This is a genomic window from Nostoc sp. (assembly GCF_036917935.1).
Lineage (GTDB): Bacteria > Cyanobacteriota > Cyanobacteriia > Cyanobacteriales > Nostocaceae > Nostoc.
In genome coordinates, this window is sequence record NZ_JBALEL010000060.1 from 1 (window position 1) to 57,671 (window position 57,671).

A 57,671-nucleotide genomic window follows, 5' to 3' on the forward strand; every position below is an offset into this window, starting at 1 on the left:
GGTTTGAGGAGATGATGTCATGTTGACTATTTTAGGCTTAAGAGAGTTAGTGTAACTGTGTATGTAAAGTTTTGTATCAGGATTCAACGTTTCTGATTCGAGCGGTATCACCAGTCAGATTGTAACTGGGCTGAGTGACAATTACTTGTCTAGATGGTGAAGCTGCTCCACTTTTGCGAATCCAAATCAGGGGTTTGGGGTTGAGTTTAGTTGGTTTCAAGCCTGAGATTTTCAAAGCCAGTTGTTTAGGATTACCACAAGTGGCACTCAGGAAGATAAATTGTAGTTTCTTGGAGTCGCCGCCGTAATGATCTACTGCTAGTTTAATGCGACGAATCAACCATGCCATATTTGCGCCATAGCTATCTGAAAGGGTATGAGCTTCATCAATCAGCACATAGCCCAATCGCTGATAAAAGTTTGCCCAATGCGCGGATTTCCAGGCTTGCTTGAGTTGAAAGTGGATTAATTCTGGTGTGACACCCAATATATGCGGTTCGCTCTTGAGGATTTGTTCTCGTTTTTCTGATTTGACATCTCCAGTGATCATTGCCAGTATAGGTCTGGATTGTGTTGGTATGGTAGAGAGTAGTTCAGAGATTTTGTGGAACTGGTCTAGTGCTAATGCTCGAAGTCCATAAAATGCTAATGCTCGGTGTTCTTCATTGATGCAGAGGCCGGAAGACTGGTTTCACCACCGGATGAGTGGATCAACGAACCTATTTGGTCTCTTCCCAATAACTTACCACAGGAGTTTGATCATGCTCTTACTGGTTTAATAGGGAGACAACGGGAGATTTCTGATCACAAATTGAAAATGGCTACAATCCTTTAACTTCTGCCCGGTGGAAAGACTTGATAGAAACATCGAAAGTGGATGAAAGTGAAATAGACATTAGCCCAGAGGAAGGTTGGGTTCATGTGAGTGTTTACTATCGACCTACTTTCGATAACAGGAGTCAGCACAAACCGTTTCTGTTCGCTAAGGATAAGGATAATCGGCAGTACTATATACGTCGTGATAAATTAAGGTCTGCTGACAAAAATTGGCCGCAGATAAAAATTGATGACTGTTTAGAGGTCATACCAGATCCCCAACACCAAGAAGGCGTAGCTCAACCTGTTCTCGATGCAAGAGTTGTCAGATGCTAACTAGAGATTGCAGTTACAATATCTGGCGTGACAAAATACAGATAACTTCATCAATTTTGATATCAAGTATTTAGGTAATTGTAGGTAATTGGCGGTTTACTATATTTTATAAATAAATCATTCAATGCCTACTGCCTTTTCTCAACGATAAATATTGACCCCGACTTACTTAAATAACTAATTTTGGATTTTAGGACGCAATCAAATATACAATCCAAAATCCAAAATTAGCAGTCATTTTTATGCTGATTAAGTTGGCTTTAACAATCTGCTAACACTAAGAATTGTTGGTAGTAAATCTTTACCCTCAGTACCCCTCTTAATAGACATCTCCAAATCCAGCATCATAGTTACTGCCTTAGCTAAAGCATTAATGCTTGTATTTGCTACCTCCTGACGCAAATAGTAAATGCGATTAGGATTGCTGATACTGCACAGTTGAGCTAATTCACTATCTTTCTTAACTCCAGAAACAATTGCAGATTTAACCCACAGCCAAGTTCTAAACTGCGTTAGGAGAGTAGCAACAATCACCATTAATGGTTCCGAGCGTGACAGTAAATCATTCAGCAGGTGCAAAACTTGATTGCTTTCTCCTTGACGAATAGCAGATGCCAGTTGTAGGCTATTCTGAGTCTGACATGGCACTAACTCTTTTACTTCTGCAAACTCTAGTTTTCTGCTATTACCATAGATATACAGTTTGCGTAACTCAGAGGCTGCACGGGTCATATCGTTACCAATTGCTTCTGCTAGATATTCCACTGCATCCTTTGACAGCACCAGCTTGATTTTTTTAGCCTGAGTTGCGATCGCCTTTTCAATTAAATCAGTACGCCAAGGTGGTATCAATGGAAACTCAAACAACTTGGCATACTTGACAATATGTTTGTAAATCTTTAGGCGCTTATCTACATTGGTGGCGACAAACACCAGAATTGTGAATTCAGGCACTTGAACAAGCTGCTGCAAGGTTGACAACTCAGTATCACCCCACTGCTTGAGGTGGCAATTTTCCACAATCACCAGTTTTTTACCACCAGTTAGGGAACGAGTGCGAGCTACGCTGATGGCTCGGTCAAGATGATCGGCTGGAAATCGGTGATAGCAAAGTGTGAGCCATTGAGCATCAATCTCTGCTTTGTATTGGTTGAGCTGTTCCTGGATGGCGTATTGGTCTTCACCTGTCAGCAAGACAATCATCCTTTTACCCTCCCGTTACTGCTCTTGTTGGCAGTTTTAATTAATACAGTCATTGGTTGTTGACTTTGGGTAGCTCGTTGCAGCATTTTAGCGATCGCCTCTTTACTACTTTCAAACTTATTCAGGTAAGCTGGTGTAACCTCTAAAATTGCCTTGTCACCTTGCAATTTAACGAGATTTGCATGAGCCAACAGCTTTTGATTACTAGGTTTAGCTGTATCCATCACCTGCTGCCAAATTTGAGCCAGGTTAGTAGTCTGATCTGCAACTGTTTGTAACAATTTGTTATCTACAGGTTTAGCTGTCACCTTGTTTGTGGTGTATACTCCAACTGTTGGTAGCAACTTGCCGTCATGCACAGGTTTAACAGTTAGCGTCTTGGTTGCACTGACAGGCAATAAATTAGTCATCAGATTCAGTAAGCAAACTTCTAGCCACACAGCAGCATTTACTGTGTAGCGCAGATAGTTTTCTGCTTTTTGTAACTCTGCTAGAGACAAATTAAGTGTCTCGAAATTCCAGTGATTTGCTAAAGCCTTGAGTTGAGCATAGCTAACACAACCAGTTAGCAGGGATTGCTCTTTGGATGCAGACTTGACGATCAGTAAATCTCGGTATGTTTGCAGTAAGTTGGAGAGAATCAATTTGGGTGTTTTACCAGAGTCCACTAGAAGTCTTGCTACTTGCAGCAAGTTAAAGGTGTTGTTGGTGGATATTGCCTGTAAAATTGACATTAATTCTGTTTCTGTAACACCACCAGCAATTTCCATGACATGATTGGCAGTGATATCTTCATCTAAAAGACTCACCTGACCCAGTAATTGCAGTGCATCCCGCAATCCACCATCGCTGAGTCGTGCGTTGGCGTAGCCCGCCGCAGGCATCGCTGTTAGTGCCTCATCATCAATAGAGATAGATTCTGCATCTGCTATAATACGGAGATGCTGCACAATAGTCTGAACAGACAAAGTGCGGAAATTAAACACTTGGCAACGGCTGACAATGGTAGGTAACACCTTGTGCAGTTCTGTTGTGCAGAGAATGAAAACAACATGAGGTGGCGGTTCTTCGATACACTTAAGTAAAGCATTGAAGGCGTTACCGGTTAGACAATGGCACTCATCGAGAATAAAAATTCGGTAACGTCCTGCAACAGGTGCTAAAGTACAGCGTTCAATTAAAGCACGGGCATCATCTACACCATTATTAGAAGCAGCATCAATTTCACTGACATCTAGGCTATTGCTGGTTTCAATTGAACGGCAGGATTGGCAAATACCACAAGGTTGGTCAGTTGGTTTTTTAGTGTTGAGGCAATTGAGGGATTTAGCAAATATCCGAGCAGTTGAAGTTTTACCTGTACCTCTAGAACCTGTAAACAAATAAGCTGGTGCAATTTGCAGGTATTTGACAGCATTAGTCAGAGCAGTTTTGATGTAGGGCTGTCCAACTAACTCTACTAAAATTTGGGGTCGATATTTTTGATGTAGGGCGACTGTAGACATAGGATTCATTAACCTTAATTCGTCGCCCTTACCCCTGTTAAGGGGGTGTAATTTTGACTCAAAAGTAGGCTGATTTGCTCAACTGTTCCCAGTAAGATTTACCGATACCAGAAGTTGAGTACGCCTAATTATTTAAACGTTGAAACAGGTGGAGAAGTTTATGGAATTTACAACCGATCTATAGCCATTTTAGAATTCATATCCTTGGATCATAAAACGCTAAATTTCTCTTTTTTGCCTGCCTCCTTAAGCAGTAGCGAATTTTGTTAAACCTCGTTTACTGCGATGATGTAAACCCAAAACAATATCGGCTTGGGGTATTCCGGCTGATAGCAAATCATCAACAACGCATAAATTAGTTGCATCTTCTTCCACCCAAACTTTGCCGTTTTTAATGCAGAGATAGATGAGAATATGCTGTATCTGCTTTTTATCATCCCAGCCAAACCTAAACCAAAGATATTGATCTCTTTTTTCATCAAAAGCCAAGCGTTAGCGTAGCTTACCGTAGGTATCGCTTCTCTGTGTTCTCTGCGTCTGGAGTGGTTCGTTTTTTAGGATAATTTATTCCTTGGAAATCCCTTAGCAGATTCTTCTGTAGTGTTATCAGCCAGCACAGAATCAGTTTCCAACAAATAGTTCAGCGATGATCTCCCCTGCAAAGGATAAGTTAGATTAATTTTATTTTTTTTACCTATAAAACTAGAAAGGGATTACGCTTGGCACTTTTGAGTAAGCGTTTGGTTTCTTGGTCAAATTGTTTTTGTTCATCTTCATGCAAAACGTAGATTTGACGCACAATCCCCTCATCTGTTTCTACCTTTAATCTCCAAGTATCATAGTTGTTGTAACGATCCCCAAAGACATCTGTCAACAAGCACTTAGCTGATAGTTTTAATTTGTCTCCCGAAGCTTTTGTTGGTCAGGATATTGGTTTTTTAGCTAATGGTAATGGGTTTCGTGAGTTCGTGCAAGAGTTCTTTGCTGGAGATGAATCTGAAGCACTATATGAATTGAAATCCATAAGCGCAGATCGTAGCTATTTAATTGTGGCTCAAAAATATGACCAGAACAAAGCCGCATTTTTAATCGGCATTGATATCACTGAACAAAAGCGTGTAGAGGAAGAACTGAGACAAAAGACTGAAGAACTGGCAGAAATAAATCGAGTAAAGGATGAATTCCTCGCTGTCTTGTCTCATGAGTTACGTACTCCCATGCATAATCTCCACGGCTGGGCGCAACTATTGCTAAGTGAATCTGAGATGGATGAAGCACTGAAAATTGAGGGACTGGAAACGATTGAGCGGAATGCCCGTCTACAAGTTCGTTTAATTGACGATTTGTTGGATCTGGCTAGGATGCAGAAGGGCGAGATGAAGTTGGAAATCGAACTTGTTGACCTAGCAAGTGTAATTCGGTCAGCAGCAGATACTATTCGATTGTCAGCCGAAACAAAGGGCATTCAAATTCAGTTACATCTTGATGCTACTGTGTCTAACGTTTTAGGTGATGCCATTCGTTTACAACAGGTGGTTTGGAATTTGCTTTCAAATGCAATCAAGTTTAGTTCCAAGAATGAAAGTGTAACGGAAATTCTTAGGTGTTCGTCTTTCTATAAAGTTTTCACGCAGTCCATATTTTTTGTTTAACTCAATTCTTCGCTTCTCATACCAACTTGCATCAAATTCAGCTAAAGCAAGATCGATTGGTAGATTTTTGTATAAGCTGACCAGTGCGTAGGCTTCTGTGATTTGACCGTTAGCTGTTAAATTTGTAGTCCATAGCAATACATCATGTAGTATTATCAGCCATTGTTGTTCTAGGGTGAGTTGGTTCCATACGGTTTCACGTCCGGTTTCGGGAACCCTGCCACGTCCTCCCCTATACATTGCTAAACGTGTTCGCCAATTTTCACCAGATATATTAGATGGCTTGAGCAGAGATTCCCAATTTGTATTGCTTAGATCATCAATAGACGACCATTGTAATGGTTGATACTCATCCTTAAGAAATTTGATGACTCCATCATGAAAAGCCTTGATCAATTCACAACGCTCAGTAGTAATATTGAGACGTATTATAGTATCATTACTACACATCCACGGCTCAATACGGAATTGCACAAGTAGATCGCTCAAATACTCAGCTATAAGCTCTACTCCATGACCTTCCTCATCTATTATCATTTTGGCGGGTAGTTGGGAGTCTCGAATTTGCCCCAGCCAGATATACAGTTCTTTGTAAGGATCGAATGTAGATGATGTCCAAATTTGGGTGCAAATATCATTGGCTTCTATGCGGAGCAAAATCCATCCTCTGAAAACACCTTCATTGGAGGATTGCGTAAAGATTACTCTCATTAATTCAAAAAAATATCGCCATTACTCACAGACAAAATCAATTTAGCACTCTCACAGACATACGTAGCAATAATATTCAAGCAAGAATACCCCACTGATTACCTTACTATTCCCGTCAAATATCGCCTGACTAGCATGGTAGTATTTGGCGGGGAAAGTCATGGTGTGTAAGATGGCAATAGAACTGTATCCATCATCCTTTCGTTGCGACTGTGGGCATCAATCGGATTTCTTTGAGAATACCGTCTCTGATATGAAAAACATGAGCATCCGTAAACGAGTCACTTTAGGAGACTCTGAAGATAACGAACACAGAATTGTTTTTTTCAAGAGTAAGGCAATAGAGATTATTTGTCCCCAACTCGGAACCTGCACAATAATAACCGACTCACAGTAACGGGCTTTAGAGATGAGTCACCACGCCTCACTGTCAGAAGTCGATGCCCTCTTCGCCTCCCTCCACCATCGAGCCTTGAGATGATAATTGTAACATGAGTGCCATGCTGACAGAATTTACCCTCGCCAGCTTCAAAAGCTACAGTACAAGCCGATTGCCCCTTGGGTCGCTGACAGTACTAATAGGTGCAAACGCCGCAGGTAAAAGTAATGCCCTGGAAGGTCTGCGCTTTCTGTCATGGCTGGCGCAAGGACAAAAACTCTCCAGCATTCAATATGCAGTAAATAGTGCAGAGCGCGTTGTACGCGGTCGAGTAAATGATTTGTGCCATAGAGGAGAGTCAAATTTTACCATTGGTTGCTATTTGGACTCAACACAGTGGAATAAACTCGATATAACCCTCAATGTGCGTGACGGAGAACTGCACATTAGTAGTGAGCGGATCATTGGCTCGACAAGTCAACTTCCACTATATGACCTAGATCAACCCTCTCAAGGAGCAGGGACAGATGTTGGTGTCGCATATAACAACTTTACAAGGGGAAAAAACAAACCACGAGTAACGTGCAGCGATCAAATGGCTATATTCGTGCAATTAGATAGCCCTGCTCGGTTTGATGCAAAATACCCCAAATCTCAAAAGACTATTCCTGAGACTGTCCGCGAATATCAACGAGTCTTAAAGAATATCTTATTTCTAGATCCCGTCCCCGCCAGAATGCGCGAATACAGCTTCAAATCCGATAAGCGATTACTTGAAGATGGTACAAATCTTTCTAGTGTTTTATTTCGCTTGTGGGAAAACAACCCCGACAATCAACAGGCAATTCTGAACTTTATCCAAAGTCTACCAGAACAGGCTATAGATGGGCTAGATTTTCTTTTCGGCCCACGGGATGAAGTCATGGTGCGGCTAGCGGAAACCTTTGGCAAGAACCGTCGCTATTGTGAGGCGGCATTATTATCCGATGGCACTTTGCGGGTATTGGCTATAGCTGCTGCTATGCTATCGGCTACCGTTGGTAGTCTAGTGGTTATCGAGGAAATTGACAACGGTGTTCATCCCAACCGCGCCAAGCATTTACTCACCAGTATCCGGGATATTGCCGAGCGGCGGAAGTTACGGGTGCTGCTTTCTACCCACAACCCAGCCCTAATGGATGCCTTACCTGATGCGGCTCTCGGTGATGTAGTGTTTTGTTTCCGAGATCCAGAGTCAGGAGATAGCCGCCTTGTACGGCTTGGGGATATGTACGATTTCCCAAGTCTGATATCTCAGGGGCCGCTCGGTCAACTGGTAACTGCTGGGGTAGTGGATCGGTTCGTCAAGTCGCCGCACACACCTGAAGATAGAAAACAGCAAGCTATGGAATGGCTGTCTCGTTTGCAGGAGTACAGCAATGAGTAGTATCTGCCTAATAGATACCAGCATATTCCTCGAAATACTGAACGTTCCCAACTATAATCAGCATAGAGCATCAGTTCTCGAAGATTTTCAGACCTATGCTCAATCTGGCTGTACTTTTTTGTTGCCTATGGCGACGATACTTGAAACAGGCAACCACATTGCCCAGAACGGCGATGGCACAATGCGAAGGAAAACCGCCTTACGTTTTGTTAAAGAAGTTAAAGAGGCATTCACAGGCGTAGCTCCCTGGAGACCTACTACATTCCCAAACACGGCAGAGATATTGGAGTGGATTGACAACTTCCCCGATCTGGCTGGCAAAAACAAAGCTCCTAATAAGCAAGAAGGAACCAGCTTCGGTGATTTCAGCATCATTCAGGAATTTCATAAGTCCTGTAATCTCTTTCAAATGAGTGAAGTGTTTATCTGGTCACTAGACAGTGATTTACAGAATTATCACCAAAGGGGAAAATGACAATACTTAGCATCAGCATCCAGATTAGGGCGAACGCATATTGTCATTAAGAACCCTGTGTTCTCAACAAATTCTCAAATAATCGCATTAAGCAATGCTTACTGACTTATCACTCAGTTCGCTTTTTGACCGTCGTTATCTTCCTGCTTCAAAATTCTTGCATTAATTAATTTTTCTATTTTCAAATTTTGAATTATCTGAATTTAGAAAAAAGAAATGTATTTTAACCAGTGCATAACGTCTAACGTTGCTGTCCTAGTCTGAGTAGGCGGTCATTTAAGGCGATTCTTCCTAATTCAGAAATAACCTCAACTGGAACACCAACAGATGTAGCTGCTTCTGGGATTGTGACTCTGCTATTTCGCAACAGAGATAAAACTTGCTGCACTTTAGGAACAACTGGATCGCTTTTGTTGGTGTAACCCCGATTAATAGCAATTCTCAGCCCGGTTTCAATATCATCTACTCTCGCTCTGCGATTTTTATCTATTAACAGTGTCTGCTGTCCAGCGATCGCGCTACTTTCAGAAGCCGCCCCGCGTCTTAGCGCAGTGCCGGAGGCAATCGCATTTGCAATCTGAATACCAACATACCCAGTGTTTCTACGCACTTGGACAATATCGAAGTTATAGAGTCGCTTTTGTCCCGCTTGGTCTACAGTTTGGACAAGTAAGTTAGTAATGGGAGTAGTGGTAGCCCCTGGAAACTTTAACGGTTGGATTGCCCTCAGAAAGATGGTTGTAGCGCGTCCGCTTTTTAAATCTGTATCTGTGGTGTAGACCAGTCGTGAAGGATCTGCTACCAAAATGTAGGCGATCGCTTCGTCGGTTTGAGTGAAGCTAATGGGCGTAGCACGTCCTGGAGTAACTTGAACCTGAATTCTATTGCTTGTAGCCATATCCCGTTCAATTAAGCGATATGCAGGAGTTTGTGCTTGTGCATATATAACAGGTATAGTCACCCCAAACAGTATTGTGGTACTAGTAATAACAAGAGTGGCAAATAGTTTCATACCAATTTTTAATTTTGGACTAGAATTTTTGACTTATAGGCTGTTCCAGTAATCTCAAATATTAAGTTGTAGAATGTTCAGTTTGTATCTATTCAATAGCCAGGATGCTGTACATGAATTGATTCCAAATCCCAAATCATCGGCATGATAATTCTACCTTGGGCAGATGTACCTAGTGCTACCTCTTTAGTTTCCCCTACATTTGTAGGTACAGGGGTGCGATTGAGGATACCTACCATTCCTGGAGTCAAGTTATCAGTTTTACTCTCAGTGCTTTTAGAGCCAATTAAAACTGTTTGAATACCAGGGTCTTCGGGAGTGGAAATGGATGCCCTAGCTGTTGGTTTCGAGGCTGTTGGAGTTTGAGTGTTAACTGCAACTTCTGACTGAGTTTCAGCTACTTTAGAGTTACCAATTTGCGACTGTCCCAGGCTAGCTAGTTGATTCCACTGCTGGAAAGGATCGACATTACTTTCAGGCTGTCGTATTGGTGGTGAAGCTTGATAACTTAGAGGATTGGGAGAAATATACCGCACTACTGGGGGCGCAGGTTGAGAAATTCTTACAGGAGTTATTGGTGTTATGCGTGATGCAGGAGTTGTGCGCGGGGAAAAAGTCTCTTGAGGTTGAGATGGTCTTGGTTTGGGTTTATTTTGTAAGGTTGGACTTGGGGATTTAGCTGCAACAGGTTCCACTTTGAGTTGTTGCCGTTGGTCTTGAAATGCTAATCTGCTTTTAAGTTCGGCAGATTCATCCAAAACTGGTTCATCTTTTGGAGATGTAGTAGGATTTTGGACTATTTGTTTGACAGGAGGTTTAGGTTGGAGAAATCCAAACCAGATAAGTGCTACAGAGCCAATCACGATTCCGACTAAGCCAACTACCGAACCTAGTCGTACACTAGGTTTTTCTGCTAACGGTCGCTCTACCGCTCCTTCTGCATCCTGTTTCAAGCGATATTCTTCGGAAATGAGGTGATTTGCAGTAGGGTTATAACCTGCCAACAACTGCTCCTCTTCAGGGCTGATGTCATCATCAGCGACCAAAGTGGCTTGGGTAGAGCGATGATTGCCGTTAGTACTGTTGAATTCCGGCGAATAATCAGGAGAATTTTCGTTTAGGTAGTCAAATTCATGGTTTTGATTTGAATTGGTCATAATTCTACCTTTTTCCTTTAGCGTCGTTGCTGAGAATTGAACTCAACCATCTTGGTAATTTGCAGTCCAGACGATCGCACTTCATAAATTTTCTGTTCTACCAGGGGGGCTTCTTTACCTAAAGGAGATCGGGGAATCTCCACTCCTTGGACGGTAAATGTGCGGTTAAAAGAAATACGCTCATCTCTACCAGTAGTACGGTCAACTAAGATACGGGTAGGAATCATGTCTATTTCCCATTCCCCAGGTCGTACTGCTCTCGGTTCTGACAGATAGGAAATAATAGTGGTGCTGCGAAGCTGACCTGAAAAGACGGTAGTAGGAACTAATTCGGCAATCTTTGGTAGAGAAGCTTTGGCAAATTCCGGTTCTAGCAGCAGGGAAGCAAACCAAGCATTTGTGGGAATGTGCCCATTTCTACCAACTTGAATGCCTTGGTCTGGTTGATTAGTGCCAGTGAGTTTGTCATCCCAGTTAAATGTTAGGGTTGTCCAATCACTAACTAGCTTTTGAATTACAGCTGGATAACGCCAATTGCGGTCTTGCTCGGAAATGTAGATTGTCTCACCATTTACCAACTGGGCAAAGGTCGTCTTGCGATCGGCGATTTTATTGACTCTGAAAGCGGTGAATAGAGTCAACAAAAATATCAGACAGTTAAATGCAGTTAGGCAGAGAAAACAAACAGCCAGGAGGTTTTTGGCTTCTGGAAGCAGTGGAGCTTGAAGTCGTTTAATTTGCAGAGTCATACCAAATTGGCATAAGTATTATTGTTTGATAATCCTGGAACAGCCTTGTTTTAAAGGTTTTTAATCCGTCTTGGAAGTCGGCGCACCCTGCGGGATCTTGCTACAGACTTTCCGCAAAATCCAAAATTGGTATTACCCCCTGCGGAGTAGAGCAATACTGGTTGCAGTTACAATGGCACTGCTAAAAATATCGATTAAGCCTTTGACATTGGCAGAAATGCCGTTATAAATCGCCATTCCCCCACCTCCAGCTATCAATACCGCCAATACTGGTGCAAAGATGCTCAGGAAACATAAAAATGCGACATCAGATGCTAATTCAGCACCCGATTTCACCAGCACGACGGCTGCTAAACCTACTAAAATGTTGTAGCCAAGTTGAACACCAAACAAGGAAATAAACCCTGTCAGCCATGCCCAAATAGGACGACCTTGTAATGGCAGTAAAGATAAACCAACTGCGATCGGTGCAAATAATGCTGTCAGGAGTAGAGCAGCTTCCAAAATATTTACAAAGCCCCATTGCAGGGCATAGAGGATAAAGCGAATAATGGGGATGGCAGTATCTCGAAACACACTACCTGGATCGTTGGCAAACTGAACAGCAGTACCGATTTGACCAGGCAAAGTTCTATTCCAGAGAAAACTACCAAAATCTCGTAGTGGTTGGAGTGGAGATTTAGCTTGCTCTTCAGCTTTGGTAACAATTGCCTGTGCCTGGGTTTGCTTTGAGTTCCAGCATTCAACTAACTCTGTACCGACTTTTCCTTGGGGACTTCCAAAAAATAAATTATGCCATGAACAATAATGATAATCATTTTAAGTGGGTGGTGAAGGGGCAGCCCCTTCACCACCCACTTTTGTAGTAATTTGAATAATGATTGGATTTTTGAGTGTGGCAACCGATGTCTATAGTATTAACTGATTCTCTTAAAAAGTTGTTGATTGAAACTGCATTTCAATTAAAAGGTTCAGCCAAGCGTAAATTTATGGCACAGACAGTTCAGGGCTTAGGTTTAGGAGGACAAAGGCTTGCATCATCAGAATTAGGATGGAATCGAGACACAATTAGGAAAGGGACAAGAGAATTAAAAAGCGGTATTACTTGTGTTGATAACATGAGTGGTAAAGGACGTTATAAAGCAGAAGAACACCTGCCAAATCTTTTAGAAGATATAAAAAATTTAGTTGACTTCTATAGTCAAACCGATCCGAGTTTTAAAAGTCAAAGACTATATACTAGACTCAGTGCAGCCGAAGTCAGAAAGCAATTAATCGAAAAGTATGGTTACAGCGATTAAAAGTTACATACATCAGAAACAATTCGAGTCAAATTAAATAATTTAGGTTACAAGCTCAGAAGGGTCAAGAAAGTTCAACCTCAAAAAAAATCCCACAAACTGATGCAATATTTGAGCAATTTGTTCCTCTTGGGGATGACGGACTGAAATTAACACCGTTTGTGCAGCTGCTTTGTCTGGATGTCTTTTAGCTAATGTAGTTAGCGTCCGTCCTGGCCCCCTTTCAAGGGTAGGTTTTTTAGAATGTCGAAAATAGTTGAGAAAATTCTCAAGTGTTTAACGTAGTTTGGTCGTTTCAGGATTTAAGCATCGGCTGAAATAGTTAAAGTGCGAACTCTACCCTATGGGTTATCTCACAGAAGCCAGTCATCCTTGAGTATTTCTACTCAAGGATGACTGAACGAATCGCACTTAAAGCTGAGATATTAGCTAATTTAGTCCATCAGATACTGCTGGACTTGCGAAACTAATTCATTTGTCCAGTAGTTGGCGAGTTCGGCATTGGCTGCTTCTACCATTACTCTGATGACTGGTTCTGTGCCAGAGGCGCGAACCAAAATTCTGCCAGAATCGCCCATTGCAGCTTCAGCAAGAGCGATCGCTTGTTGTACAGGTTGGCAAGATTGCCATCCTAAACGGCGATCGCGATCGACAACTCGCACGTTCCGCAACAATTGCGGATAGGTTTGGAAGCTTTGATCTACTAATTCGCTCAAGGAAACACCCGCCTCTTTTACCAAAGATGCTATGTGTAATGCTGTTAACAAGCCATCTCCAGTCACGGCATAGTGACGGCAAAGAATATGACCTGATTGTTCGCCACCTAACATTGCCCCAGTGCGCTGCATTTCGGCTTGCACGTATTGGTCGCCAACTGCGGTACGAATTAAGTTACCACCAATTTGCTGCCAAGCTTTCTCAAAGCCTAAGTTGGCCATGACTGTAGATACAATCAAGTTGTCTGGCAATTGTTGGTTTTGTTGTAAGTGGCGTCCCCACAGGTAGAGAATGTAATCGCCGTTAACTTGTCTGCCAGTATTGTCTACTGCTAAGACGCGATCGGCGTCACCATCGAAGCCAAAGCCGATGTCGGCGTTGTGTTCTTGTACCGTTGCTGCCAGAATATCTAGGTGCGTGGAACCGCAGTTAACATTAATGCGATCGCCATCTGCCTCGTTATGCAAGCAGATTACCTCCGCCCCCATTTCTGTAAATACTGATGGTGCTAACCCGACTGCTGCGCCCCACGCCAAGTCTAAAACAATCTTCATTCCCTGAAGATTTAGGGCAATGTTCAAGGGTTTTTTCAACGCCGAGCTATAATCCTCCACTAACTCCAAACGTGAGTAATGCCGTCCGCAATTACTGACTCTGGCAATAGGTGATATTTTGCCACGCAGTCCCGCTTCTATTTCTGCCTGCAATATTTGCGGTAACTTCCCACCATTAGCACTAAAAATCTTAATCCCATTGTCTTCAGGGGGATTGTGGCTGGCAGAAATCATCACTCCGCCGATGGCATCAGTGACGCTGGTGAGATAGGCAACGCCAGGAGTGGGACATAATCCTAAATACCAAACCTCTAACCCCGCTGCTGTTAACCCTGCACTCAAAGCCATTGCCAGCATATCACTGGAATTTCTAGAGTCCTGTCCGAGGATGACTGGCCCTACTTGAGTAGCATGGTTACGTAAAACAATCCCCGTCCAAAAACCAACTTGCAATGCTAGGGGCGCACTCAGTAATTCTCCCACTCGTCCGCGAATTCCATCTGTGCCAAATAAGGGATTTGCTGGTAGTGAGATTAAATTCAGTCCAAAACTGCTCTCAATCCCTTTGCCCAATCCCTCAACTTCGGAAGTAGAACCCCCAGAAATGCCCGATGTCCGAGTTATAGATGAAACCATATTTTTAAACACTCCACACAATCACACTGAAAAATAAATAGCACTTAAGACTTTATTCAGCAATTTTGACATGCTTTTTCTCTTTAGAAATTCATTCTAGATCAAACCATATTTAAGTAATAATACTTAATTTATGGCTCTTTGCTTGTAAATCTTTGATAAAGTCAGTATTGGTTTTTACGTTATCAGTAAAGTCTCCACATCTTAGCTAATTATTCCTTTTATGCCCGCAACTTTAGTTTTAATTTTTATCTGTGTTAGTTCACACTTTGCAATGCTATCAACCAAGAAGTATGTAATAAATATTACTCTGATTTCATCACAAAAACTTTTCAGCAATACTGAAAATGAAAGCAAGATTCAGCTAATAACAACAAAAAATCAAAATACTGAAATCTAAAGTTCTGTTCTCTTCGGCTTGTTGGTGTGTAAAAAACGACAAAATCATCGCAGCTTAAAAAATTTTAATATAAATTCTCATCAAATAGTTTTAAGGTAACGTTTTAATGGCTTTTTTAGCCGTTCGGAAATTAAAACTCCGGCAGTTAACTTTTTAAAGTTGAGAAATTTAGCATGAGCAGCAATTTAGCAACCAAATTACGTGTAGGCACTAAGAAAGCCCACACGATGGCAGAAAATGTAGGTTTTGTCAAGTGCTTTTTAAAAGGAGTAGTGGAAAAAAACTCTTACCGGAAACTAGTTGCTAACTTCTACTTCGTCTACTCAGCGATGGAAGAGGAAATGGAAAAGCACCGCCAGCATCCAATAGTTTCTAAAATTAACTTTCCTCAGTTAAATCGCAAGCATACCCTAGAGCAAGACCTGAGTTATTACTTTGGTGCAAACTGGAGAGAGCAAATCAAACTATCTCCGGCGGGTGAAGCTTATGTACAGCGCATCCGAGAAATCTCTGCTACAGAACCAGAATTGTTAATCGCCCATTCATACACTCGTTACATAGGTGACTTATCCGGGGGACAAATTCTCAAAAATATTGCTGTAACAGCGATGAATTTGTCTGATGGACAAGGAACAGCCTTTTATGAGTTTCCAGAAATTACTGATGAGAAGGCATTCAAAGCCAAATATCGGCAAATTTTGGATGAATTACCCCTTGACGAGGCGGCAACCGATCGCATCGTTGATGAAGCTAACGCCGCTTTTGGCACGAACATGAAGCTGTTCCAGGAATTAGAAGGCAATTTAATTAAGGCGATCGGTGTGATGCTGTATAATAGTCTCACACGGCGTCGTACACGTGGTAGTACTGAACTCGTTACTGCTGAGTAATCATGTTGAGATTGCGGAGTATGGTGTGTGGAGTCATAAGTTCAGATAGCCTGATGAAGGATAATTCATAGGTGTTTCTGGCGAAAGAGCGATCAACGCTCAAAATATTTAGGGGCAATAGCCCTGTGACTGCTTTTTATTTGTGAAAGCAAGCATGGGGAGATTGCCCCTCAATTATGATTGAAGGAGTCAACTACCTCAGACCTGAATCCTTAGAGGATGTTTGAAAAGTCCTTAGTGATGTATCAAATACTCTTAGATCCCCCTAAATCCCCCGATAAATTGGGGGACTTTGATTCCGTTTCCCCCCTTTTTAAGGGGGGCTAGCGTTTCCCCCCTTTTTAAGGGGGGCTAGGGGGGATCGATAAGTGCCTAATATCACAGCCGACCACTTTTCAAACAACCTCTTACAGAACTTTTATGTGTCGGCTAAACTGTTCCTCAACAAAATAGCTGCTAGAAAATTCACTTGCAAAAGAAACTTGATGAAAGTGATAATCTAGATTCAGCAAATTATAGACAAGTCTTAAAAAATAATCATCTATCCAGAAATCTACATCAAATAGTGAAATACCATATTTTCCTTCCAATCTGCGATTTAAAGTTTTCAGTAACCAAGACCATTGAGGTTTGAGAGTCGGATCGATGCGATTCCCAAATACAGGATTAAAAAACTGATTTACTTGAGTTGTTCTCACATCAATCACTTGAGTTAATAAATCTGCTGCCTTGATTGGAGATGAATTAAACCAATAGTTAGCAACCACTAAATCATGTAAATAAGCAACTACAATTTTAGGATTTTCTTTAATGAACTGCGAGCGACAAACAATTCCTCTGATTGATGGAATTCTTAAACTAATTGTTTGAGATAGAGGCAGCTTTCTCACAAAAGCATAAGCTTCTAAAATTGAGGCAAAAGTGTGACAACATACGTAAGCATCTATAGTTTTATTTGCCAAACTCTTACTTGCTCTACGAGGATCTTCATTCACTAATCTGCAATCTTTACTGACATCCAGATCATAGAGGTCAAAAAGAGTAATGATGAACCTATGGGCATTGGAACCAAATAAGGTAGAAATTCGTTTACCTTTTAGATCCTGGATAGTGTTTATAGAAGAATCTTTATGCAAAACAATATTTATATCTTGACCCAAAAGATTATACGAAGCAATCCCAATTAATTTAGAACCAAAACTTAAATCATCAAAAAATTGGCTACCATTATTCAAGAGAGAAATATCATCTAAAATACAAATATCTAGTTCTCCCCGCTTCATCTGTCGGTTCATTTGTTCTCCAGAAGCAAAGGGCAGAATTTGTAACTCGAAATCTCGATTAATTTCAATATTTTTGAAAATAGCCTGTTCAAGTGATGATGCTCTCTGTAAATCAGAAATATACTTAGTTCCATATCCAGCAATAAACTGTCCTATAGAATCTCTCTGAATACCTATCCTCAGAATATTTTCTTCTTGGGAATAACAGCTACCTAAAAATAGATTGACGTTGGGCAAACTTTCTAACTTATCTGGATCTAGTCTAAAACTTCTCACCAAACCCTCTGCGGATATTAACAATTCACTAAAGCGAGGAACATGAAGATAAATTCCATATTCATTAACATCTTGAATCGGAAAAGTTAGGACTTGGTATTGAGATATTATATCAGCTTGACAAAAGTCAGGTAAAATCGTTAGCTTTTGATTTTTATCAGCGTACTTTAGTACATCTTGATAACTGTGTAGCACTTGTACACCACTTAATTTGTTCATCAAAAACTCATTTTTAGATAGTTCCTGATAAACCTCGTCTAAAAGCACAACATCAGCCAGATCAATATCATTTATTTTCACTAGGCTATGCTCATTGAGATATTTACTTGCCCCAAAGGAAACCAACAGCATTTTATGAGTTTTTAATCTAGTGCAGTGGTGTTCTTCTTTATATCCAGCGCAACTGTTAAGCAGAAGATCCATTTCTATGAGTTGAAAGTTGGAAAAAAATCTGCTATTTTTAACCGCAATCTCTTTAAGATTTCTACCTGGAAAGCAAAGCTGAAATCGCTGCAAATATTGTTTGAGCCAGACTTCTAAAATTAAATTAGTAGCCCCCAATATCAAATCTTCGCCCTCAGCGCTAAAAGTTGCCTGAAATTCTTCTTGCAGATTTTCTACAGTTTCTACGAGATTAAGTGTCTGGGAAATCAATTTTCTGCCTTTATTAGTCAAGCATATAGAGCCAGGTGAGCGATTTAGGAGAATTACTCCGAAACAATCCTCTATTTGTTTGACTTTTTTACTAATTAGTGCCTGACTGTAACCTAGTTTTTCTGCTGCTTTAGAGAAGCTACCACAGTCATCGACTGCTTTTAAGATTTTGAGGTGATTTAGGGTAATATCTTCGAGTTTAATCTTATTCATGCTAGGTAAGGCAAGATTTTTAATTACAAGGCAATTAAGCTACTTTGCTGTCTATATTCGGAAATAACTAGTTTGTGGAAGCGAATAGTATCTTCCAACATAGATTCAAATTTCAGTACTATTAAGTCAACGCCAACGGCTTCGTATTCTTTCAGGCGGTTGATAACAGTATAGCGATCGCCAACCAGTTGAGCAGATAAACCGAGATTGGCTTCAATGGTTTGACTAATATCTAGTTTGTTGTGGGCAACTACATTCGGATCGATTTGCTCTTGAAAGTATTTGATTTGCTGCTGATCCGCAGAACGATAAATCGCTTCTAATCTGGCTTCGGCTTGGGCTGTATTTTCACCAACGATCGCAAAGGCACTCATTGCTACTTTAATCTGACGCCCGTAGCGATCGCTAGCCAATCTTTTCACTTTCTGCACCAATGCTGCCGTTTTTTCTGGTTCATCAGCATTGATGAATAGATAATCTCCCTGACGAGCCGCTAGGTTAATCGCCCTGTCTGATTCCCCAGCGATGAAAATGGGTGGTGTTGGTGTCGGCTGATCTGCGAGAATACCACCTTTAATAGTGTAGTATTTGCCAAGATAATTAAAGCCTTCAACTGTCCACAGCCCCTTGATTACATCAATGTATTCTTCTAATCGTGCGTAGCGATCGCTGTGAGGTAGCCAGATATCTCCATAGCTTTCTACTTCTAATTTCCACCAACCTGCAATACCACTGAGAGCAAATCTGCCGTTACTAAGCTGATTTTGAATGTTTGCACTCAAATTGGCAATTACCGCAGGCAGTTTAAAACCAGGTTGTACAGCCGCAACAATCTTGATATTCTTGGTGTTCAAACTTGCTAAAGCTGCTGTAATCCAAGCCTCAGCGACATTATAGTTAGGCCCATGAACTGCATTTAAGTAATGTTCAGGAATGTAATAGAAGTCATAACCTAACTCGTCTGCCTGAACTGCCAGCTTTACCAAATCTTCTGTGGATAAATTAGCTTCATGGTTGACAACCCGCAACCATCCACCACAGACCGGCGACCAAATTCCAAACTGAAGTGGCATAAATGTTTTTCCTGTGCTTTTTTTTACGAGCTATTAAGCAAACTACGGTAGCTACATATTTTTACCGTAATTTAGTAGTTCACACTACCACATTTATTTCTGCTGTGTATAGTTGCAGATAACAGATGAGAAGCATTTATTTATCACGATCTGGAATAGTATCGATACTTTGTCGAGTCCTGATTCCTGATTGCTCTGACTGAATCAGGATAATAGCCAGCAAGTATAAAAAATAATTAAATACTCAGGAAAACTGGGCAGTATTCCAAAATGGAATATGGAAATGGAATTTAAGTATATCGAGTCACGACATCAGAAAAATTGTTGTGATAAAGTCTGATTCATTAAAAACTACGGTAGCACAGTCGAGTTATGGTATATTATTGCCATCAGAGAATTGTCTGCTTGTAAACTCAAAGTAGTTTGCAACCACTCTCAAGCTTTCGATTTTGACTAAAATCTTGCCCGATCAAGTTTTAGCTGATTTGTTAGTGATAACAAATTAGGCTTTGTTGCTTCACTTGCAAACTTAGACAAATAACGAATGGCACGCTTGTAAAGCCTAAAGGCATGTGTCGCCTCGTTCCCAGCCTCTAGGCTGGGAATGTATTCTCATAGGCTCTGCCTCCCGTCATACTGGAGGCGGAGCCTCCCAGAATCGGTTCCCAGCCTGGAGGCTGGGAACCAGTCAGGGCAAGGGCTATATCTTTTCTTAGTGCCATTAGACAAATAACCAAGCAGTTTCAATTACAAACGTACAATTATGGTAGATATTAAGTTCGCATACTGGATTCCCAACGTTAGCGGTGGGTTAGTTGTTAGTAAAATTCCCCAACGCACAGATTGGACTTACGAATATAATGCTCAACTAGCTCAGACGGCTGAAGAAGTTGGATTTGAATATGCTCTAGCACAAGCCAGATTTATCGCCAGCTATGGCGCTGAGTACCAGCTAGAGGCATTAACAACTGTGTCAGCCCTGGCTCCAGTCACCAAGAAATTGAAGTTGATTGCAGCAGTTCACCCTGGATTGTGGCATCCGGGAGTAGTTGCCAAAATCGGTGCCAGTATTGATTTTCTCTCTAACGGTCGGTTTGCTCTGAATGTAGTTAGCGGCTGGTTCAAAGATGAATTCACTATATATGGTGAACATTGGTTAGACCATGACGAACGCTATCGTCGTTCCGAGGAATTTATCCGCGTTCTCAAAGGTTTGTGGACTGAGGAGGAGTTTCACTTTAAGGGCGACTTTTATCGCATCAATGGCGGTTGGGTGAAGCCTAAACCAATTAATCAGAATCCACACCCGGAGATATTTCAAGGTGGTAACTCCAAGGCAGCACGGCGGATGGCTGGCCGCGTCTCTGATTGGTATTTTATGAATGGTAACACCATAGAAGGGGTGCGATCGCAGATTGAAGAAGTGTCTGAATTAGCGAGTCTTGAAGGACGCAAAATTAAGTTTGGTCTGAATTCCTTTATCATTGTGCGAGATACGGAAGCAGAAGCCCATGAAGTATTGCGCGATATTATTGCCCAAGCTGATGTAGAGGCAGTGAAAGGATTTGGCGAAGCGGTGAAACAGGCGGGATCTTCTACTCGTGAACGTGAGGGAATGTGGGCGAATTCTAATTTTGAAGACTTGGTGCAGTATAACGATGGCTTCCGATCAGGCTTGATTGGTACGGCTGAACAAGTAGCTGAAAAGATTCGCCAGTTCCATGAAATAGGAGTTGATCTAATTCTCGGCGGCTTCTTACACTACACAGATGATTTACCTGCATTTGGTAAGACAGTAATTCCGCTTGTGCGCGAACTTGAAGCCCATCGTCGGACAGCTGATGAGTTGGTTGGGGTGTAGATTGACAGCAACATACTTTGTGGATGGAAGCTGTTGTAGATAACATCCCCAGTCTCCACTCCCCAGTTCAAAGACAAATATTTTGCATTGTTTCATAGTAGTGGCGATTATCAGTCACTCAATCACAATCAAGGAGTTTTACTATGACATCAGTAATTAATACCGAACAGAAGGCGCATATTATTCAAGATGATCGAGAAGCGATCGCGATCGCTCACGAACTAGCAGCTGAGTTTGCTAAGGGAGACTCAGAGCGCGATCAAGAGCGGCGTTTGCCTGCTGAAGAAGTGCAAAAGTTCTCCCAGAGTGGATTATGGGGGATTACAGTTCCTAAAGAGTATGGCGGGGCTTTTGTATCGAGTGCCACCCTGGCAGAAGTAATTAAAATCATCTCCGAAGCTGACTCTAGCCTCGGTCAAATTCCTCAAAACCACCTCTACATGGTGGAAGCAGTTCGGTTGGATGGTACAGATGAGCAGAAGAAGTTCTTCTTTGATTTGGCTCTACAAGGCAAGCGCTTCGGTAACGCCTTCTCGGAAATTGGCACTAAGTCTGTCAACGATGTCCAGACAAAGTTAGAACCAGATGGATCTGACTTCGTACTCAACGGACGCAAATATTACTCTGCTGGGGCACTACTGGCACATTGGGTTCCCGTCATTGCCAGTAATCCAGATGGTAAAACAGTGGTGGCATTTGTCGAAAGAGATGCCCCAGGATTAACTCTACTCGATGACTGGACGAGCTTTGGACAGCGTACCACTGCTAGCGGCACTACCATTATTGAAAATGTGAAAGTTAAGGCAGAACACGTGATTCCGCACTACTTAGCCTTTGAGAGGGCTACTCCAATGGGTGCGATCGCGCAAATCATCCAAGCCGCCGTAGACGTGGGAATTGCTAAAGCCGCAGTCCGTGACACCATCCACTTTGTCCGTAAATATACCCGTCCTTGGGTTGACAGTAATTTAGAAAAAGGCTACGAAGACCCCCTGACGCTCTATAACTTAGGCAATGTCCAAATTCAGGTTCACGCTTCTGAAGCATTGCTGCGTCGTGCAGGCGAATTTCTTGACATCGCTAACGAGTCAGGTTTAGAAGAACTCAAGGTAGTTGAAGCATCAATTGCAGTTGCTGAAGCCAAAGCCTTAGCCACCGAAGCAGCATTACTAGCTACCAACAAATTGTTTGAACTAGCAGGAACTAAGTCCACATTGGAGGAATTCAACTACAATCGCCACTGGCGAAATGCCCGCGCTCACACACTCCACGATCCTGTACGTTGGAAGTACTACGCTGTTGGTAACTACTTCCTCAATGGTGTTTATCCCCCGCGCCATCCTTGGTTGTAATTGCTGCATTCTCTATTGGGGTAAGGCATTGACAGGGAAGATTTACCTGAATGCTTTGCCCCCGATCGATTCAACATTATTTAAGTTGATACTATGAGCATTGCAAACCCAACCCAGAGGCGGAGCATTTGGAAAAGTCAGCCATTTAAGGGACTAATTTTCATTGCTATAATTGCTGTCATTAGCTATATTTTTGAACTCATCTTTGGTCAAATTATTCAGCTAAATGTGGGAACAAAATTGACTTACATCACTATATGCTTCGTCTGGTGGTGGCATCTAGGTTTTTCCCTCAACGGCTATCCAGGATCTCGCTTTTCTTCTACCCGATTTGGACGAGGAACAGTGAATTTAGTAGTGCTGTTTGCGCTAGTTTATATTACTGGAGAAGCTTGGAAATTTATCTCTGCAAAGGCAATACTCACTGATACACCCGTTGGCTTGTGGGGACAGACAGCAATCATTGCCGCCGCCGCCAGTTTGTTCTTTTTTGATAACACGATTGTCGTCACGGAGGAAGTACGTAACTGGCATCCAGTGAGCGGCTTGATCAATATCTTTTTTGCCGTCTTCTTTATTGCCCCTGCACTTACCTTTTTGCCACAAATGTGGGGACTTCAACCCTTTTACATTCCTTGGTATTGGTATCCTTGTTCGACAGTGTTCGGCAGTTTCTTTGAACGTTGGCCTTTAAGCAAACTAGAACTAGGAATGCCGCGTTTGGGGTTACTGCATACAGGTATTATTTTGTTACTCACTCTGATTACAGAATTATTCCTCAAGCAGTTAGGAATGGATTTGTTTACAACAACGACAGGGCCAACCTTTGCAGCTATTTGGACAACTGTTGGTTTAGGATTTGTTTGGCAATTCAATATGTGGCCTTTCAGAGAGTTGTCACAGCCCACAAAAGGTATAGTTGCATCTGTTGCTAGTTTAATAATTTCAGTCTTGTTGTATCTGGTAACAGTATCCCTCGTAGGTCAGGAAAATATTATCCAAGGACTTTACTGGTGGTTTAATATCCTTTGGGTTCAAGTATTCTTAATGGCTCCAGGATTATACGATGGAATTAGCCTTTGGCAGGATGTGCCACCACTAGTTGAGGAACAACAACCCCTGAGCTTGAATCGTGGAGGGCGTTAAGATAATTCGTAATTCGTAATTCGTAGTTAAGAATTCAATTACGAATTATGCATTAGCTATAGGAATCATATTTGATTTCTGAAAAAATCTCGGTAGTCTTGTAATGGACTGTCATGGCTTTAATGTTGCAAAAAAAATGTAGGTTGGGTGGAGGCTTTGCGTAACCCAACATCCAAAGAGTTTGGTATTGTTGGGTTTCACTTCCCTACGGGACGCTACGCGAACGTTTCACCCAACCTACATTTATTTTTCTCCTCCCAGAATGACATTAGAGGGATAACGTTGCTGAGATGATTCAAAACGTGAAGGTTGTCCTGACAGTGCCAATTACCGCATCCTGATTATCATTGTTTTGAGCAGGAGCCGTGATCCAAATTACGCCAGGGGTGATGGCAATGTTATCTGTAAGCTGATACTTGTAAAAACCTTCAATGTGTAACGATAAATCGTTTGCAGGTGCAGGATTACCACCCCGATAAGGTTCTGCACCCACAACAACACCACCAAGGTTGCCTTGTTTACCTAAATCTGGGAATGCCAATCCCAGAGCATAGTACCAAATATCTGCACTACCACTACCTGCCAGATTCTTGGCGTTAGTGTAGCCAAAGAACCCATTGACTGCAAATCGAGGACTAAATTTATAGAAAGCTTCGACTCCGTAGGAGTTGGTAATCATCCGCTCAAATGGAGTATTGGCTTGTTCTGTTCCGACCAGTGTAAAACCACTACCCAGGTCAAATATTGCTCCCCGATTTTGGTAGGCATTTATGTATGTCAAACCAATGCCAGAGTTATTGTTGGGGTTCCATGCTATTTGTCCAAATGCGCTATATTGACCATTAACAAAACCGCTGTCTGGCTGAGGATTGGCATGATCTCCTGCTAAGTAAGCCAAACTCAATACCAATTGGTCACTTAATCGATAATTGAATCCCCCACCGGCACCACCACCAATACGATAGATAGGACTAGAGGAAGCAAATTCTGTCAAAGCGCGACCACCGCCTGTAGCACTATCGAGATAGGGACTCAGAGTAGGAACAAAATCAAAAAATACTCCGTTTATTGCTCCTATGTAAGCATCGATTTTGCTGCCAACTGGGAAGTAGTAAGAGAGCCAATCTACAGATAGGTTGTTGTTACTAGGAGCAAGATTGAAGGTTTGCAAACCTTCGGCTGAACTACCAGGAAGCTGCAAAATAGTAGTGTTTCCACCAGTTAGACGAGTATTTAGAGTGTCTTTACCTGTAAAGCTAGTTTTCAAAACTAGGCGAACTCTATCTTGAAAAACTGTATTTTCACCATTAACTGAGCCTTGGAAGGCATTCGTAATCACAAAGATGGCTTCCGCAGAAAGCTTTGTAGTTGTAGAAAACTGATTTGCTTCTAGTTCCGCAGTCCTAGCTTCTAAATTATCAACGCGACCCCGTAAAGTTGCTAGTTCAACAGTAAATTCTTCTTGCAGTCTTTGTAGGGTAGTCAAGTTTTGTTTGGTAACTAAGTCAGATGTAGCTGTTGCAATTAGCTCGTTGATCCGAGATAAACAAGCATTTAAACCTGCTGCAAATTCATAGCGAGTGATGGCGCGGTTTCCCCGATAAGTACTATTTGGATAGCCTGCAATACATCCATAACGCTCAACTAAAGACTGGAGTGCAAGAAACGCCCAATCAGTTGGCTGCACATCTGAAAACTGAGATACAGATGTTACCTGAGACATACTGTTTATCTGTTGGACATTTGCATCAGTATTAATTGCAGGAATTTTGGGCGTTTGTGCGATGGTTGTTACCGAGGAATTATCCCCGAAATTGGCCATGCTTACAGCGGGCTGTGCGATCGCAATTGGTATATTTGTTTGAGTCTTAGTCACAGCCACGAATTTCCTGTCTTCAGCATGGGTCGATGTGCTGCCTAGCAAAGTAGCCCCCAAAATCATCGATTCTATGAATAAATTATGAAATGAACGATTGAACATTTCTATCACTCCTCACATTTTTGGTTTGAAAATTTTAGTGAAAGTCATCAGACATTTCAGTGACTTGTCAAGCTAAAAACTCATGACTAGCCAGGGTAATGTTGAATTAATCTAATACGCGAAAGTTTTCACTAATATCGCTACACTTCGAGATATAACCAGATAGCTCAGTGAATTTATGGCTTTTTTTCTGCATATTTAAGTGTAGAAAAGACTTGTTTACACATAAATATAATTCCTGTACAAACTGCTCTATTTGCTTGGAAAATATCTATATATGTGTAAAAAATTTCTGTAAAATTACAGATAAATCTGAACTGATCGGCACTTAACTAGAAACTACTATACAACTATCAAGTTCAAGTAGATTAGTGTATTCAAATTAATAATATTGCATAGATATTCTGAAAATACAAGTAAATGATAAAAAATGTTCTCAAATTTTTATTCTGCTTTAATCTCAAGAAAATATTTTTTTATGCCGCATTAACAACCTCTAAATTTAGCAAAATTTATTTATTTTTAGCTTGCTTTATTAGTTACTATATGCAATACTGTTTTTAGAGTTAAATAGTATTTAAATCCTATTTTAAATCAAAATTTTTCCAGCAAAAATTATAGTTGCTTCTCAGAATAAAAATAACAGGAGAAGTTGCCAAGTATGCCATTAATCGAAACTAAAGAATCTCAAAATTATCTTGATCTAGCGAAGTCTTTAGCAAAGGAATTTGCCCAGACTGCTGTAGAGCGGGATGTCAAAGGGGGAACACCAAAGCATGAACGCGATCGCTTGCGCCAAAGTAACCTGCTGAAACTGATCGTACCCACAGAGTTCGGTGGTTTAGGGCAAAGTTGGATTACCGTTCTGCAAATTACCCGCGAGTTTGCCAAGGTTGATAGTTCCATTGCTCACGTCTTTTCTTACCACCATCTAGGTGTAATAATTCCGCATATCTTTGGTTCGGTAGAGCAAAAACAGCAATATTATTCAGAAACTATTCGCAACAATTGGTTTTGGTGCAATGCCCTCAACCCTTTAGATAAAAGAACTACTCTGACACCGGAAAATGATTATTTCCGTCTCAACGGGATTAAAAGCTTTTGCTCTGGCTCTCAAGACTCGGATATATTGCCGATTACTGCCATTCATCAAGAAACCGGTGAATTGAATATTTTGGTAATTCCTACCCAACGGCAAGGCGTTACTGTTCATCATGATTGGGATAATATCGGGCAACGTCAAACAGATAGTGGTAGTGTTACTTTTGAAAATGTGTTGGTGTACCCTGACGAAATTCTTGGTAGTAGAGACAAACTCAGTCAACCCTTCAACACTATTCGCGCCTGCTTAACTCAATTGAATCTTGCTAATATCTACTTGGGAATTGCCCAAGGAGCATTTGAAGCTGCTAAAACATATACTGCTACTAATACAAAACCTTGGCTGACATCCGGTGTAGAAAGTGCAGCCCAAGATCCTTACATCCTCCAGCACTATGGCAAAATATGGGTTGAACTCCAAGCAGCTAAGAGCTTGACTGAGCAAGCAGGAGAATTACTACAAGCGGCTTGGGAAGAAGAATGGTCACTCACCGCCAAACAACGTGGGGAATGTGCGCTTTGCGTCGCTACTGCCAAAGTTGCAGCGACTAGAGTCGGTTTAGACATTACCAACCGCATTTTTGAAGTTATGGGCGCACGCGCTACTACGGCAAAGTACGGCTTTGATCGCTATTGGCGTAATCTCCGCACGTTCACTCTCCACGATCCGGTAGATTACAAAATTCAAGAGATCGGAAATTGGGCATTAAATGATCAACTGCCAAAACCTAACTTTTATTCATAGATAATCGGTCTTTCAAGACGCGATAAATCGTGTCTCTACATTAGGGTTTTGGTATCAGCGTTTTCTGGATCTATTTTTAACTTTTACAGCAGAAGTCCCACATCTCACTTTTAGGAGTGTGGGGACACCAGTCGCCTGCGACGGGAAACCCGTCTACAGCGCTGGCTCATGAATGCGTGTGATTTGACGACTGACAAGCCAATCAATGTGTGTAGCACGAGAATCTAGGACGTGGAGGAAACGAGCAATTTCTAAGTTTTTTCTGGTGGTGCAACTTGCGCTTCAATATACTTTCTAAGAGTTGACACTGTAACACCACCACAACTAGCAACAAAATACGAACCACTCCAAAATACATCTTTCCAATAGAAGTTTTCTAGGTGTTCTGCAAATTCTTGGCGTAATTTCCTGGATGATACAGATTTTAGGTTATTTACTAGTTTACTGAGTTCAATCTCTGGATGGTATTGGAAAAGTGCGTGAACATGATCTTCTTCCCCATTGAACTCTATAAGCTTACAGTCCCATTTTTCTAGTAACTCCTCAACTAAGATATTTAGCCTGGACAGCATCTCTGCTGTGAAAGCTTTACGCCGATATTTAGTAACCAACACTAAATGTACTTTCAGGTCACTAACAGACCAACATTAGAAACAAAATCATTTTTCATAATTTTTTGCAACTATATCTAAATCAGTGTATATTCAAAAAATAACACCGATTAGGTCGAAAAGGTGAGAACATCCTATCAATACCGATTAAAGCCAACTAAAAAGCAAGCTGAAATTATTGACAACACATTAGATATGCTACGTTGCCAATACAATTACCAGCTTGCTCAGAGGTTTGATTGGTATGAACAGTATCGCTGTTCGATTGATAGATGTTCACTTTTTGTTTGCCATATCCCAGAACTAAAAGATAAGCCTAATCGCTTTAGTCAACAGGCAACCCTAACCCAGCTTAAAATAGACCGCCCCTGGTACAAAGCTATTCACTCTCAAGTGTTGCAGGAAGTACCTAAAAAAGTTGAGATTGCTTTTGACCGTTGGCTAAAAGGCGATGCCAATGGCAAGCATAGCGGTAAGCCTAGATTCAAGGGTAAAGGTCAATACAAGACTTTTACTTATCCCCAATTCAAGAAGGAGCATTTTCAAAAAGAAAAAATAACACTCTCAAAGATTGGAACAGTCAAAGTAATTGTCCATCGTCAAATACCAGACGGTTTTGACATTAAAACCGTCTCTGTCACAAAAAAATCAGACGGGTATTACATCACATTAAGCCTTGACGATAAAACAGTACCAACAGTTAAACCTGATTTTGACATCAATAATATTGTTGGTATTGACGTAGGACTAATAGATTTTTATGTCGCTTCTGACAATACCCGAATTGCCGCACCCAAATATTTACGCAAAGCTGAACGTAAATTAAAGTCAGCGCAGCGTACAGTTTCTAGAAGAAAGAAAGGCTCTAATCGACGTAAAAAAGCTATTAAAAAGTTAGGCATCCAGCACAAAAAAGTAGCCGATACTAGAAAAGACTTTCATTTCAAAACTGCTAACACCCTACTCAAAAAGTATGATGTTGTTGCTGTCGAAAAACTAAATATTAAAGGACTAGCTAAAACATGGTTGGCTAAAAGTGTCAATGATGCGGCGTGGGGACAATTTATTTCAATACTCAATGTCAAAGCCGAAAACGCTGGGCTGAAAGTAATTGCTATAAACCCAAATGGTACAAGTCAAGAATGTTCTGGTTGCGGCATTAAGGTAATAAAATCACTATCAGAAAGAACGCACAATTGTCCTAATTGTAAAGTCAGTTTGTGCAGGGATCTGAATGCCGCCATAAACATAAAGGCGCGTGGGACGCACGCCCTCAAAGCTCAATCAATGTCCTCATAGAGGAGTCGTTGAGAAGCCTACACTTACCTGTACTCAAGAAGTGTAGGTACGTCACGTTTGTAACCCGTAAAACTTATCATACTGAGTAAATCAGGCAAAAATATGGCTACGAAAATTCCTGTCACAGTGATCACAGGCTTCTTGGGTAGTGGAAAAACCAGCCTAATTCGCCACCTGCTACAAAACAACCAAGGACGGCGTATTGCCGTTTTAGTCAATGAATTTGGCGAACTCGGTATTGATGGCGAATTGTTAAAATCTTGTCAAATTTGCCCCGAAGATGGTGAGGGCGACAGTAATATCTTTGAATTAACTAACGGCTGCTTATGCTGCACCGTGCAGGAAGAGTTTTACCCGATGATGCAAGAGTTAATTAAGCGGCGAGATAGTATCGACTGCATTTTGATTGAAACCTCTGGTTTAGCCTTACCAAAACCGTTGGTGAAGGCTTTTCGCTGGCAAGAAATTCGCAACGCCGCCACTGTGGATGCGGTGATTACCGTGGTAGATTGTGCGGCGGTAGCAGCCGGGACTTTTGCTAGCGATCCAGATGCGATCGCAGCCCAGCGGCAAGCAGATGATAATCTAGAACACGAAACACCCTTGCAAGAACTGTTTGAAGATCAACTGGCTTGTGCAGACTTAGTGGTGTTGAATAAAGTTGACTTGGTAGATGCCGAGACAAAAGCCAGAGTTGAGGAATTGATTAAGCAAGAGTTGCCCAGAGTGGTGAAAATTGTCGAGAGCGACCGTTCTCAACTTGATGCATCTATATTATTAGGATTCCAAGCCGCAGTCGAAGATAACTTAGATTCTCGTCCTAGTCATCATGATACCGAAGAAGACCACAATCACGACGAAGAAATTACCTCAGCTAATTTAATTTTAGATCGTACCTTTGACCCAGAAAAACTACAACAGCAGTTGCAAACATTGGTACAACAACAAGAAATTTACCGGATTAAAGGCTTTGTGGCAGTGCCTAATAAATCCATGCGCTTGGTGATGCAAGGCGTGGGAAGCCGATTTGATAAATTTTACGATCGCCCCTGGAAACCCGAAGAGGCCCGGCAAACGCGCTTAGTTTTCATCGGTCGTGATTTGAATTCTTCAGAAATCGAATCACAACTTGTAGCTTTATAAGTATACCCAGAACCCCGACTTCTTTGAGAAGTCGGGGTTCTATATCTTGAGAGTTACGAGTTATGAATAACTAGCTAATTCCAAACAAAAAACAATAATAACTGAAAATCTTTCACTTGACAAAAATATGACAATTTCTCAACTGTTTAACGTTGCCAATCTTTTCGTCTTGCCATTTTGGGCGTTGATGATTTTATTACCCAACTGGAAAGTCACACGGCAGATAATGTCATCATATCTACCCTTTGTGCTGTTAGCTGGGACATATTTATATTTGTTTATCAACAGCATTACGCCAGAAAATGCCCAAGCTTTATCGAATCCTCAATTAGCTGATATTGCGCGATTTTTTGCAGACGAAACGGCTGCGGCAACAGGTTGGATTCATTTTTTAGTGATGGATTTGTTCGTCGGTCGCTGGATTTATTGGGAAGGGCAGAAAACAGGCGTTTGGACAATTCACTCTCTGGCTTTATCTTTGTTTGCTGGGCCTTTGGGATTACTATCTCACATCTTGACTGACTGGATTACTAAGAGATTTTTCCCGAAGTTTCAGCAGAATGAAACGGCGACATTAGCAGAACAAGAAGTATCATCAACTGGCACATAATTAAAAGGGCGCTTAGAGGATGTCTGAAAACTTTTTGGTGTTGTATTCGAGACTTGTAGATCCCCCTAAATCCCCCGATAAATTGGGGGACTTTGATTCCGGTTCCCCCCTTTTTAAGGGGGGCTAGGGGGGATCAAGCAAAATATTTAATACTTCTGAGACATCCTCTTAGAAACCGCGTCTACACGAGGCAAAACCTACCTCCGTGGGTTACAAAAAGCTTTATTTTCTCTTAGCCCACGCAGGTGGCTTTGTTTGTGTAGTCGCGAATTCTATGAGACTGTTGGCGAATTCATGTAAACCGCAATTTCTGGGGTGAGACGCTACGACATCTCAAGCTTTTGAGGATAGCGATCGCAATTCGCCAACAGAGTCATTCTATTCGACAGGGTTATTATTAGGTAAATTGATACAACGGTTCTCGCTTGAGTGAGATACAAGAACCCCACCCCCAACCCCCTCCCCGCAAGCGAGGAGGGGACTATGATGTACCTCATGTGATCAGGAAACGCTATAATAGTTTACTTCTATTACCTATTACCTGATTTTAAAATCATTAACCATTGTCGTGTCTATAGTCGGCATCTAACCAACAGCGTGGTAAAACTTCACCTGAAGGAAAAACGAGATTTTCTTTTTTAAAAGTTTCAGGTTGCTGTTCTTCTTGACCTTCTTGGTCTTTTGCATGAACAACATCACTATTAGGGTCAAGTAATTCCTGAATTTCAACAATTTTTACCAATTCGCCACTATCTTTGACTTGTAAAAGCATAGAAATTGCCTCAATGAAGTTTGCCTGAAAGTTGGGAGTCAGTCTCAATATAGACTCACTCACCTCTCAACCGATTTAGAAGGTCGAGATTCCTTAATTGTTAAAGGACATTTTTACCGAAGATGAACACATAAATTACACGAAATTCATCTATGTGTCTCTGTGGTTTTTATCTTTATAAAATTGATATAGCAAATAAATCCTCAATTCAGCACCTCAAATATAATCAGGGAATGCTGACCGAGAAAACTGTCTAATTCAAATAATCTTGGTTGTATAGATTAGATTTCGCGTTGATATTTTTCTAAAATATCTACTAAGGTGACTTGACATTGCAGTGGGAGTAAATCAATTAAAGGAAGTTCACTTCTACCGCCGCCAATTTTTACTGTAATTGATTTCAAGACTTTTAAAACTTGGTCTTCATTTACAGTCTTGGAAGTAATTAAAGGATACAACTGTTCAGCAACAAGGGTGTGCAGTTTGGCATTAGATAAATAAAGATGCCATTTGGAAATGTCTATGTAGACATTTTCGCCAATTTCAGCTGCTAGGGCTTCCAGTAGTTCTGTGGTGTTAGTGTTTGCCATAAAAATAACCCTACATTAAGAAAGAGTGCGAAATCTCAGGCTTTTTTAGATTATCGCTCAATTAACAAGCTGATTCTACTACCACAGGTTACAATCGCCCCAGCATTAGCAGTCCGTCTTCAGGTGGATTTGGGTGGAGTTTCGCTGTAGTTAGCGATCGCACTAATATAAATTAGATGCACTAACACGATTCCTGTCCAACTTGCAGTCAATAACGGCAGCCACTCCCAGGTAGTGCCTTTCAAAATGTGAAAAAACCATAACCCAGAATTAATCGTAGCAGCGATCGCTACATGCACGGCAAAATTCATCCGGTCATCGATCTTGCGGTAATCAGGGTCTTTGCGATCGGGTTGGCGAGGCCAGCGAGGAGGCATAAATATTTGTTACAGATTTAAAATACACCCTATTCATTCTAAGGTTTTTGGGGCATTGGTTGCTATTAGACCCTTATAACCAGTCATAATCGAATTGAAAGTCAAGAGGCTGTGGGTTAAATTCTATGACGATCTTTGAGCAAATAGACCCGGATCTCCTCTATCCAGATAGCGACGGCAAACCAATGGCAGACAACACAGAGCAATATCGTTGGATTGTCCTGATTAAGGAGAATTTAGAGATTCTGTTTGCTAATAATGATCGTGTTTTGATTGCGGGAGATTTGCTCTGGTATCCCGTCCGTTCTCGGCTGATTGCACCGACAGCACCTGATGTGATGGTTGTCTTCGGTAGATCAAAGGGAAAACGTCGTTCCTATCGTCAGTGGCAAGAAGACAATATCCCGCCGCAAGTAGTCTTTGAGATTCTTTCTTATAGTAATGATACCAAGGAGATGGAGCGCAAGCTGGAATTTTACGATACTTATGGTGTTGAAGAATACTATTTATACGACCCTGAAAGTTTTCAACTAGATGGCTGGTTGCGGCAAAACAACCATTTGAATAAGCTATGGCAAATGGATAGTTGGCTCAGTCCCCGTTTGGGAATTAGATTTCAAACGGGGCAAGGGGAGTTAGTAATTTACCGTCCAGATGGACAGAGATTTTTGAATTCTCTGGAACTCAATCAACGGGCTGAACAGGCTGAGTTATTGGTAGAACAAGAACGCCAACGCGCTGAACAAGAACGTCAACGCGCTGAACAAGAACGCCAACGCGCTGAACAGTTAGCAGCATATTTGCGTAATCTCGGCATTGATCCTGACAATCTTCCGTGATTGGGGACTAGGGGACTAGGGGACTAGGGGACTAGGGGACTAGGGGGAATTATTGAACAAGTCTCTTCCTTGTCTACCTTGTCTCTTCTCCATGCTCAATGCCCAATAGCTAGCTTATGACTCCGCCGGTGAATAATCTCCAGATTTCCCGCCACTCTTACTTATTAAACGAATTGATTCAATTTGAATCGACTTTTCTAAAGCTTTTGCCATATCGTATAAAGTCAAAGCAGCGACAGAAACGGCAGTTAAGGCTTCCATCTCTACACCGGTTTCAGCTTTGGTTTTGACTGTGGCTTGAATTTGATAACCAGGTAAGTGCGGATCGGGTATAATCTCGACTGCGATTTTTTGCAAAGGCAACGGATGACACAGCGGAATTAAACTGGCTGTTTGCTTGGCTGCCATAATTCCAGCCAATCTTGCAGTTGCCAACACATCCCCTTTTGGGACATTTCCGGCTTGAATGGCAGCGAAGGTAGCTGGCAGCATTCGCACCTTTGCAGCTGCTACTGCTTGGCGGATGGTGGGTGCTTTCTCAGACACATCTACCATCTGTGCCTGTCCTTGGCGATCTAGATGGGTTAAGTTGGCAAAATTAGCTGGAAAATTATCTTGCGCCATTTGGTTAGAACGTGTTAATATAGATTGTCGGTGAGGGCGTGTAGCTCAGTGGACTAGAGCACGTGGCTACGGACCACGGTGTCGGGGGTTCGAATCCCTCCTCGCCCGTTTTTGTAGGGACGCAAGATTTTGCGTCCCTATAATTTTTTTAAGGCGTAGGCATCTGGAGCTAGACCTAGTGCAAAGCGCAGGGAGTTGGATAGGTCTTTGCTCGACTGGGTGAGGAAGATGACAAGTGCTAGAGAAGTGATCGCAGCACCGTAGCCAAACATCTGACGGTAGCCTACAAGTTCTGCGATGATACCCAAAACAGGAGCAGCGATCGCAATCCCCAAGTCAAGTCCAGCTATACAGATAGCAAAAACTTTCCCCCGTTCTGGCGGGAGGGAGCGGTCTGCCATCATCGTAATCATCATCGAGATCAGTGTACCACTACCAGCACCTTCAGCGATCGCAGCCAGTAAGAAAACGATCGCGCTGTCAGCTTGCCACAGCAGTATTAACGCTAAAACGTAGCAAAAAAGACCAAAGGTAATAAACAAACCCCGACCAACGCGATCGCTTGCCTTACCAGCAAATATCCTGATACTAAAACTAGAAATTGCCGCAGCTGTAAAAAACAGTCCGCCATTGAAGTCCACCTCCGTGGATTTGAGGAACAAGGATACAAAGGTATGTACAGCACCGAGGGACAAACCAACCAGCAACATAACTATAGTTGGAACTCTCACCCGTGGACTGGCCAAAATTTGCCAAAATTTGCGTAGGCGTAGCCCGTCGTAGACATCCTCTCCCTGAGTTTGCTCTGGCGTTTGCACTGGCGGATTCGTAACTTGTAAAATCCCCAAGAGGGCGGCAAAACCCAATTCGGCGGATAACAGAAATAATATCCCGTAACCACTTGTAGCTTCTAAATACCCTCCCAACGCAGGGCCAATTGCTAAACCAATGGGAGTTGTCAGGCTCATGTAACCAATGATTTCACCACGAGTCTCGGCGGGCGCTAAATCTGCGATTAAGGCACTGTAGCCAGTGCTAAAAGCCGCAATACTAATGCCATGAAAAATCCGCACCAGGATTAACAGCCCAAGAGATTGAGTTGCCAAGTAACCAAAGGGTGCGATCGCGGCTACGATCGTACCAATCAACAAGACAATTTTGCGACCACGTTCATCGGCTAACCGTCCCAGCATCTGGCGAGATAGCAGTAACCCAATGGCGAAACTGCCCATGACAATCCCAATTTCTTGCTTACTTGCGCCCACATCATTGATGTAAAGCGGTAGAGTTGGTAAGAGCGAAGACAGGCTCGACCAGAATAATAAACCTGCTGTAAATAAAACAAGCAGGTTGCGCCGCAGTTCGGCGTCAAAAGTATTAAATGCTTTCAAGGTAGATGCAATTTAATTGGTTTTTGTGATTTGTCCTTTGTCTAGAGTCAACCAATATTTACTCTTAATTATTTACTTAGGACTTACGCATTGACAGACATAACCAAATGTGAATTACCTCTCGTTACAAGGCTTTGCCTTGTAATGCTCTTGTGGGAGGCTCTGCCTCCTAGTTTGAATTGAGGCAGAGCCTCCCAGTGATCGCATTCCCAGGCAGAGCCTGGGAACGAGGCAGACGAGGCAGGGCAAGACTTTTATCTTAATAAGCTTGATATGCAGATGATGCTCAATTTTTAAAGTGCGTAAGTCCTATTACTAATGACCAATGACCAATGACTAATAACTATCATTGTGACGTTACTTAATATTTTTTGCTACCACCTCTCGCACGCGATAGATAGGCCGTCCTTGGGATTCATGGTATGTACGCATGAGTAATTCTGCTAAAAGTCCGAAGCAAAACAACTGCACTCCCGTTAGTAGCAGGAGAACTGCTAAAATCAGCAAAGGGCGATTGCCAATCTTCTCACCTAAAGCCAATTTGACGAAAGTCAAGTAAATTCCGATCGCAGTGCCCGAAAACATTGAAATCAAGCCCAACAGCCCAAAAACGTGCATCGGGCGGGTGAGGAATCTTTTCATAAACAGAATGGTTAACAAATCCATCAATACCCGGAATGTCCGCCAAATTCCATATTTACTACGACCAAAGCGGCGGGCGTGATGACGTACAGGTATTTCCGTAATTCTAGCTCCTTCGATGTACGCCAAAGCAGGTAAAAATCGGTGTAATTCTCCGTAGAGATTCATATCTGCTAGCAGTTCTGCACGATAGGCTTTCAGCGAACAGCCATAGTCATGAATATTCACGCTAGTGGTATGGCGAATTAGCCAATTGGCAATTTTGGAAGGAAGTAACCGATTTACGGCACCATCTTGGCGTTTTTGTCGCCAACCACTTACCAAATCGTAACCATCATCCAGCTTTGCTAATAACATAGGGATATCAGCTGGGTCATTTTGGAGATCAGCATCTAAAGTGACGATCGCTTTACCGACTGCATAATAAAATCCAGCAGCCATCGCCGCAGTTTGTCCGTAGTTGCGACGCAAAATCACCGCCTTTAAATCAGAACGGATTTGCGCCTGTTCTTTGAGAAAATCCCCAGAACCATCTGTAGAACCATCATCCACACAAATGATTTCATAATTTATCTGACTAGAGGATAAACTAGAGGCGATCGCTTCTAGTAAAAGCGGCAAACTCTCTACCTCGTCGTGTATTGGTACTACCACCGAAACATCTGGGACAATTGCAGAAATCACCCCATTTTCCTCACTACTCCTTTCGGAAATCAACCCACTCCTCATAAGTCTGTGCGCCCTCAGCGTCTCTGTGGTTCGTAACTCTTCAAAACTCTACCAGCACCTCGCAGCTGCTGATAGTACGACTGACTAACCGCATCTCCCTGTTCCGAGAGAATATCAATTCCAATCCCATCTCGTCCCTGATCTTTCCCAGAACTATGGATATAATAACCATCTACCAAATAAAGTCCGACATGGGTTGCTTTTTGGCTAGTTCCAAAAAATACTAGATCCCCGGCGACTAATTCTGTAATCGTAATTGGTTGAGTGAATCCTTCTTGCTGATAGGCATCTCTAGGTAGCCAAATACCTACCGAAGCAAACGCCGCCTGCATCAACCCAGAACAGTCATAATTTGGCCCAACCGTACCACCCCAAAGGTAATAATTTGATTGTTGCATCGCTTTTTGGGTAAAGGCGATAATCTCTGCTAGGAGTTTTTTAATCTCCGATTCAGAAAATGTTGCAGCCTGATAAGGTACAGTAGCAGATTGTAATGAATCAAAATCTGAAAGAGATACCCATCCCGGATAGTCATCTTCACACAAATACACCTCAACTGCTAAATTTTGATGATTTGATGTTACCCATAAATGTCGCTCAGATGCGGCTTGACTTGCTAAACGCGTACATTCAGGAGAATCATATAAATTCAGGTCAGCTAAACACTGATACTCCCCTGATTTTGGATTTTGGATTTTGGATTTTAGATTAAAGGACATTATTAGAGAATGATTTTTTTTAATAAAGACGAACAACTCGAAAATATTGGTAATGGCATTTTAGATGCAACTTGGGCAGCATATCCAACTTTAGCGCGGAACCAAATTGCCCTAACTTGGGTTGTTTACGATCCACCAGTGCTAGTAAATACTGGTGGGGCGCTGACTCCCAACGCTTTTTGGGATCACCCAGTTCGTGGTTTCACTTATCGCGGTGTTGAGAGGATTTATCCTGCCAGTGTAGTCAAGCTATTTTACCTGGTGGCGGTAAACGAATGGCTACAAAAAGGCATGAGTCAAACCTCCAAGGAGTTGGAGCGAGCTTTGCGCGATATGATTGTAGATTCTAGTAATGATGCTACCAGCTTGGTTGTGGATATTTTGAGTGGCACCACATCCGGGCCAGAATTACCAATCGGGCCCTTTGAAACCTGGAAATATCAGCGTAATATTATTAACCGCTATTACCAATCTTTGGGTTGGGAAGAATTGGAGACGATTAATGTCTGTCAAAAAACTTGGAGTGATGGCCCTTATGGACGGGAACGGGCGTTTGTGGGAGAGTTACTGGAAAATCGTAATATGTTGACAACAAATGCGATCGCTAGGTTACTGCATAGTATTGTAGGTGGAGTGGCGGTTTCAAGTACGCGATCGCAAGCAATGATGGCTTTACTCAAACGGACTCTCAACGATTTGCCCACTGACAGAGAGGAAGATCAGGTAGCAGGTTTTTTAGGCGGTGGACTCCCTGAAAATGCTCAAATTTGGTCAAAGGCAGGTTGGACAAGTAAAGTTCACCATGATGCCGCGTATATTGAGTTACCAGAACAGCGCCCTTACCTCTTAGTGGTATTTACTGAAGGTAAAGCCCAGGCTAAGAGTCGGGCTATTTTGCCCTTTGTTTCTAATTTAGTTGCCGAAGCGATTAGCAGTCTATAATAATCCAAAATTTTTAAACAAACAAACCCTCCTATAGGAGGGTTGTATTTAAATTGTCCTTAGAGGATGTTTGAAAAGTCCTCTTATCGGTATCAAAAGTTTTAGATCCCCCTAAATCCCCCGATAAATTGGGGGACTTTGAGAGAGGTTTCCCCCCTTTTCAAGGGGGGTTAGGGGGGATCAACAAGTGCCTAAAATCACAGCCAAAGACTTTTCAAACAACCTCTTAGTCCGCGGAGGCGGACTTTGTTTGTAGTAGCCGCGAATTCCATTCGCCCCAGCTATTTCAACTATTTCAACTTAAATTCGTCAAACTTCAATACTTCCGAATCAGGCTTGCGAGTATCAAAACGATAACTACTGATCGTACCCGTCCCCGTATCAAAGATACTGAAAACCGTAATATCATTACTCGCAATGTAAGGCATCGGCTGACCATCTTCGCCCAGCAATGGGGAAATTGTTGGCACTATCGGTTCTAACCCATTGGGATCGCCAAGCTTAACATAATCCTCTTGATATCCAATTGGTACTTGTCGCTTTCTGTCACCCCAAGCAGCGCCATAAGTATTACCCACATTAGAAGTTTCTAGAAAGTGCATTCCACTGGAACTAACAAAGCGATTCCACAAATGGGAATGCCCATAAAATACCAATTGCACATTAGCTGCTTCAAGTATTGGGACAACATCGCGGATAATATAATCTGCGTCTTTGGAGTACTCGTAACGCACTGCTTTGATATTATCGCTATCCCGTTCAATTATCTGTACTGGTTCTGTATAAGCAGGAACTATATTATCCCCCAGAGTGTGGGGCGGATGATGAAACATCACAACTTTGTATTTTGATTGTTGAAATTCAAGGCTGTTAAGTTCTGCCTCTAGCCAATTGTACTGCTTGCTGCCTTTAGCAATTGGCTCATAAATCACCTGTCCATAACCCCAATTTTCCGGATTATTTAAATCCTTTTCTGCTTCTAGATATCTACCCTTATACATTCCATTTAAACTGGGAGTCCGCCACATATTTGTAATGTACAGTACTACCAAACGCACATCACCAAAACTAACTGCATAATACCTTTTTCCACCCTCTTTACTTTTTGGTAAAGAGAAAATTTCTTCGTAGGTATTAGTATTAAAAGAATTATCGATTAAAGATTTGTCTTGGGAGATTTTTTCAGCAATCACACGGGGAATCGTATCATCAAATTCACCATCTAAACTTCCCATTCTGGCAAAGCGCCCCATCACCTCATGATTACCAATACAAGTAAACATGGGTGCGTGTTGAATTATTTGTCCACCAGTGTAGGTTGTCTTAACGTCGTTGTGCGTCATTTCATATTTAGCACGACCTTGTAAACCGGGAAACAACGCACCACCACTACGATCATCAAACCATTCTGAGGCGCGATCGCTAACGTTGACCAAATCACCGGCAAACCACACGCCATCAACCCGTCCAACTGTTTCTACCACCTTTTGCAGATTTGCCGCTGTCATCGGCTTTAATTGATGATCTGAGGTAAGTAGAATTTTTAGTGGTGTATCTGATTTGGGAGTAGCTGCAAGGCTAAAAACATCACTGTCAACACTTTCGCCGTCTTCTGGCAGACTTGTGACACGATAGTTTACCCGCACACCAGGAGTTAACCCAGTTACCTCAGCCTCATGTCGCCAAATGTCCCGCTGGACGGGTTTTTGATAAACTTGTCCGTCTTCGGTTTGGTTTGCGACTCTTGACTGTTGGTCTTCACGCGTGCGACTGAGTTTGGTAGTATTTGCCTTAGCAGTTTGTTTGAGATTTTCCCCGTAGGTTACTGTGTGATTAACACCAGCAAATTCAGTAAACCAAACTACTCGTACTGAGGTTTCAGTTGGCAATTGCAAAAATGGGTCGGTGAGCAGTTGGGGTACTGATGTCATAATTATTTGCCCAAATGAACGCACACCTACCAGAGTAAAGCATTAAAGGAAAAGATTGCCGTCACGGATACCCAGTTATCCCAAAAAAAGAGGTAACTGGCGTGTGGGGTGGAATGACTGTAAGAATCATAAACTTACGGTGTTTTTATAGTCCTCTCGGTTGACTTATGGCTCTTGACTCCTGCCCAAACAGTAAGTGGCTGTCCAATTTGCTTGTACAGTAAACTCTCCAGAATTACACCGTTATTATTGGCGGTGAGAGTTTTATTCGGCTGACGCATAGACTCATAAAAGCCGTTGTACCAGCCTTCTTGAGACTTAAGGTTGCCTTGAACGAAATCAAATAACTGGCGAGTATAAGCAGTGTTATAAAGTACATGCCAGCCGATCGCAGCTTTGGCACTGAGAAATCGTAAATTGTTGTGCTGTTCTCTAGTATCTGCGATGGTTGCCCAAGGTTCTCCGTTGACAAATAGGCTGCTGTAAACAAAGTATGGCGGGCGATCTAAGTTGTCTTCGCTGACGGCAGTTAATTGCTTTGTGGCTTCATAACGCGCTGCTTGAGCAGCTAAAATCCGATCGGCATAAGCTTTAGGCAAAGCTTGAAACCCAGTTTCGATGCCATCTAAAATATAGGGTTCGCTAAGAACGTAGTTATTCGCTCCAGAGTTTTTATAGTCGCGGCGATCGTAAGGTACTCCCTGTCCGTAAAGATCAACAAAGGCAGTATGGGACTGATAATCTAAAGCTTGGTTGACATCCAAGCCCCAAAGCTTCAGACCATAAGCAGCATAATTTTCATAGCCCAAGCGACCTTCTTGGTTGTATTGTTCTTTACCTTTGATCACAGCAGTACCATACATTTGGCCATTTGTGGTCAGACGCTTGACTTGCCAATGTTTCCAAACTGCTGCTGTTTGCGATCGCATTTCTGGATACTTTGCCCCGACAATCTTCAACCAGATTGCCATTCTTCCCAAATCAATGGCTGACCAACCAATTTCTTCCCGTTTTTCTAGTTGACCATAATTAACGGGTACGAGTGTTTTAGCATTGTAGACTTTGTTGGGTAGTTCTCCTTTGTATAAAGGCATTGATGCCAGTGTATTCAACATTTTGCTCATTTTGGCTTCAAATTCAGCCACAGGCACGATATTGAGTTCTCTAGCACTGACTAAGGCTGCGATCGCCGCTGTCTGATCCCACATACTTACAGCGGCAAAGCCATCAACGGAATTGATCAAGCCAGTTTCATCGTTCCAGTTGCGCTGGAAGTATGACCAAGCCTGACGCGCCGTTGTCGTTTCCTCTGGGGTCAGTTTTCCAACTCCAGGAGCAACGTAGGGAATTATGGCTACTGTTAGTTGGTTCTTAGGAATGGGTTGACCTGGCAAAACTACAGATTTAGCATCAAGGCTGGCAACTATTTCAGCTTCTTTGGCATCAGAGACAGGGCCTTGGGGTTTCTGTGGTTGGGAAGCTGTTTGCGATGTTGATATTTCAGGTTTTTTTATCGAAGTCTGGGAAAGTTGCTTAGACCAACCATTTAAAATTGCGATCGCGATCGCAGCGGTAAGCACTCCTCCTACAGAAGCTAGTATAGACAAGCTCTTAGGTGGTGGTTGAAAATCAGAACTCATACTGATTAAAGCCTCATGTTGTAAGTTAGTGTTGCTTGCGTGGTTTCACTAAATACATTGTTCCCAACTTTGAAATCGTGCTAACGGGAACTATTAAAATTTACATTCCGCCCACTACAATAAAATAGTCACGCACCCGATCTCTGGAGTTCTAGCAGTGGGCTTATTTGATGATTTGAGTCGGTTTCTAGAAAACCGTTTAGAAGAATTCTTGCGTAACAATCCACATTTGGAGTTAGAGGCGCTGCTAGAACAGCTGCGTGAGCAAGAAGAAGACACATTAAAGCTAATCGCAGATTTAAAATTACAAGAAAAGCGATCGCAAGAAGAAATTCTGTCCACCGCTCAAGAAATTCAGCGTTGGCATATCCGTATTCAAAAAGCCAAAAATGCTGGTAGAGAGGATTTGGCAGCTGCGGCAGGTGAGCGAGAAGCAGCCTTGTTGCGCGAAGGAAATCAGCGTTGGGGACACATGCAAGGGCTGAAAGAACGCATTAACCAATCTCAGGAACTACTGCAAAAAATTCAGCTACGGCGACAGGAGGTACAAGCGAAAGCCGCCGAAGCACAGACAGCCCGCGCTCAAGCGCAAACCCAGCAGCGTTCGGAAAGCATTGGCTGGTCGAATCAGACTAGCAATTATTCTGGTGGGTTGGATGACTTAGAAGAGAAGTTCCGCAGCTGGGAAACTCAGGATGAATTAGAACAAATGAAGCGGAATATGCAGAAGTAGCGCCTATTGGCTAAAATACGCCGAAATAACAAATGCGATCGCCGAAGTAACAAATGAGTTCGCAAAAGTAACAAATGCGTTCGTCGAAGTAACAAATGAGTTCGCCGAAGCAACAAATGCGATCGCAAAAGTAACAAATGCGTTCGCAAAAGTAACAAATGCGTTCGTCAAAGCAACAAATGCGATCGCCGAAGTAACAAATGCGTAGGCGTAGCCAGCCGTAGGCATCGCCGAAGCAACAAATGCGTAGGCGTAGCCAGCCGTAGGCATCGCCGAAGTAACAAACGCGTAGGCGTAGCCAGCCGTAGGCATCGCCGAAGTAACAAACGCGTAGGCGTAGCCAGCCGTAGGCATCGCCGAAGCAACAAATGCGTAGGCGTAGCCAGCCGTAGGCATCGCCAAAGCAACAAATGCGTAGGCGTAGCCAGCCGTAGGCATCGCCAAAATAACAAATGCGTAGGCGTAGCCAGCCGTAGGCATCGCCGAACTAACAAATGCGTAGGTGTAGCCAGCCGTAGGCATCGCCAGAAATAGCTTACTCACTTGGTTTTTCGCGTCAGTTTTACCCCACCCTAACCCTCCCCTTGGAAAGGCTACGGTGTACACACAAGTCTTATAGAGTTGCCCCAGAGCCTTTTGATCCCCCCAACCCCCCTTAAAAAGGGGGGCAAAAGTCTCTTAAAGTCCCCCTTTTTAAGGGGGATTTAGGGGGATCTCCAACGATTTTGGGTCTGTGAATCGGTTCTAAAATTTGCACAGCGACTGACAAAGCTAATAAGCGTGTAGTATGTATATAAACTATATATACCAAGCAATATGAGTGCAGAGTTATTAACTATTGCTGGCTCAGTAGGAAAAGCAGTATTTCCAGAAATTGTTAAGAAAATCAATAGTGCATTAAATCCTACAGACTTAGAAAGAGCTTTGAAAGCAGGTGTACAATCTGCTGAAAAGTGGGATGCTAATCAAGATTCTGATAAGCATTTATTTTTTCGTTGTACGCCAAAAGATGCGAGAGAACTTGTAGAGAGCTTTTTCAAAGATACAGGAGTTCAAGAAGAATTACAGAAGCCTTTTACAGAGAAAACAACCCCAAATCTACAAGTTTTAATTCAAATATTCCACAAAATTAAATCAGAAAAGCCAAACTTAAGGTTTTGCAATGAGAGTATTGAACATTGGCTGAAAAACTTTGTAGATGCTTATTTTGAACATACCAATACATATTTAAAGTTTCAAATCGCCAAAACAGATTATCTCAAACAACTTTCAGGTTATTTTGATGGTGTTGAATTAGGCGGCATAAAGGTAAAAACAAAAGAAGAAAAAAAGTTTGCTAAACTACCGCAAATTTTTGTGATGCCTAATGTAGTTGAGCAGATGGAAGTTAGAGAAAGCATAGGTTTAAAATTAAATCTAGATTTGGCTTTGGAAGAGACAGCCAACCAGCAACGCCAGCAAAATTTACTTTGGGCACAACAAAGTAGTGCCAAGAAATTCTCAGCCCAAGAACTGCTGAAAGAAAATACACGCAATAAATTTGTTGTGTTGGGAGAACCAGGAGTTGGTAAAACAACTTTGATGAGTTACTTTGCTTTGGTGCTGGCTGAACAGCAGACTGAAAAACTCGGTTTATCAGCAGACTTAGAGTTACTGCCAATTTTGATTAGAATTAGAGACTTAGGCAAAGCTTCAACGAAGAATCTTTTAGAATATGTACGCAATTTTGCCAATAGTATTCATGTTAAAGAATTGCCCAAAGGTTTCTTTGAACATTGGTTAGAAGATGGGAGAGCGTTAATTTTACTTGATGGCTTAGATGAAATCGCTAAAGCAAGCGATCGCCATGAATTTGTCAAGATAATTCACAGCTTTCTCGGACAATATTCTCAAAATCGGGCAATTATAACTTCGCGTCCAGCAGGTTATAGTCGGGAGTTTTTTGGTACAGATGAATTCCCTCATTATCAGCTAGAAAAATTTGATGATAGTCAAATTGATCTATTTATTCAGCAATGGTATAACAGCAGACTGCCAAACAACCCAGAAAAAGCACAAGAGCGTCAAGAAAGCTTAAAAAAAGCATTAGCAACACAAGAACGCATCAAATTATTAGCACGCAATCCTTTATTACTGACAATTATTGTTTTGATTCATCGCTATGACGCACATTTGCCTAAACAGCGACATAAACTCTATGAACAGGCAGTTGATACGCTATTGATTAACTGGGATGAAGACAAGGGCATTGAGTCTCTGAAGCTGCATTATATTCAATTGGACGATATCAAAATATTGATGCAACGCCTAGCTTACTGGATTCATTCTCAAGGGGAAAGTGGCGATAAAGAAGGCGGTACGCTGATTGATAGAGATGAGTTAATTACGCAATTAAGCCAATATATTTGTGATTCATATTATCCAGTTAAGAGTCATCAAGCTAAAGCCGAAGCAGAACGCTTAGTTGACCATATTACAGAACGCTGTGGTTTATTAAACGAACAAGGTCAAGATAGATATGCCTTTGTGCATAAGACATTTCAGGAATATTTGGCAGGTGAAGAAATAGGCTGTCGCCAATTAGAAGACTTTAACGAAGTACTAAATCACATTCGAGATTATCTACACAATTCCCACTGGCGAGAGGTGTTGTTGCTGTTAATAGCTCAACAAAATAAAAATACCTCGAAAAGAATTATTGAAGCAATTCTGCAACAAGAGACTCCTTATGAAGAATGGCTGCACCGCAATCTTTTATTTGCAGGTACTTGTTTAGCTGAAGATTTAAAATTATCTGATGGCAATTTGATTACAAATATTTTGCAGAGATTAATTGAGCTTGAAGTTAGCAATTCTCAGCAAGTAGGTGAGAAAGTTAAATCACAGGTTTTTCAAATTCTTTGCAATTTAAATGAAACCCGGTTTCAAGCTCAAGCACTAGAACAGTTGAAAGCATCAGCAGATTTGGATAAAGAGCGACTGCGAGAATATCGGGTAGCTTTAGGTGAACAACAGGAAGTATTGGCAGAACTGCTGGGTTTACTCAAAGATGAGAGTGAGAGTGTGCGTGACTCTGCTGCTGATGCATTGGGCAAGTTGGGCAACGCCTCGCCACAGGTAGTTGAAGCACTGCTGGGTTTACTCAAAGATGAGAGTGAGAGTGTGCGTGACTCTGCTGCTGATGCATTGGGCAAGTTGGGCAACGCCTCGCCACAGGTAGTTGAAGCACTGCTGGGTTTACTCAAAGATGAGAGTGAGAGAGTGCGTTACTCTGCTGCTTCTGCATTGGGCAAGTTGGGCAACGCCTCGCCACAGGTAGTTGAAGCACTGCTGGGTTTACTCAAAGATGAGAGTGAGAGGGTGCGTTACTCTGCTGCTTCTGCATTGGGCAAGTTGGGCAACGCCTCGCCACAGGTAGTTGAAGCACTGCTGGGTTTACTCAAAGATGAGAGTGAGAATGTGCGTTACTATGCTGCTGAAGTATTGGGCAAGTTGGGCAACGCCTCGCCACAGGTAGTTGAAGCACTGCTGGGTTTTCTCAAAGATGAGAGTGAGATTGTGCGTTACTATGCTGCTCAAGTATTGGGCAACTTGGGCAACGCCTCGCCACAGGTAGTTGAAGCACTGCTGGGTTTTCTCAAAGATGAGAGTGAGATTGTGCGTTACTATGCTGCTCAAGTATTGGGCAACTTGGGCAACGCCTCGCCACTGGTAGTTGAAGCACTGCTGGGTTTACTCAAAGATGAGAGTCAGATTGTGCGTTACTCTGCTGCTCAAGTATTGGGCAACTTGGGCAACGCCTCGCCACAGGTAGTTGAAGCACTGCTGGGTTTACTCAAAGATGAGAGTGAGAGTGTGCGTTACTATGCTGCTCAAGCATTGGGCAACTTGGGCAACGCCTCGCCACTGGTAGTTGAAGCACTGCTGGGTTTACTCAAAGATGAGAGTCAGTATGTGCGTTACTCTGCTGCTTCTGCATTGGGCAAGTTGGGCAACGCCTCGCCACAGGTAGTTGAAGCACTGCTGGGTTTACTCAAAGATGAGAGTGAGATTGTGCGTTACTCTGCTGCTGAAGCATTGGGCAAGTTGGGCAAGAACTCCAGCAATGTTACTGTTACTGTCGCCGAATGGATTTCACAACACCAGGATTCAAAATATATAGGAAATGGGATTGATGCGCTGTGGAATTTGGTAGTAACAGAAGAATAATTTGTAATTTTTAATCTAAGAGGTTGTTTGAAAAGTGGTCGGCTGTGATATTGGGCACTTATCGATCCCCCCTAGCCCCCCTTAAAAAGGGGGGAAACGGAATCAAAGTCCCTCTTAAAAAGGGGGGGAACGGAATCAAAGTCCCTCTTAAAAAGGGGGGGAACGGAATCAAAGTCCCCCTTATTAAGGGGGATTTAGGGGGATCTAAGAGTATTTGATACATCACTAAGGACTTTTACAAACATCCTCTAAACCATTGGTTCAAATCATCCTCGATCGCCTCACTTATCGATTTGGCAGCAGCAGCTAAAAGTCCAAACCCTTGCTCTACCCGTTGTTGATAGTCGTGGGGGCAAATAGCAAACCTATTAGCGATCGCTCTTGCCCCCTTTTCATTCAATAGATAATCTTTATTGAGCGCGAATAAAACCTGACCAATACATACCACGCTGCGGAAACAATATCATGGCGGGCGATCGACAGCGAGAAAGTTAAAAATCGAAAGTTGTGCGAAGCACACCCACATATTGCGTATCATTTCTGCTGTCGTTTTCCGGGTTGAGAATCACCCAAAAACCAGGAGTCACTGAGATGTTGTCATTCAGGCGATAACGATAGAATGCTTCGATATGGTAAGCGTTATCTCGGTCTTGACGGACATCACTGTTCGAGACACGCGGGGGTATACCAAAGAGAATTCCCGGCAGGTTGCCTCTACCACCCACATCGGGAAACGACATACCAATTGCTCCAAACCAGACATTGGCATTGTCACCACTGTTCACAAATAGAGAATCTGTTCCACCCCTGCCATTGGAAATATCACTCAAACCAGAGTTCTTGGCATTTGCCCAAATATATCCACCCCAAGCGTGGATTTGGAAATTCGGGGAGAAGCGATAGAATCCCTGTGTGCCGACAATATCGTTGGAGGTAGCAATGTTGTTGCCAAAGGGAGCGTTTGACAAGACGCTACCCGTCCCAGCTGCGAGATCGGTTACTCCAGCAGGGCTATAGCCATGAGAGTAGGCAACACCAATCGCTCCTTGTTTACCATAATAGGCTAAGTGCGCCAGAGCATTGTAACCGCCATCAAACAAGCCGTTGCTCCCCGATGGCACATTGGGACTGCTTGCTAAATAGCCCAAGGTGAGAACCAAGTCTTTGGTGATGTTCCAGTTAGCCGCACCGCCGCCGCCACCTCGCCGGAATAAGGGGCTGTATGACCCAAAAAGTGAGGGAACCCCATTGCCGTCATCAGCGATTGTGGCGGGAGTGACGGTGGTTGTAATGTCGGTGTAACCAATGCCTGTAGGCCCAACAACGAAGTTAAGAGAATCACTGACTGGGAAGTAGTAACGGACGTGGGGAACAAAAAGTGTCTCGTTGCTATCATAGTCGAAGTTCAGCCGTGTCATCCCTGTGCCTGTGGCTGCGGCAATTTGGCTTGCACCATTGGTAGTATTTCCAAAGTTGCCAAATTCTAGCCGGACTCGCAACAAATCTTTGCCAGTAAAACTGCTTTCAAAGTTGAGACGACCCCGATTTGAAAAGTAGAGATTGGATTCATCATCTTCGCCACCGACTCTATTACCAAAGGTATCACTAATGGCGGTAATAATTTGAGCATTCAATCTAGTAGTTGTGGAAAACTGCTGCTTCTCTAATGTTGCTGTGTGTGCTTCTAGCGTATCCACTCGTCCGCGCAGAGTTGTCAGTTCTGCGGCAAAGTCTTCCTGCAACTTTTGCAGCACTACCAAATCTTCTTTTTTGACTAAATCGCTAGTGCCCGCAGCAATTAATTCATTCACTCGGTCTAAACAGGCATTTAAACCAGCTGCAAACTCATAACGACTTAAAGCACGGTTGCCGCGATAGGTTGCATCAGGATAACCTGCAATACAGCCATAGCGTTCCACCAGCGATTGCAGTGCCTGGAATGCCCAATCACTCGGTTTAATATCAGAGAACTGGGAAACAGAATTGACTTGTCCCTGCAAATTCCTATTAGCATCTGGTGCATTAGAATCATCTTCTGGAGGTGCTGCCCAAACTGCTGGAATTGTCAAAAATAAGACAAAAAAGCTATAGAAAAGAATTTTGATCATTGACTTGTTAGTTGAAAATGGTTGAATTCTGACTTTGTAACTAAAAAGATTAGACTTGAATCAAAGCTTCCAGATGATGAGCTAATCAGGATTAAAGTTACATATTTTTAGTTGAGAGTTTAGGTCACTTAAAGCAACGCTATAACTTTTTGCTCATTGCTGCTTTTCATAGCCGCTTCTATAATCCGCATGACATTAATTCCGTCTTCGGCAGTAACAGCAATTGCTTGATTATTAACAATAGATTTATACACCGCATCGTAATAATCTAAATAACTGCCCTGTGAACTTTTAACTTTTTCTCGAATTACTTTTGTGTCTTTTTCTGTATGCAGCAAGCCATATTCACTTTCCGGCTCTGTATACCAATCAAGTGTGTTAGGCTTCATACCCGCCACTAAATACTCTTCTTGTTTATCGCCTCTGCTTTTAAGAAAAGAACCCTTAGTGCCATGTATGATATAGGCCGGCGTAGGCTCACGCACAAGGAAACTTGCTTTTAATTTGACGCGCAGTTTCTCGTAGTATAATATCAACTCAAAACAATCATCTACCTGCGATCGCAGCCTGGTTATGCGGATGTCTGCAAAAATAGCATCCGGCATTCCAAATAAATGCAAAGCTTGGTCTATTAAGTGCGCCCCTAAATTGTTTAATGTTCCTGCCCCCGGACTTGGAAGTTCTACGTGTTGTTTATGGCTGAGGCTTGGTTTATATTTTTGAAATTGAAATTCTGCTTCAACAATATCACCTAATAAGCCTTCTTGGACAATTTTTTTGACTGTTTTAAAATCACTATCCCACCTGCGATTTTGATATACAGATAATTTTTTCCCCTGTTTTTCTGCCAATTCTTTCAGGTTTTTCGCTTCTGCTACTGTTGTGGTAAATGCTTTTTCTACCACTACATGTTTATCTGCAAGCAATGCTTGTTTAGCATAATCGTAATGGGTATAAGTGGGTGTATTTACTACCACCAAGATTACTTGCTTATCTGCTAGTAAGGCTTCCAAAGAAGCATAGCTTTTTACATCAGGATAATCTTGCTGTATCAGCTTTTTACTTCTTTCCCAAGAACCGGCTAATTTAAATCCGGGATGCAAATCAATAAACGGCGCATGAAATACCATGCCGGACAAACCAGAAGAACAAAGAGCCGTATTGATAGTTTCCATCTTTTTATTGATTGACTGAAGCGAAGGTTTGTATTTAATTCTTGTCTGATATTTTTCTCCGCGATGGAGGATCATAAATGGAAATGCAGACTCATTAGACGAATTAGGAAATGCACAAAATCAGGCTTGGTGAGGCAAGGGGCTTAAGCCCTAATGGCACTAAAAAAAGATATAGCCCTTGCCCTGACTGGTGACTGGTTCCCAGCCTCCAGCCTGGGAACCGATTCTGGGAGGCTCCGCCTCCAGTAGCTTGACGGGAGGCAGCAGCCCTCTTTGAATACATTCCCAGCCTAGAGGCTGGGAACGAGGCGACACATGCCTTTAGGCTTTACAAGCGTGAGATTCTCCCCTTAAGCCCCTTGTTCTATACAACCTCACAGGTAATCGGTATAATACCAATTTAATGTGAAGTTGCACATATCTTGATCCCCCTAAATCCCCCTTATAAAGGGGGACTTTGATAGATGTTTTTCCGGTTCCCCCCTTATTAAGGGGGGCTAGGGGGGATCGAATTCTATGCAGCTTCATAAAAAATTGGTATAAGGCTAAAACTATTTGTCAAAGCCATTTTTTTTAAGGAACCGCAGAGGCGCAGAAAACACAGAGATCCGAATTACGTACAGTGGTACTAGATGGATGCCAATTACATGTCTTCTAACTCGATTCCTTTGGTTTCTTTAATAAAAAAGAGAATGAAAAAGAATGAGGTAGCCGCTGCAATTGTATAGAGTCCATAGGCAGAACCTAGACCGAAATATTGCAGTATAGGAGGAAATGTTGTGGAAATAACGAAATTCGCAACCCATTGTATGGCAGCAGCAATCGAAAGCGCGGCGGCTCGAATTTTGTTATTAAACATTTCTCCCAACAGCACCCAAACCACTGGCCCCCAGGAGAAGCCGAAGCAAAAGACATAGAGGTTGGCTGCAATCAGAGCCATAGTCCCGGCGCTTCCGGTGAGATTGGGGTTCCCAGCAGCATCGAGGGGAGCATTGCCAAAAAGATAAGCCATCGTCCCCAAGGTAAAGGTCATGCCTATTGACCCTACTATCAGTAAGGGCTTGCGACCAAATTTATCTACGAAGGCGATCGCAATCAGTGTTGTAATAATGTTGACGGCTCCTGTAATCACCGTGATTGATAGGGAATCTTTTTCGGAAAAGCCGACAGCACGCCACAAAACGCTGCTGTAGTAGAAGATGACATTAATCCCAACAAATTGCTGTAATACAGATAAGCCGATTCCTATCCAAACAATGGGGAGGAGTCCGCCACTTCTGGTTAAGAGGTCAGAAAAACTGGGTTGGCGTTCGCGAAGCACTGTCTGCCGAATTTCTTCGATTTTTGGCAGCACATCGCCCCCTAAAATCTTGGTCAGAACGTTAGCAGCTTCTGGCTCTCGTCCTTTAGCAACTAAGTAACGGGGAGATTCAGGAATTGTTAAAGCCACCATCCCGTAGAATACTGCTGGCGGGACTGCTGTCCAAAACATCCAGCGCCAAGCTGCAACTCCAAACAAAAACGGCGAGTCTGCTGAACCTGCTGACACAGCGATAAAGTAGTCGCTCAATAAGGCGACGAAAATTCCGACTACGATCGCTAATTGTTGCAGAGATCCTAACCTTCCCCGCAAATGGGTGGGAGAACATTCGGCAATGTAAGCTGGGGCGATGACGCTGGCAACGCCGATGCCAATCCCACCTAATACTCGCCAAAAGATAAAATCCCAGATAGTGAAGGCAAGCCCAGAGCCAATAGCACTGATAGTAAACAATACCGAAGCGACCACCATTGCGTTGACTCGACCATAACGGTCTGCAATCTGTCCCGCAAAGAAGGCTCCTACCGCAGAACCCAGTAATGCTAGGGATACTGCCAGCCCTGTTACCCAACTACTGGTGTTAAAAGCTTTTGCTAGAGATAAAACCGCGCCGTTGATTACAGCAGTATCAAAACCGAATAAAAACCCGCCGAGGGCAGCAGCACCAGCGATCAAAATGACATAAAACGTGTTGGCTTTACGACGAATAGTAGTAGAAGACATAGTTTATATATTGGGAATTGGGAATTGAGAATTGGGCATGGGGTATGGGGCATTGGTTAGTTATTCTCCGCGTCCCCCAGTCCCCAGTCCCATCCTTCAACGTCTGGAACGTCTGCGTAACCGATCGATCATTACTGCCAAAATAATTACTAGTCCTTTGACGACTAGTTGCCAGAAGTAAGATAGGTTCAACAAGGTTAAACCGTTATTGAGAATAGCAATAATCAATGCACCTAAAAGGGTGCCGCCAATGGTACCTATACCACCTGTAAAGCTGGTTCCACCTAGAATAACAGCTGCGATCGCATCTAATTCATAACCCTGACCTAATACGCCACTGGCACTATAAAGACGGCTGGCGCTCATGATTCCTCCTAAGCCTGCCAGTAATCCGCTAATACCATAGACGAATAGCAACACCCGATTAACTTTAATTCCTGTTAATCTTGCTGCCCGCTCGTTACCACCAACGGCATATATCTGCACTCCTAAAACAGTTTGCCGCAACACAAACCAGCTAGCTATCACAGTCAGTAGCGCAATGATTACTAGCCACGGCAGGGGGCCGACATAACTATTACCCACCCAAGCAAAATTTATGTCCCGGTTAATTAGCGTTGTCCCCTTGGCAACCAAGAAGGCAACACCCCGCAAGGCTGTAAGTGAACCCAGGGTGACAATAAAAGGTGGCACATCCAAGAAGGTGATGAGAGCGCCGTTGAGTAAGCCTAACAGCAATCCTGCTAGCAAGGCAGCAGGTACAGCCGCCCAACTTAAAGCCGGTAGTAGCGATACCAACAGGGCAACTACGGCAGAAACAGCTAAGATTGACCCAACGGAAAGGTCAATACCTCCGGTGAGAATTACAAAGGTCATTCCTGTCGCCAGCACAATATTGATTGATGCCTGACGCAAGATATTGACGATGTTACCGGCGGTGAGGAAGTTGGGAGAAAGGAATGCAAATAAGATGCAGATAATTACTAAGATTGGCAAAATACCCGCAACTTCCAACAGAGTGCTAATTGATTTCCGGTTGCGGGATACGGGATTGTTGGCTGATTTATTGATAGGCGGTCTGACTATTTGACTCATGATGCTAATACCTCCGATGCTCCAGTTGCATAGTGCATAATCTTTTCTTGGGTGATTTCTTTACCAAGACTGCCATCCAGTTCGCCTACCAGCTGTCCTTCTCGCATCACTAAGACGCGATCGCTCATGCCGACAATCTCCGATAGTTCGCTGGAAACCATTAAAATAGCAACACCTTGCGCTGCTAATTCGCTCATAATTCGGTAAATTTCACTTTTGGCACCAATATCTACGCCGCGTGTTGGCTCATCTAACATCAACACTCTCGGTTTAATGGCTAACCAACGCGCTAGCAGTAGCTTCTGCTGATTACCACCAGAAAGATCGAGCGCTCTAATTTCCAAATTGGCTAGACGGATATTAAAGTTTTCCACCGCGTCTGTTGACAGCCGATTCACTGAAGGCCAGTTAACAATTCCACCCCTTGCATCCTGCTTGAGTGTATTGATAGCAATATTCTTGCGGGCGCTCATCTCCAGAAATAAACCTTGGTCTTTCCGGTCTTCTGGAACGTAGCCAATTCCCGCCGCAATGGCATCACTGGGGGTATTAATTTCCAGTTTTTTGCCATTCAAGAATACTTCACCACTAGCCTTACGGTCAGCACCAAAAATCAGCCGCGATAGTTCTGTGCGTCCGGCACCAACCAGCCCAGCTAAACCCAGAATTTCTCCAGCATGAAGTTCAAAACTAGCCGGCTCAATCTTCTTGCGGGCGTCGCTCATATTTCTGACTGACAGCACGACGGCGCCAGGATTCATTTGCCGTTGATGTTCGTAAAAGTCTTGCATGGAGCGACCGACCATCATCTGCACCAATCGCTGGGGAGAAATTTCGCTGCGTGTCAGACTGCCAATATATTGACCATCGCGCAACACACTAATCCGGTCAGCTAGGGCATAGATTTCTTCCATGCGATGGCTGATGTAAATAATCGCAATACCATCACGCCGCAGTTTGCGAATGACCTCAAATAAATGGTCGCTCTCGCGGTCGGATAGGGCTGCTGTTGGTTCATCCATCACCAAAACGCGGCTTTTATCCTTCAGCGCCCTGGCAATTTCCACTTGCTGCTGTTCGGCAATGGATAAGGTACCAACTATAGTCTGCGCGGTAAAATTGGCTCCCAGACTTTCCAGCACTTCTTCTGCTTCCAGTTGCATCGCTTTCCGGTCTAAAAGCTGACCTCGCCGCAACTCGCTACCCATAAACATATTTTCGGTAACGGTTAAATTCGGTGCAACATTCAGTTCTTGATAAATCAGATTAATACCCGATTTGCGTGCTGTCGCCGGATCGGTAATTTTCAAGGGTTGACCATTGATGCGAATTTCTCCTTCATCGGCAATGTAAGCCCCAGCCAGGATTTTCATCAATGTGCTTTTGCCTGCTCCGTTTTCACCCATGAGGGCGTGAACTTCTCCTGGGTAAATTGTGAGATTAACATTTTGGAGCGCAGATACACCATGAAATCGTTTTGTAATTCCTTGCATTTCTAACACTGGCGTGCTATTTGGTGTATCAGAAAGTGAGGTTTCAATATTTGTTGTCATGAGCAAAACCTGTAAAAACTATTTAAAATTTGCGTAGGCGCAGCCCAACCCAGATATCGGGAATTAGAAATTAATAAACTCATATTTGATTGAGCGCAAAATCATGTTTTAAAAGCTGACTGGAGACGCGATTAATTGCGTCTGTACTAAGGAGTTGTCAAGAGATATTTTCATCCTTTGTTGTTAACGTTATTTCAGAGAGATTGTGGAGAAAATCTAAGTGCTATAAATAGACACTCAAACTTTCCACTAATGCACATACATAGCGGTTTTCGATTCGGTGCAGCAGAGTTTTAACCTCTTTCTAAACCCATCTTTCTATTAAAAAAAAGACAGGAATAGAGATGACGTTTGGTATTAATTTAAATGAAAACTGTCGGACATTCTAGGTATGTGCCAAAACTTTACAAATGCACCAAAGGATTGATATCAAAAGACATAATTTTCAATTGCAAATTCACAATTTTTATTACTTCCAGCCTTTTTCTGTGCTGACGTTATCTTTTGTGATCAACTTAACTGGAATCAAAATGGTGGAATTGCTAGGTTTTTTCCCATTTAAAATGTCGTTGCCAACTTGAACTGCTTTTTCGGCCATCCCTCGCGGATTTTGAGTAGCAGTTGCTGCATATATACCATCTTTATTGGCGATCGCAGTGATTGCTTCTGGCGCACCATCAACCCCGACAATAAAGAAATCTTTACGTTGTGCTTGGTTAGCTGCTAATTCTGCGCCGACTCCACTCGGATCGTTGATGGCAAAAACCGCATCAATCTTGGGAAAGGTTGTGAGCAAATCAGTCATAACTCTCAGTCCTCCATCCCGACTACCCTCTGCATTTTGGTTTTTGGAGAGTATTTTGATATCAGGATATTTAGACAATACGTTCTCGCAGCCAGTAACTCGCTGAATTACCGAGTCTACTGGTGGCCCGTTAACTATGACAACACTACCTTTACCTTTGAGGCGATCGGCAATATATTTGCAACTAACTTCTCCAGCTTGGACATTATTAGTAGTAATGGTGGCATCTACACCTCCTTCCGCACCTGTATCTACTGCAATGACAATTCTACCTGCAAGTTTTGCTTTTTCAATTGCTGGTTTAATGCCACTTTTATCAGCAGCATTGACGATAATGATGTCAGTATTGGAAGCAGTGAAATTTTCAATTTGATTGCTTTGTTGGTTGAGGTCATAGGCACTGGAAACTACGGTAACGTTGACATCCTTACCGCCGATCTTCTTCGCTTCTGCTTCAGTTGCTTGTCCCATGAGGACGAAGAAGGGATTGCTTAAATCACCAACGGTAAAGGCAACCGATTTTAATTTTCCATTCCCAGTGGCGGTTTTAGTTTCTGCACTAGTATTAGTAGCAGGTTTGGTATCAGTGTTAGTAGCTGTGTTGCTATCGGGAGAAGCATTTGTACAGCCGACAAGACTACCACTGATGATACCTAATAAGCTAGCTGCGATTACGCGAAGCGTAACACCAGAGGTAAACGCAATCTTTTTCACATTCATATATCTCCTAGAAGTCATTCTTAGTTACACCAAATTTGAAAACGATGTATTTTAAAAAACTGGGTAAAATATACTAACCTTACGCCGTGTGCAACTTTCTCTCAGACCTAACCCCCAACCCCTTCCCTACAAGGGAAGGGGAGCAAGAATCAAAGCCTCTCTCCCTGTGGGGGAGAGGTTTGGAGAGGGGTTCTAAGGATAAGTTGCACATCGCGTAACCCTCCTTTATCAACCCTTTTTCTGTGTTTTGTAATTACGAATTACAAATTACCAGCCTTGGTAGCTGCTGAGGTTCTCTCTAGTAACCAAGTTGACTGGAATCAGAATATTTGGTGACTCAGGTTTTTTACCCTGGATGATATCGTTGCCAATCTGAACCGCTTTTTGAGCCATCCCTGCGGGATTTTGAGCAGCAGTTGCAGCAAATACACCATCTTTATCTTCCATCGCTTTGGTTGCATCTGGCGATCCGTCAACCCCAACAATAAAAAATTCTTTACGTCTTGCTTGTTTAGCTGCTAAATCTGCGCCGACACCGCTTTGATCGTTAGTGGCAAAAACGGCATCAATTTTGGGAAAGGTTGTCAGCAAATCACTCATAACTCTTAGTCCTCCATCCCTAGTTCCTTCAGCGTTTTGGTCTTTAGAGATGAGTTTGATATTAGGATATTTGGACAATGACTTCTCACAGCCACCCACTCGCTGATTGATTGAGTCCATCGGAGTACCGTTGAGAATGACTACACTACCTTGACCTTTGATGCGA

The 57,671-nt window shown here is 42.6% G+C and carries 49 protein-coding genes, 1 tRNA gene and 2 pseudogenes (1 of these 52 running past the window's edge); 18 read left to right on the forward strand and 34 right to left on the reverse strand.

What is annotated here, in order from left to right; genetic code table 11:
• Window positions 1-76 precede the first annotated feature (76 nt).
• Window positions 77-670, reverse strand: coding sequence for a DEAD/DEAH box helicase (locus tag V7K62_RS25155; protein ID WP_334869359.1), 594 nt, complete (start codon window positions 668-670; stop codon window positions 77-79).
• Between the two features lie 203 nt (window positions 671-873).
• Between V7K62_RS25155 and V7K62_RS25160 the strand changes: the two genes are divergently transcribed.
• Window positions 874-1,152 (forward strand): hypothetical protein, encoded by a 279-nt coding sequence (locus V7K62_RS25160; protein WP_334868886.1) that lies wholly within the window; start codon window positions 874-876, stop codon window positions 1,150-1,152.
• 249 nt (window positions 1,153-1,401) lie between these two features.
• Here V7K62_RS25160 and holA read toward each other — a convergent pair whose 3' ends face one another.
• The 4 genes from holA to V7K62_RS25180 form a co-directional block, all read right to left on the reverse strand.
• Window positions 1,402-2,355, reverse strand: coding sequence for a DNA polymerase III subunit delta (holA, locus tag V7K62_RS25165; protein ID WP_334868888.1), 954 nt, complete (start codon window positions 2,353-2,355; stop codon window positions 1,402-1,404).
• The gene (gene dnaX / locus V7K62_RS25170; protein WP_334868890.1) at window positions 2,352-3,869 is read right to left on the reverse strand and encodes a DNA polymerase III subunit gamma/tau; all 1,518 of its coding nucleotides are present in this window, start codon (window positions 3,867-3,869) and stop codon (window positions 2,352-2,354) included. The genes holA and dnaX overlap by 4 nt, the downstream gene beginning before the upstream one ends.
• 237 nt (window positions 3,870-4,106) lie before the next feature.
• Window positions 4,107-4,349 (reverse strand): element excision factor XisI family protein, encoded by a 243-nt coding sequence (locus V7K62_RS25175; protein WP_334868892.1) that lies wholly within the window; start codon window positions 4,347-4,349, stop codon window positions 4,107-4,109.
• Window positions 4,350-4,554: 205 nt separating this feature from the next.
• On the reverse strand, window positions 4,555-4,737 hold the full coding sequence (locus V7K62_RS25180; RefSeq protein WP_334868894.1) for a hypothetical protein: 183 nt from the start codon (window positions 4,735-4,737) through the stop codon (window positions 4,555-4,557).
• 22 nt (window positions 4,738-4,759) lie between these two features.
• On the opposite strand from V7K62_RS25180, the gene V7K62_RS25185 reads away from it, so the two are divergent.
• Window positions 4,760-5,512 (forward strand): PAS domain-containing sensor histidine kinase, encoded by a 753-nt coding sequence (locus V7K62_RS25185; RefSeq protein WP_334868896.1) that lies wholly within the window; start codon window positions 4,760-4,762, stop codon window positions 5,510-5,512.
• On the opposite strand, the gene V7K62_RS25190 is transcribed toward V7K62_RS25185, so the two are convergent.
• Window positions 5,411-6,169: a hypothetical protein gene (locus V7K62_RS25190; RefSeq protein ID WP_334868898.1), complete on the reverse strand. Its 759-nt coding sequence runs from the start codon at window positions 6,167-6,169 to the stop codon at window positions 5,411-5,413. The two genes, V7K62_RS25185 and V7K62_RS25190, sit on opposite strands and share 102 nt — an antisense overlap.
• Before the next feature lie 545 nt (window positions 6,170-6,714).
• Here V7K62_RS25190 and V7K62_RS25195 point away from each other — a divergent pair.
• Together V7K62_RS25195 and V7K62_RS25200 are read left to right on the forward strand one after the other, a co-directional pair.
• On the forward strand, window positions 6,715-8,028 hold the full coding sequence (locus V7K62_RS25195; protein WP_334868900.1) for an AAA family ATPase: 1,314 nt from the start codon (window positions 6,715-6,717) through the stop codon (window positions 8,026-8,028).
• Window positions 8,021-8,503: a hypothetical protein gene (locus V7K62_RS25200; protein WP_322670556.1), complete on the forward strand. Its 483-nt coding sequence runs from the start codon at window positions 8,021-8,023 to the stop codon at window positions 8,501-8,503. The genes V7K62_RS25195 and V7K62_RS25200 overlap by 8 nt, the downstream gene beginning before the upstream one ends.
• Window positions 8,504-8,744: 241 nt before the next feature.
• On the opposite strand, the gene V7K62_RS25205 is transcribed toward V7K62_RS25200, so the two are convergent.
• The 4 genes from V7K62_RS25205 to V7K62_RS25220 all read right to left on the reverse strand — a co-directional run bounded on the left by V7K62_RS25205 (window position 8,745) and on the right by V7K62_RS25220 (window position 12,048).
• On the reverse strand, window positions 8,745-9,515 hold the full coding sequence (locus tag V7K62_RS25205; protein ID WP_334868903.1) for a hypothetical protein: 771 nt from the start codon (window positions 9,513-9,515) through the stop codon (window positions 8,745-8,747).
• A gap of 92 nt (window positions 9,516-9,607) precedes the next feature.
• Window positions 9,608-10,672, reverse strand: a complete 1,065-nt coding sequence (locus tag V7K62_RS25210) for a hypothetical protein (RefSeq protein ID WP_334868905.1) — start codon at window positions 10,670-10,672, stop codon at window positions 9,608-9,610.
• 17 nt (window positions 10,673-10,689) lie between these two features.
• Window positions 10,690-11,421 (reverse strand): hypothetical protein, encoded by a 732-nt coding sequence (locus V7K62_RS25215; protein ID WP_334868907.1) that lies wholly within the window; start codon window positions 11,419-11,421, stop codon window positions 10,690-10,692.
• A 132-nt stretch (window positions 11,422-11,553) separates the two neighbouring features.
• A complete protein-coding gene (locus V7K62_RS25220; RefSeq protein WP_334868909.1) occupies window positions 11,554-12,048 on the reverse strand; it encodes a hypothetical protein in 495 nt (164 codons plus the stop codon).
• A gap of 284 nt (window positions 12,049-12,332) precedes the next feature.
• On the opposite strand from V7K62_RS25220, the pseudogene V7K62_RS25225 reads away from it, so the two are divergent.
• Window positions 12,333-12,841: pseudogene (locus tag V7K62_RS25225) on the forward strand (ISAzo13-like element transposase-related protein); the annotation flags it as partial.
• Window positions 12,842-13,156: 315 nt separating this feature from the next.
• On the opposite strand, the gene glmM reads toward V7K62_RS25225, so the two are convergent.
• Window positions 13,157-14,629: a phosphoglucosamine mutase gene (glmM, locus tag V7K62_RS25230; protein WP_334868911.1), complete on the reverse strand. Its 1,473-nt coding sequence runs from the start codon at window positions 14,627-14,629 to the stop codon at window positions 13,157-13,159.
• A gap of 573 nt (window positions 14,630-15,202) precedes the next feature.
• Here glmM and V7K62_RS25235 point away from each other — a divergent pair.
• The gene (locus tag V7K62_RS25235; protein WP_334868913.1) at window positions 15,203-15,919 is read left to right on the forward strand and encodes a biliverdin-producing heme oxygenase; all 717 of its coding nucleotides are present in this window, start codon (window positions 15,203-15,205) and stop codon (window positions 15,917-15,919) included.
• 407 nt (window positions 15,920-16,326) lie between these two features.
• On the opposite strand, the gene V7K62_RS25240 is transcribed toward V7K62_RS25235, so the two are convergent.
• From V7K62_RS25240 to V7K62_RS25250, 3 genes are all read right to left on the reverse strand, one after another.
• Window positions 16,327-18,345 (reverse strand): LysR family transcriptional regulator, encoded by a 2,019-nt coding sequence (locus tag V7K62_RS25240; RefSeq protein ID WP_334868914.1) that lies wholly within the window; start codon window positions 18,343-18,345, stop codon window positions 16,327-16,329.
• Window positions 18,346-18,368: 23 nt separating this feature from the next.
• Window positions 18,369-19,418 (reverse strand): LLM class flavin-dependent oxidoreductase, encoded by a 1,050-nt coding sequence (locus tag V7K62_RS25245; RefSeq protein WP_334868916.1) that lies wholly within the window; start codon window positions 19,416-19,418, stop codon window positions 18,369-18,371.
• A 593-nt stretch (window positions 19,419-20,011) separates the two neighbouring features.
• Window positions 20,012-20,140 (reverse strand): hypothetical protein, encoded by a 129-nt coding sequence (locus tag V7K62_RS25250; protein ID WP_334868918.1) that lies wholly within the window; start codon window positions 20,138-20,140, stop codon window positions 20,012-20,014.
• 41 nt (window positions 20,141-20,181) lie between these two features.
• Here V7K62_RS25250 and sfnG point away from each other — a divergent pair, with 41 nt between their 5' ends.
• The 3 genes from sfnG to V7K62_RS25265 all read left to right on the forward strand — a co-directional run bounded on the left by sfnG (window position 20,182) and on the right by V7K62_RS25265 (window position 23,777).
• Complete coding sequence (gene sfnG, locus V7K62_RS25255) at window positions 20,182-21,279, forward strand: dimethylsulfone monooxygenase SfnG (protein ID WP_334868920.1); 1,098 nt, start codon at window positions 20,182-20,184, stop codon at window positions 21,277-21,279.
• A gap of 143 nt (window positions 21,280-21,422) precedes the next feature.
• Complete coding sequence (locus V7K62_RS25260; protein WP_334868922.1) at window positions 21,423-22,631, forward strand: SfnB family sulfur acquisition oxidoreductase; 1,209 nt, start codon at window positions 21,423-21,425, stop codon at window positions 22,629-22,631.
• 93 nt (window positions 22,632-22,724) lie between these two features.
• On the forward strand, window positions 22,725-23,777 hold the full coding sequence (locus V7K62_RS25265; RefSeq protein ID WP_334868924.1) for a hypothetical protein: 1,053 nt from the start codon (window positions 22,725-22,727) through the stop codon (window positions 23,775-23,777).
• Window positions 23,778-24,072: 295 nt separating this feature from the next.
• Here V7K62_RS25265 and V7K62_RS25270 read toward each other — a convergent pair whose 3' ends face one another.
• Window positions 24,073-25,758 carry an iron uptake porin gene (locus V7K62_RS25270; protein WP_334868926.1) on the reverse strand — a complete coding sequence of 562 codons (1,686 nt, stop codon included), beginning with the start codon at window positions 25,756-25,758 and terminating at the stop codon, window positions 24,073-24,075.
• A gap of 661 nt (window positions 25,759-26,419) precedes the next feature.
• Here V7K62_RS25270 and V7K62_RS25275 point away from each other — a divergent pair.
• Window positions 26,420-27,604 (forward strand): acyl-CoA dehydrogenase family protein, encoded by a 1,185-nt coding sequence (locus V7K62_RS25275; RefSeq protein WP_334868928.1) that lies wholly within the window; start codon window positions 26,420-26,422, stop codon window positions 27,602-27,604.
• 251 nt (window positions 27,605-27,855) lie between these two features.
• Here the strand turns inward: V7K62_RS25275 and tnpA are convergent.
• Window positions 27,856-28,274: pseudogene (gene tnpA / locus V7K62_RS25280) on the reverse strand (IS200/IS605 family transposase).
• A 64-nt stretch (window positions 28,275-28,338) separates the two neighbouring features.
• Here tnpA and V7K62_RS25285 point away from each other — a divergent pair.
• The 3 genes from V7K62_RS25285 to V7K62_RS25295 all read left to right on the forward strand — a co-directional run bounded on the left by V7K62_RS25285 (window position 28,339) and on the right by V7K62_RS25295 (window position 31,267).
• Window positions 28,339-29,514, forward strand: coding sequence for an RNA-guided endonuclease InsQ/TnpB family protein (locus tag V7K62_RS25285; RefSeq protein WP_334868930.1), 1,176 nt, complete (start codon window positions 28,339-28,341; stop codon window positions 29,512-29,514).
• A gap of 102 nt (window positions 29,515-29,616) precedes the next feature.
• On the forward strand, window positions 29,617-30,657 hold the full coding sequence (cobW, locus tag V7K62_RS25290; RefSeq protein ID WP_334868932.1) for a cobalamin biosynthesis protein CobW: 1,041 nt from the start codon (window positions 29,617-29,619) through the stop codon (window positions 30,655-30,657).
• 127 nt (window positions 30,658-30,784) lie between these two features.
• Window positions 30,785-31,267, forward strand: coding sequence for an ABA4-like family protein (locus V7K62_RS25295; protein ID WP_334868934.1), 483 nt, complete (start codon window positions 30,785-30,787; stop codon window positions 31,265-31,267).
• Between the two features lie 556 nt (window positions 31,268-31,823).
• On the opposite strand, the gene V7K62_RS25300 is transcribed toward V7K62_RS25295, so the two are convergent.
• The 3 genes from V7K62_RS25300 to V7K62_RS25310 form a co-directional block, all read right to left on the reverse strand.
• On the reverse strand, window positions 31,824-32,039 hold the full coding sequence (locus V7K62_RS25300) for an acetyltransferase (protein WP_334868936.1): 216 nt from the start codon (window positions 32,037-32,039) through the stop codon (window positions 31,824-31,826).
• 281 nt (window positions 32,040-32,320) lie between these two features.
• Window positions 32,321-32,629, reverse strand: a complete 309-nt coding sequence (locus tag V7K62_RS25305) for a DUF3181 family protein (RefSeq protein ID WP_334868938.1) — start codon at window positions 32,627-32,629, stop codon at window positions 32,321-32,323.
• A 119-nt stretch (window positions 32,630-32,748) separates the two neighbouring features.
• The gene (locus V7K62_RS25310) at window positions 32,749-33,006 is read right to left on the reverse strand and encodes a hypothetical protein (RefSeq protein ID WP_334868940.1); all 258 of its coding nucleotides are present in this window, start codon (window positions 33,004-33,006) and stop codon (window positions 32,749-32,751) included.
• Window positions 33,007-33,131: 125 nt separating this feature from the next.
• Here V7K62_RS25310 and V7K62_RS25315 point away from each other — a divergent pair, with 125 nt between their 5' ends.
• On the forward strand, window positions 33,132-33,845 hold the full coding sequence (locus V7K62_RS25315; protein ID WP_334868942.1) for a Uma2 family endonuclease: 714 nt from the start codon (window positions 33,132-33,134) through the stop codon (window positions 33,843-33,845).
• Between the two features lie 114 nt (window positions 33,846-33,959).
• Here the strand turns inward: V7K62_RS25315 and moaC are convergent, their stop codons facing one another.
• On the reverse strand, window positions 33,960-34,469 hold the full coding sequence (gene moaC / locus V7K62_RS25320) for a cyclic pyranopterin monophosphate synthase MoaC (protein WP_334868944.1): 510 nt from the start codon (window positions 34,467-34,469) through the stop codon (window positions 33,960-33,962).
• A gap of 34 nt (window positions 34,470-34,503) precedes the next feature.
• Between moaC and V7K62_RS25325 the strand changes: the two genes are divergently transcribed.
• Window positions 34,504-34,577 (forward strand) — tRNA-Arg (locus V7K62_RS25325).
• A 29-nt stretch (window positions 34,578-34,606) separates the two neighbouring features.
• On the opposite strand, the gene V7K62_RS25330 is transcribed toward V7K62_RS25325, so the two are convergent.
• The 3 genes from V7K62_RS25330 to V7K62_RS25340 form a co-directional block, all read right to left on the reverse strand.
• Window positions 34,607-35,860: an MFS transporter gene (locus V7K62_RS25330; protein ID WP_334868946.1), complete on the reverse strand. Its 1,254-nt coding sequence runs from the start codon at window positions 35,858-35,860 to the stop codon at window positions 34,607-34,609.
• A 357-nt stretch (window positions 35,861-36,217) separates the two neighbouring features.
• On the reverse strand, window positions 36,218-37,231 hold the full coding sequence (locus tag V7K62_RS25335) for a glycosyltransferase family 2 protein (protein WP_334868948.1): 1,014 nt from the start codon (window positions 37,229-37,231) through the stop codon (window positions 36,218-36,220).
• Window positions 37,232-37,245: 14 nt separating this feature from the next.
• Window positions 37,246-37,950, reverse strand: a complete 705-nt coding sequence (locus V7K62_RS25340) for a C40 family peptidase (RefSeq protein ID WP_334868950.1) — start codon at window positions 37,948-37,950, stop codon at window positions 37,246-37,248.
• Window positions 37,951-37,959: 9 nt separating this feature from the next.
• Between V7K62_RS25340 and V7K62_RS25345 the strand changes: the two genes are divergently transcribed.
• Window positions 37,960-38,892, forward strand: coding sequence for a serine hydrolase (locus tag V7K62_RS25345; RefSeq protein WP_334868952.1), 933 nt, complete (start codon window positions 37,960-37,962; stop codon window positions 38,890-38,892).
• A 290-nt stretch (window positions 38,893-39,182) separates the two neighbouring features.
• On the opposite strand, the gene V7K62_RS25350 is transcribed toward V7K62_RS25345, so the two are convergent.
• Both V7K62_RS25350 and V7K62_RS25355 read right to left on the reverse strand, forming a co-directional pair.
• On the reverse strand, window positions 39,183-40,823 hold the full coding sequence (locus V7K62_RS25350) for a metallophosphoesterase family protein (RefSeq protein WP_334868954.1): 1,641 nt from the start codon (window positions 40,821-40,823) through the stop codon (window positions 39,183-39,185).
• Window positions 40,824-40,957: 134 nt separating this feature from the next.
• Window positions 40,958-42,463: a DUF3131 domain-containing protein gene (locus V7K62_RS25355; protein WP_334868956.1), complete on the reverse strand. Its 1,506-nt coding sequence runs from the start codon at window positions 42,461-42,463 to the stop codon at window positions 40,958-40,960.
• A 157-nt stretch (window positions 42,464-42,620) separates the two neighbouring features.
• On the opposite strand from V7K62_RS25355, the gene V7K62_RS25360 reads away from it, so the two are divergent.
• The gene (locus V7K62_RS25360) at window positions 42,621-43,196 is read left to right on the forward strand and encodes a TIGR04376 family protein (protein ID WP_334868958.1); all 576 of its coding nucleotides are present in this window, start codon (window positions 42,621-42,623) and stop codon (window positions 43,194-43,196) included.
• A gap of 3 nt (window positions 43,197-43,199) precedes the next feature.
• Here the strand turns inward: V7K62_RS25360 and V7K62_RS25365 are convergent, their stop codons facing one another.
• The gene (locus V7K62_RS25365; protein WP_334868960.1) at window positions 43,200-43,739 is read right to left on the reverse strand and encodes a hypothetical protein; all 540 of its coding nucleotides are present in this window, start codon (window positions 43,737-43,739) and stop codon (window positions 43,200-43,202) included.
• Between the two features lie 273 nt (window positions 43,740-44,012).
• Between V7K62_RS25365 and V7K62_RS25370 the strand changes: the two genes are divergently transcribed.
• Window positions 44,013-47,405: a HEAT repeat domain-containing protein gene (locus V7K62_RS25370; RefSeq protein WP_334868962.1), complete on the forward strand. Its 3,393-nt coding sequence runs from the start codon at window positions 44,013-44,015 to the stop codon at window positions 47,403-47,405.
• 235 nt (window positions 47,406-47,640) lie between these two features.
• Here the strand turns inward: V7K62_RS25370 and V7K62_RS25375 are convergent, their stop codons facing one another.
• The 8 genes from V7K62_RS25375 to V7K62_RS25410 form a co-directional block, all read right to left on the reverse strand.
• The gene (locus tag V7K62_RS25375; protein WP_334868964.1) at window positions 47,641-47,805 is read right to left on the reverse strand and encodes a hypothetical protein; all 165 of its coding nucleotides are present in this window, start codon (window positions 47,803-47,805) and stop codon (window positions 47,641-47,643) included.
• A 91-nt stretch (window positions 47,806-47,896) separates the two neighbouring features.
• Entirely contained in the window at window positions 47,897-49,513 is a 1,617-nt protein-coding gene (locus tag V7K62_RS25380) for an iron uptake porin (RefSeq protein WP_334868966.1), read from the reverse strand.
• A gap of 128 nt (window positions 49,514-49,641) precedes the next feature.
• On the reverse strand, window positions 49,642-50,763 hold the full coding sequence (locus V7K62_RS25385) for a Gfo/Idh/MocA family oxidoreductase (RefSeq protein WP_334868968.1): 1,122 nt from the start codon (window positions 50,761-50,763) through the stop codon (window positions 49,642-49,644).
• A gap of 568 nt (window positions 50,764-51,331) precedes the next feature.
• The gene (locus V7K62_RS25390) at window positions 51,332-52,732 is read right to left on the reverse strand and encodes a sugar porter family MFS transporter (protein WP_334868970.1); all 1,401 of its coding nucleotides are present in this window, start codon (window positions 52,730-52,732) and stop codon (window positions 51,332-51,334) included.
• Window positions 52,733-52,828: 96 nt separating this feature from the next.
• Window positions 52,829-53,827, reverse strand: coding sequence for an ABC transporter permease subunit (locus tag V7K62_RS25395; RefSeq protein WP_334868972.1), 999 nt, complete (start codon window positions 53,825-53,827; stop codon window positions 52,829-52,831).
• A complete protein-coding gene (locus tag V7K62_RS25400) occupies window positions 53,824-55,380 on the reverse strand; it encodes a sugar ABC transporter ATP-binding protein (RefSeq protein WP_334868974.1) in 1,557 nt (518 codons plus the stop codon). The genes V7K62_RS25395 and V7K62_RS25400 overlap by 4 nt, the downstream gene beginning before the upstream one ends.
• Before the next feature lie 469 nt (window positions 55,381-55,849).
• Window positions 55,850-56,905, reverse strand: coding sequence for an ABC transporter substrate-binding protein (locus V7K62_RS25405; protein ID WP_334868976.1), 1,056 nt, complete (start codon window positions 56,903-56,905; stop codon window positions 55,850-55,852).
• A gap of 267 nt (window positions 56,906-57,172) precedes the next feature.
• On the reverse strand, window positions 57,173-57,671 hold the 3' portion of the coding sequence (locus tag V7K62_RS25410; protein WP_334868978.1) for a substrate-binding domain-containing protein. 503 nt of this gene lie beyond the right edge of the window; 499 of the gene's 1,002 nt are visible here — the last part of the coding sequence; its start codon lies off the right edge, out of view; its stop codon occupies window positions 57,173-57,175.

Bases quoted from the DNA above. Each gene is read 5' to 3' on its own strand.
- V7K62_RS25350 (WP_334868954.1), bottom strand. From the start codon at position 40,823: ATGACATCAGTACCCCAACTGCTCACCGACCCATTTTTGCAATTGCCA.
- V7K62_RS25355 (WP_334868956.1), bottom strand. From the start codon at position 42,463: ATGAGTTCTGATTTTCAACCACCACCTAAGAGCTTGTCTATACTAGCT.
- V7K62_RS25390 (WP_334868970.1), bottom strand. From the start codon at position 52,732: ATGTCTTCTACTACTATTCGTCGTAAAGCCAACACGTTTTATGTCATT.
- V7K62_RS25310 (WP_334868940.1), bottom strand. From the start codon at position 33,006: ATGCCTCCTCGCTGGCCTCGCCAACCCGATCGCAAAGACCCTGATTAC.
- V7K62_RS25385 (WP_334868968.1), bottom strand. From the start codon at position 50,763: ATGATCCTCCATCGCGGAGAAAAATATCAGACAAGAATTAAATACAAA.
- V7K62_RS25250 (WP_334868918.1), bottom strand. From the start codon at position 20,140: ATGGCACTAAGAAAAGATATAGCCCTTGCCCTGACTGGTTCCCAGCCT.
- V7K62_RS25265 (WP_334868924.1), top strand. From the start codon at position 22,725: ATGAGCATTGCAAACCCAACCCAGAGGCGGAGCATTTGGAAAAGTCAG.
- V7K62_RS25210 (WP_334868905.1), bottom strand. From the start codon at position 10,672: ATGACCAATTCAAATCAAAACCATGAATTTGACTACCTAAACGAAAAT.
- V7K62_RS25370 (WP_334868962.1), top strand. From the start codon at position 44,013: ATGAGTGCAGAGTTATTAACTATTGCTGGCTCAGTAGGAAAAGCAGTA.
- V7K62_RS25345 (WP_334868952.1), top strand. From the start codon at position 37,960: ATGATTTTTTTTAATAAAGACGAACAACTCGAAAATATTGGTAATGGC.
- holA (WP_334868888.1), bottom strand. From the start codon at position 2,355: ATGATTGTCTTGCTGACAGGTGAAGACCAATACGCCATCCAGGAACAG.
- V7K62_RS25295 (WP_334868934.1), top strand. From the start codon at position 30,785: ATGACAATTTCTCAACTGTTTAACGTTGCCAATCTTTTCGTCTTGCCA.
- V7K62_RS25245 (WP_334868916.1), bottom strand. From the start codon at position 19,418: ATGCCACTTCAGTTTGGAATTTGGTCGCCGGTCTGTGGTGGATGGTTG.
- glmM (WP_334868911.1), bottom strand. From the start codon at position 14,629: ATGGTTTCATCTATAACTCGGACATCGGGCATTTCTGGGGGTTCTACT.
- V7K62_RS25235 (WP_334868913.1), top strand. From the start codon at position 15,203: ATGAGCAGCAATTTAGCAACCAAATTACGTGTAGGCACTAAGAAAGCC.
- V7K62_RS25205 (WP_334868903.1), bottom strand. From the start codon at position 9,515: ATGAAACTATTTGCCACTCTTGTTATTACTAGTACCACAATACTGTTT.
- V7K62_RS25240 (WP_334868914.1), bottom strand. From the start codon at position 18,345: ATGAATAAGATTAAACTCGAAGATATTACCCTAAATCACCTCAAAATC.
- dnaX (WP_334868890.1), bottom strand. From the start codon at position 3,869: ATGAATCCTATGTCTACAGTCGCCCTACATCAAAAATATCGACCCCAA.
- V7K62_RS25275 (WP_334868928.1), top strand. From the start codon at position 26,420: ATGCCATTAATCGAAACTAAAGAATCTCAAAATTATCTTGATCTAGCG.
- V7K62_RS25340 (WP_334868950.1), bottom strand. From the start codon at position 37,950: ATGTCCTTTAATCTAAAATCCAAAATCCAAAATCCAAAATCAGGGGAG.
- V7K62_RS25195 (WP_334868900.1), top strand. From the start codon at position 6,715: ATGAGTGCCATGCTGACAGAATTTACCCTCGCCAGCTTCAAAAGCTAC.
- V7K62_RS25300 (WP_334868936.1), bottom strand. From the start codon at position 32,039: ATGCTTTTACAAGTCAAAGATAGTGGCGAATTGGTAAAAATTGTTGAA.
- V7K62_RS25270 (WP_334868926.1), bottom strand. From the start codon at position 25,758: ATGTTCAATCGTTCATTTCATAATTTATTCATAGAATCGATGATTTTG.
- sfnG (WP_334868920.1), top strand. From the start codon at position 20,182: ATGGTAGATATTAAGTTCGCATACTGGATTCCCAACGTTAGCGGTGGG.
- V7K62_RS25200 (WP_322670556.1), top strand. From the start codon at position 8,021: ATGAGTAGTATCTGCCTAATAGATACCAGCATATTCCTCGAAATACTG.
- V7K62_RS25305 (WP_334868938.1), bottom strand. From the start codon at position 32,629: ATGGCAAACACTAACACCACAGAACTACTGGAAGCCCTAGCAGCTGAA.
- V7K62_RS25260 (WP_334868922.1), top strand. From the start codon at position 21,423: ATGACATCAGTAATTAATACCGAACAGAAGGCGCATATTATTCAAGAT.
- V7K62_RS25395 (WP_334868972.1), bottom strand. From the start codon at position 53,827: ATGAGTCAAATAGTCAGACCGCCTATCAATAAATCAGCCAACAATCCC.
- moaC (WP_334868944.1), bottom strand. From the start codon at position 34,469: ATGGCGCAAGATAATTTTCCAGCTAATTTTGCCAACTTAACCCATCTA.
- V7K62_RS25215 (WP_334868907.1), bottom strand. From the start codon at position 11,421: ATGACTCTGCAAATTAAACGACTTCAAGCTCCACTGCTTCCAGAAGCC.
- V7K62_RS25400 (WP_334868974.1), bottom strand. From the start codon at position 55,380: ATGACAACAAATATTGAAACCTCACTTTCTGATACACCAAATAGCACG.
- cobW (WP_334868932.1), top strand. From the start codon at position 29,617: ATGGCTACGAAAATTCCTGTCACAGTGATCACAGGCTTCTTGGGTAGT.
- V7K62_RS25315 (WP_334868942.1), top strand. From the start codon at position 33,132: ATGACGATCTTTGAGCAAATAGACCCGGATCTCCTCTATCCAGATAGC.
- V7K62_RS25335 (WP_334868948.1), bottom strand. From the start codon at position 37,231: ATGAGGAGTGGGTTGATTTCCGAAAGGAGTAGTGAGGAAAATGGGGTG.
- V7K62_RS25405 (WP_334868976.1), bottom strand. From the start codon at position 56,905: ATGAATGTGAAAAAGATTGCGTTTACCTCTGGTGTTACGCTTCGCGTA.
- V7K62_RS25380 (WP_334868966.1), bottom strand. From the start codon at position 49,513: ATGATCAAAATTCTTTTCTATAGCTTTTTTGTCTTATTTTTGACAATT.